The organism is Nocardia sp. NPDC004340, assembly GCF_053602575.1.
In genome coordinates this window covers 514,280-568,617 of the sequence record NZ_JBSGDW010000004.1, presented here as the reverse complement: position 1 = coordinate 568,617, position 54,338 = coordinate 514,280, and the positions used below count along the sequence as shown (strand labels likewise).

Annotated in this window: 61 protein-coding genes, 3 tRNA genes and 1 riboswitch (2 of these 65 running past the window's edge); of the genes, 29 read left to right on the top strand and 35 right to left on the bottom strand. The window is 66.4% G+C overall.

Annotated elements, in window-relative coordinates:
- From ACWEOI_RS19365 to ACWEOI_RS19350, 4 genes are all read right to left on the bottom strand, one after another.
- Positions 1-1,118: the 5' portion of a ferritin-like domain-containing protein gene (locus ACWEOI_RS19365; RefSeq protein WP_452360466.1), read on the bottom strand. It extends 370 nt beyond the left edge of the window; 1,118 of the gene's 1,488 nt are visible here — the first part of the coding sequence; the start codon lies at positions 1,116-1,118; its stop codon lies beyond the left edge, outside the window.
- A gap of 169 nt (positions 1,119-1,287) precedes the next feature.
- Entirely contained in the window at positions 1,288-2,574 is a 1,287-nt protein-coding gene (locus ACWEOI_RS19360) for an ABC transporter ATP-binding protein (protein WP_452360465.1), read from the bottom strand.
- A 26-nt stretch (positions 2,575-2,600) separates the two neighbouring features.
- Positions 2,601-4,358, bottom strand: a complete 1,758-nt coding sequence (locus tag ACWEOI_RS19355; RefSeq protein WP_452360464.1) for an ABC transporter permease — start codon at positions 4,356-4,358, stop codon at positions 2,601-2,603.
- 36 nt (positions 4,359-4,394) lie between these two features.
- Positions 4,395-5,180 (bottom strand): hypothetical protein, encoded by a 786-nt coding sequence (locus tag ACWEOI_RS19350; RefSeq protein WP_452360463.1) that lies wholly within the window; start codon positions 5,178-5,180, stop codon positions 4,395-4,397.
- Positions 5,181-5,534: 354 nt separating this feature from the next.
- Positions 5,535-5,704, bottom strand: a riboswitch (M-box (ykoK) riboswitch).
- Between the two features lie 162 nt (positions 5,705-5,866).
- On the opposite strand from ACWEOI_RS19350, the gene ACWEOI_RS19345 reads away from it, so the two are divergent.
- Both ACWEOI_RS19345 and ACWEOI_RS19340 read left to right on the top strand, forming a co-directional pair.
- Entirely contained in the window at positions 5,867-6,367 is a 501-nt protein-coding gene (locus ACWEOI_RS19345; protein WP_452360462.1) for a hypothetical protein, read from the top strand.
- 441 nt (positions 6,368-6,808) lie between these two features.
- Positions 6,809-7,771 carry a hypothetical protein gene (locus ACWEOI_RS19340; RefSeq protein WP_452360461.1) on the top strand — a complete coding sequence of 321 codons (963 nt, stop codon included), beginning with the start codon at positions 6,809-6,811 and terminating at the stop codon, positions 7,769-7,771.
- A gap of 146 nt (positions 7,772-7,917) precedes the next feature.
- On the opposite strand, the gene ACWEOI_RS19335 is transcribed toward ACWEOI_RS19340, so the two are convergent.
- Positions 7,918-8,316, bottom strand: coding sequence for a VOC family protein (locus ACWEOI_RS19335; protein ID WP_067834063.1), 399 nt, complete (start codon positions 8,314-8,316; stop codon positions 7,918-7,920).
- 103 nt (positions 8,317-8,419) lie between these two features.
- On the opposite strand from ACWEOI_RS19335, the gene ACWEOI_RS19330 reads away from it, so the two are divergent.
- The 3 genes from ACWEOI_RS19330 (at position 8,420) to ACWEOI_RS19320 (ending at position 10,705) form a co-directional block, all read left to right on the top strand.
- Positions 8,420-9,406, top strand: coding sequence for a helix-turn-helix transcriptional regulator (locus ACWEOI_RS19330; protein WP_452360460.1), 987 nt, complete (start codon positions 8,420-8,422; stop codon positions 9,404-9,406).
- 181 nt (positions 9,407-9,587) lie between these two features.
- Positions 9,588-9,839 (top strand): hypothetical protein, encoded by a 252-nt coding sequence (locus ACWEOI_RS19325; RefSeq protein ID WP_433672554.1) that lies wholly within the window; start codon positions 9,588-9,590, stop codon positions 9,837-9,839.
- 149 nt (positions 9,840-9,988) lie between these two features.
- A complete protein-coding gene (locus ACWEOI_RS19320) occupies positions 9,989-10,705 on the top strand; it encodes an LppP/LprE family lipoprotein (protein WP_452360459.1) in 717 nt (238 codons plus the stop codon).
- Between the two features lie 69 nt (positions 10,706-10,774).
- Here ACWEOI_RS19320 and ACWEOI_RS19315 read toward each other — a convergent pair whose 3' ends face one another.
- A complete protein-coding gene (locus tag ACWEOI_RS19315; protein ID WP_452360458.1) occupies positions 10,775-11,503 on the bottom strand; it encodes an Imm52 family immunity protein in 729 nt (242 codons plus the stop codon).
- 304 nt (positions 11,504-11,807) lie between these two features.
- Here ACWEOI_RS19315 and ACWEOI_RS19310 point away from each other — a divergent pair, with 304 nt between their 5' ends.
- Complete coding sequence (locus ACWEOI_RS19310) at positions 11,808-12,116, top strand: hypothetical protein (protein ID WP_433672557.1); 309 nt, start codon at positions 11,808-11,810, stop codon at positions 12,114-12,116.
- 73 nt (positions 12,117-12,189) lie between these two features.
- Here ACWEOI_RS19310 and ACWEOI_RS19305 read toward each other — a convergent pair whose 3' ends face one another.
- The 4 genes from ACWEOI_RS19305 to ACWEOI_RS19290 all read right to left on the bottom strand — a co-directional run bounded on the left by ACWEOI_RS19305 (position 12,190) and on the right by ACWEOI_RS19290 (position 15,454).
- The gene (locus ACWEOI_RS19305; protein ID WP_452360457.1) at positions 12,190-12,678 is read right to left on the bottom strand and encodes a hypothetical protein; all 489 of its coding nucleotides are present in this window, start codon (positions 12,676-12,678) and stop codon (positions 12,190-12,192) included.
- Positions 12,679-12,993: 315 nt separating this feature from the next.
- The gene (locus ACWEOI_RS19300; protein WP_433672559.1) at positions 12,994-13,416 is read right to left on the bottom strand and encodes a CBS domain-containing protein; all 423 of its coding nucleotides are present in this window, start codon (positions 13,414-13,416) and stop codon (positions 12,994-12,996) included.
- Between the two features lie 736 nt (positions 13,417-14,152).
- A complete protein-coding gene (locus ACWEOI_RS19295; RefSeq protein WP_452360456.1) occupies positions 14,153-14,764 on the bottom strand; it encodes a TenA family protein in 612 nt (203 codons plus the stop codon).
- 234 nt (positions 14,765-14,998) lie between these two features.
- On the bottom strand, positions 14,999-15,454 hold the full coding sequence (locus tag ACWEOI_RS19290) for a hypothetical protein (RefSeq protein WP_433672562.1): 456 nt from the start codon (positions 15,452-15,454) through the stop codon (positions 14,999-15,001).
- Between the two features lie 110 nt (positions 15,455-15,564).
- Here ACWEOI_RS19290 and ACWEOI_RS19285 point away from each other — a divergent pair, with 110 nt between their 5' ends.
- From ACWEOI_RS19285 to ACWEOI_RS19255, 7 genes are all read left to right on the top strand, one after another.
- The gene (locus tag ACWEOI_RS19285) at positions 15,565-15,969 is read left to right on the top strand and encodes an SDR family NAD(P)-dependent oxidoreductase (RefSeq protein WP_452360455.1); all 405 of its coding nucleotides are present in this window, start codon (positions 15,565-15,567) and stop codon (positions 15,967-15,969) included.
- A 97-nt stretch (positions 15,970-16,066) separates the two neighbouring features.
- Complete coding sequence (locus ACWEOI_RS19280) at positions 16,067-16,618, top strand: hypothetical protein (RefSeq protein ID WP_452360454.1); 552 nt, start codon at positions 16,067-16,069, stop codon at positions 16,616-16,618.
- Between the two features lie 432 nt (positions 16,619-17,050).
- On the top strand, positions 17,051-18,259 hold the full coding sequence (locus ACWEOI_RS19275) for an FAD-dependent oxidoreductase (RefSeq protein ID WP_452360453.1): 1,209 nt from the start codon (positions 17,051-17,053) through the stop codon (positions 18,257-18,259).
- A gap of 462 nt (positions 18,260-18,721) precedes the next feature.
- Positions 18,722-19,564: an SDR family NAD(P)-dependent oxidoreductase gene (locus tag ACWEOI_RS19270; protein WP_452360452.1), complete on the top strand. Its 843-nt coding sequence runs from the start codon at positions 18,722-18,724 to the stop codon at positions 19,562-19,564.
- A gap of 413 nt (positions 19,565-19,977) precedes the next feature.
- Positions 19,978-20,529 (top strand): hypothetical protein, encoded by a 552-nt coding sequence (locus tag ACWEOI_RS19265; RefSeq protein WP_452360451.1) that lies wholly within the window; start codon positions 19,978-19,980, stop codon positions 20,527-20,529.
- A 458-nt stretch (positions 20,530-20,987) separates the two neighbouring features.
- Positions 20,988-21,428 carry an SMI1/KNR4 family protein gene (locus ACWEOI_RS19260; protein ID WP_452360450.1) on the top strand — a complete coding sequence of 147 codons (441 nt, stop codon included), beginning with the start codon at positions 20,988-20,990 and terminating at the stop codon, positions 21,426-21,428.
- A gap of 248 nt (positions 21,429-21,676) precedes the next feature.
- The gene (locus tag ACWEOI_RS19255) at positions 21,677-22,219 is read left to right on the top strand and encodes a DUF6301 family protein (RefSeq protein ID WP_452360449.1); all 543 of its coding nucleotides are present in this window, start codon (positions 21,677-21,679) and stop codon (positions 22,217-22,219) included.
- A 202-nt stretch (positions 22,220-22,421) separates the two neighbouring features.
- On the opposite strand, the gene ACWEOI_RS19250 is transcribed toward ACWEOI_RS19255, so the two are convergent.
- Entirely contained in the window at positions 22,422-23,093 is a 672-nt protein-coding gene (locus ACWEOI_RS19250) for a hypothetical protein (RefSeq protein ID WP_452360448.1), read from the bottom strand.
- A gap of 79 nt (positions 23,094-23,172) precedes the next feature.
- Positions 23,173-23,646, bottom strand: coding sequence for a hypothetical protein (locus ACWEOI_RS19245; RefSeq protein WP_452360447.1), 474 nt, complete (start codon positions 23,644-23,646; stop codon positions 23,173-23,175).
- Positions 23,647-23,834: 188 nt separating this feature from the next.
- Here ACWEOI_RS19245 and ACWEOI_RS19240 point away from each other — a divergent pair, with 188 nt between their 5' ends.
- From ACWEOI_RS19240 to ACWEOI_RS19230, 3 genes are all read left to right on the top strand, one after another.
- Positions 23,835-24,347, top strand: coding sequence for a DinB family protein (locus ACWEOI_RS19240; RefSeq protein WP_452360446.1), 513 nt, complete (start codon positions 23,835-23,837; stop codon positions 24,345-24,347).
- A 73-nt stretch (positions 24,348-24,420) separates the two neighbouring features.
- Positions 24,421-25,137 carry a PP2C family protein-serine/threonine phosphatase gene (locus ACWEOI_RS19235; RefSeq protein ID WP_452360445.1) on the top strand — a complete coding sequence of 239 codons (717 nt, stop codon included), beginning with the start codon at positions 24,421-24,423 and terminating at the stop codon, positions 25,135-25,137.
- A 5-nt stretch (positions 25,138-25,142) separates the two neighbouring features.
- Positions 25,143-25,550 (top strand): hypothetical protein, encoded by a 408-nt coding sequence (locus ACWEOI_RS19230; RefSeq protein WP_452360444.1) that lies wholly within the window; start codon positions 25,143-25,145, stop codon positions 25,548-25,550.
- A 107-nt stretch (positions 25,551-25,657) separates the two neighbouring features.
- On the opposite strand, the gene ACWEOI_RS19225 is transcribed toward ACWEOI_RS19230, so the two are convergent.
- The 7 genes from ACWEOI_RS19225 to ACWEOI_RS19195 form a co-directional block, all read right to left on the bottom strand.
- Positions 25,658-26,038, bottom strand: coding sequence for an effector-associated constant component EACC1 (locus tag ACWEOI_RS19225; protein ID WP_452360443.1), 381 nt, complete (start codon positions 26,036-26,038; stop codon positions 25,658-25,660).
- 47 nt (positions 26,039-26,085) lie between these two features.
- Positions 26,086-26,490 carry a hypothetical protein gene (locus ACWEOI_RS19220; RefSeq protein WP_452360442.1) on the bottom strand — a complete coding sequence of 135 codons (405 nt, stop codon included), beginning with the start codon at positions 26,488-26,490 and terminating at the stop codon, positions 26,086-26,088.
- Between the two features lie 117 nt (positions 26,491-26,607).
- Positions 26,608-27,594 carry a TauD/TfdA family dioxygenase gene (locus tag ACWEOI_RS19215; protein WP_452360441.1) on the bottom strand — a complete coding sequence of 329 codons (987 nt, stop codon included), beginning with the start codon at positions 27,592-27,594 and terminating at the stop codon, positions 26,608-26,610.
- 14 nt (positions 27,595-27,608) lie between these two features.
- On the bottom strand, positions 27,609-28,013 hold the full coding sequence (locus tag ACWEOI_RS19210; RefSeq protein WP_452360440.1) for an arsenate reductase ArsC: 405 nt from the start codon (positions 28,011-28,013) through the stop codon (positions 27,609-27,611).
- Between the two features lie 16 nt (positions 28,014-28,029).
- Positions 28,030-28,746 (bottom strand): aquaporin, encoded by a 717-nt coding sequence (locus ACWEOI_RS19205; protein ID WP_452360439.1) that lies wholly within the window; start codon positions 28,744-28,746, stop codon positions 28,030-28,032.
- Positions 28,743-29,120 carry a metalloregulator ArsR/SmtB family transcription factor gene (locus ACWEOI_RS19200; RefSeq protein ID WP_433672574.1) on the bottom strand — a complete coding sequence of 126 codons (378 nt, stop codon included), beginning with the start codon at positions 29,118-29,120 and terminating at the stop codon, positions 28,743-28,745. Before ACWEOI_RS19200 ends, ACWEOI_RS19205 begins: the two co-directional genes overlap by 4 nt.
- A gap of 63 nt (positions 29,121-29,183) precedes the next feature.
- Positions 29,184-29,714: an ArsI/CadI family heavy metal resistance metalloenzyme gene (locus ACWEOI_RS19195; RefSeq protein WP_452360438.1), complete on the bottom strand. Its 531-nt coding sequence runs from the start codon at positions 29,712-29,714 to the stop codon at positions 29,184-29,186.
- Positions 29,715-29,817: 103 nt separating this feature from the next.
- Between ACWEOI_RS19195 and ACWEOI_RS19190 the strand changes: the two genes are divergently transcribed.
- Positions 29,818-30,177 (top strand): Rv2640c family ArsR-like transcriptional regulator, encoded by a 360-nt coding sequence (locus ACWEOI_RS19190; RefSeq protein WP_404204791.1) that lies wholly within the window; start codon positions 29,818-29,820, stop codon positions 30,175-30,177.
- A gap of 54 nt (positions 30,178-30,231) precedes the next feature.
- Here ACWEOI_RS19190 and ACWEOI_RS19185 read toward each other — a convergent pair whose 3' ends face one another.
- From ACWEOI_RS19185 to ACWEOI_RS19170, 4 genes are all read right to left on the bottom strand, one after another.
- The gene (locus ACWEOI_RS19185) at positions 30,232-30,846 is read right to left on the bottom strand and encodes a class I SAM-dependent methyltransferase (RefSeq protein ID WP_452360437.1); all 615 of its coding nucleotides are present in this window, start codon (positions 30,844-30,846) and stop codon (positions 30,232-30,234) included.
- Positions 30,847-30,951: 105 nt separating this feature from the next.
- Positions 30,952-31,395, bottom strand: a complete 444-nt coding sequence (locus ACWEOI_RS19180; protein ID WP_357093981.1) for a nuclear transport factor 2 family protein — start codon at positions 31,393-31,395, stop codon at positions 30,952-30,954.
- A gap of 93 nt (positions 31,396-31,488) precedes the next feature.
- Positions 31,489-31,561: transfer RNA gene (locus tag ACWEOI_RS19175), tRNA-Gly, on the bottom strand.
- A 112-nt stretch (positions 31,562-31,673) separates the two neighbouring features.
- Positions 31,674-32,849 (bottom strand): serine hydrolase domain-containing protein, encoded by a 1,176-nt coding sequence (locus ACWEOI_RS19170; protein WP_452360436.1) that lies wholly within the window; start codon positions 32,847-32,849, stop codon positions 31,674-31,676.
- 97 nt (positions 32,850-32,946) lie between these two features.
- Here ACWEOI_RS19170 and ACWEOI_RS19165 point away from each other — a divergent pair, with 97 nt between their 5' ends.
- A complete protein-coding gene (locus ACWEOI_RS19165) occupies positions 32,947-33,633 on the top strand; it encodes a TetR/AcrR family transcriptional regulator (RefSeq protein ID WP_452360435.1) in 687 nt (228 codons plus the stop codon).
- A 50-nt stretch (positions 33,634-33,683) separates the two neighbouring features.
- Here the strand turns inward: ACWEOI_RS19165 and ACWEOI_RS19160 are convergent.
- The 4 genes from ACWEOI_RS19160 to ACWEOI_RS19145 form a co-directional block, all read right to left on the bottom strand.
- A tRNA-Val gene (locus ACWEOI_RS19160) sits at positions 33,684-33,758 on the bottom strand.
- A gap of 17 nt (positions 33,759-33,775) precedes the next feature.
- Positions 33,776-33,848, bottom strand: a tRNA-Gly gene (locus ACWEOI_RS19155).
- 116 nt (positions 33,849-33,964) lie between these two features.
- The gene (locus tag ACWEOI_RS19150; protein ID WP_452360434.1) at positions 33,965-34,837 is read right to left on the bottom strand and encodes a DMT family transporter; all 873 of its coding nucleotides are present in this window, start codon (positions 34,835-34,837) and stop codon (positions 33,965-33,967) included.
- Positions 34,838-34,951: 114 nt separating this feature from the next.
- Positions 34,952-35,440: a MarR family winged helix-turn-helix transcriptional regulator gene (locus tag ACWEOI_RS19145; RefSeq protein WP_357093990.1), complete on the bottom strand. Its 489-nt coding sequence runs from the start codon at positions 35,438-35,440 to the stop codon at positions 34,952-34,954.
- 120 nt (positions 35,441-35,560) lie between these two features.
- On the opposite strand from ACWEOI_RS19145, the gene ACWEOI_RS19140 reads away from it, so the two are divergent.
- A complete protein-coding gene (locus ACWEOI_RS19140) occupies positions 35,561-36,061 on the top strand; it encodes a DUF1772 domain-containing protein (protein WP_452360433.1) in 501 nt (166 codons plus the stop codon).
- Here ACWEOI_RS19140 and ACWEOI_RS19135 read toward each other — a convergent pair.
- Positions 36,034-36,717, bottom strand: coding sequence for a CPBP family intramembrane glutamic endopeptidase (locus tag ACWEOI_RS19135; RefSeq protein WP_452360432.1), 684 nt, complete (start codon positions 36,715-36,717; stop codon positions 36,034-36,036). The two genes, ACWEOI_RS19140 and ACWEOI_RS19135, sit on opposite strands and share 28 nt — an antisense overlap.
- Positions 36,718-36,864: 147 nt before the next feature.
- On the opposite strand from ACWEOI_RS19135, the gene ACWEOI_RS19130 reads away from it, so the two are divergent.
- Positions 36,865-37,680, top strand: a complete 816-nt coding sequence (locus ACWEOI_RS19130; RefSeq protein WP_452360431.1) for an N-acyl-D-amino-acid deacylase family protein — start codon at positions 36,865-36,867, stop codon at positions 37,678-37,680.
- A complete protein-coding gene (locus tag ACWEOI_RS19125; RefSeq protein ID WP_452360430.1) occupies positions 37,644-38,003 on the top strand; it encodes a hypothetical protein in 360 nt (119 codons plus the stop codon). The genes ACWEOI_RS19130 and ACWEOI_RS19125 overlap by 37 nt, the downstream gene beginning before the upstream one ends.
- A gap of 621 nt (positions 38,004-38,624) precedes the next feature.
- Here the strand turns inward: ACWEOI_RS19125 and ACWEOI_RS19120 are convergent.
- The 5 genes from ACWEOI_RS19120 to ACWEOI_RS19100 form a co-directional block, all read right to left on the bottom strand.
- Complete coding sequence (locus ACWEOI_RS19120) at positions 38,625-39,545, bottom strand: AraC family transcriptional regulator N-terminal domain-containing protein (RefSeq protein WP_452360429.1); 921 nt, start codon at positions 39,543-39,545, stop codon at positions 38,625-38,627.
- Between the two features lie 100 nt (positions 39,546-39,645).
- A complete protein-coding gene (locus ACWEOI_RS19115; RefSeq protein WP_452360658.1) occupies positions 39,646-40,614 on the bottom strand; it encodes an XdhC family protein in 969 nt (322 codons plus the stop codon).
- A 26-nt stretch (positions 40,615-40,640) separates the two neighbouring features.
- Positions 40,641-42,752 (bottom strand): xanthine dehydrogenase family protein molybdopterin-binding subunit, encoded by a 2,112-nt coding sequence (locus ACWEOI_RS19110; protein WP_452360428.1) that lies wholly within the window; start codon positions 42,750-42,752, stop codon positions 40,641-40,643.
- 22 nt (positions 42,753-42,774) lie between these two features.
- Positions 42,775-43,767, bottom strand: a complete 993-nt coding sequence (locus ACWEOI_RS19105) for an FAD binding domain-containing protein (protein ID WP_452360427.1) — start codon at positions 43,765-43,767, stop codon at positions 42,775-42,777.
- The gene (locus ACWEOI_RS19100) at positions 43,764-44,345 is read right to left on the bottom strand and encodes a (2Fe-2S)-binding protein (RefSeq protein ID WP_452360426.1); all 582 of its coding nucleotides are present in this window, start codon (positions 44,343-44,345) and stop codon (positions 43,764-43,766) included. Before ACWEOI_RS19100 ends, ACWEOI_RS19105 begins: the two co-directional genes overlap by 4 nt.
- Before the next feature lie 150 nt (positions 44,346-44,495).
- Between ACWEOI_RS19100 and ACWEOI_RS19095 the strand changes: the two genes are divergently transcribed.
- Genes ACWEOI_RS19095 through ACWEOI_RS19085 form a run of 3 tightly spaced genes read left to right on the top strand, consistent with a single transcriptional unit; the run spans position 44,496 to position 49,256 of the window.
- The gene (locus tag ACWEOI_RS19095; RefSeq protein ID WP_452360425.1) at positions 44,496-45,734 is read left to right on the top strand and encodes a low temperature requirement protein A; all 1,239 of its coding nucleotides are present in this window, start codon (positions 44,496-44,498) and stop codon (positions 45,732-45,734) included.
- Positions 45,731-48,541 carry a helix-turn-helix transcriptional regulator gene (locus ACWEOI_RS19090; protein ID WP_452360424.1) on the top strand — a complete coding sequence of 937 codons (2,811 nt, stop codon included), beginning with the start codon at positions 45,731-45,733 and terminating at the stop codon, positions 48,539-48,541. The genes ACWEOI_RS19095 and ACWEOI_RS19090 overlap by 4 nt, the downstream gene beginning before the upstream one ends.
- Complete coding sequence (locus ACWEOI_RS19085) at positions 48,522-49,256, top strand: class I SAM-dependent methyltransferase (protein ID WP_452360423.1); 735 nt, start codon at positions 48,522-48,524, stop codon at positions 49,254-49,256. Before ACWEOI_RS19090 ends, ACWEOI_RS19085 begins: the two co-directional genes overlap by 20 nt.
- Here the strand turns inward: ACWEOI_RS19085 and ACWEOI_RS19080 are convergent.
- Complete coding sequence (locus ACWEOI_RS19080; protein ID WP_452360422.1) at positions 49,223-50,122, bottom strand: AraC family transcriptional regulator; 900 nt, start codon at positions 50,120-50,122, stop codon at positions 49,223-49,225. The two genes, ACWEOI_RS19085 and ACWEOI_RS19080, sit on opposite strands and share 34 nt — an antisense overlap.
- Positions 50,123-50,298: 176 nt before the next feature.
- Between ACWEOI_RS19080 and ACWEOI_RS19075 the strand changes: the two genes are divergently transcribed.
- Positions 50,299-50,616 (top strand): putative quinol monooxygenase, encoded by a 318-nt coding sequence (locus ACWEOI_RS19075; protein WP_452360421.1) that lies wholly within the window; start codon positions 50,299-50,301, stop codon positions 50,614-50,616.
- A gap of 32 nt (positions 50,617-50,648) precedes the next feature.
- Positions 50,649-51,611 (top strand): alpha/beta hydrolase, encoded by a 963-nt coding sequence (locus ACWEOI_RS19070; protein WP_452360420.1) that lies wholly within the window; start codon positions 50,649-50,651, stop codon positions 51,609-51,611.
- A gap of 27 nt (positions 51,612-51,638) precedes the next feature.
- Here ACWEOI_RS19070 and ACWEOI_RS19065 read toward each other — a convergent pair whose 3' ends face one another.
- A complete protein-coding gene (locus ACWEOI_RS19065; RefSeq protein WP_452360419.1) occupies positions 51,639-51,971 on the bottom strand; it encodes a hypothetical protein in 333 nt (110 codons plus the stop codon).
- Between the two features lie 379 nt (positions 51,972-52,350).
- Between ACWEOI_RS19065 and ACWEOI_RS19060 the strand changes: the two genes are divergently transcribed.
- The 3 genes from ACWEOI_RS19060 to ACWEOI_RS19050 form a co-directional block, all read left to right on the top strand.
- The gene (locus ACWEOI_RS19060; protein ID WP_452360418.1) at positions 52,351-53,178 is read left to right on the top strand and encodes an alpha/beta hydrolase; all 828 of its coding nucleotides are present in this window, start codon (positions 52,351-52,353) and stop codon (positions 53,176-53,178) included.
- Positions 53,179-53,346: 168 nt separating this feature from the next.
- Positions 53,347-54,153, top strand: coding sequence for an alpha/beta fold hydrolase (locus ACWEOI_RS19055; protein WP_452360417.1), 807 nt, complete (start codon positions 53,347-53,349; stop codon positions 54,151-54,153).
- 18 nt (positions 54,154-54,171) lie between these two features.
- A protein-coding gene (locus tag ACWEOI_RS19050) for an SDR family NAD(P)-dependent oxidoreductase (RefSeq protein ID WP_452360416.1) crosses the window boundary here: on the top strand, positions 54,172-54,338 show its 5' end (the start). Its footprint extends 220 nt past the window's final position; the window shows 167 of its 387 coding nt (coding positions 1-167); its start codon is at positions 54,172-54,174; its stop codon lies off the right edge, out of view.

The following is a 54,338-nucleotide window of genomic DNA, read 5'->3' as shown; positions in this document are numbered from 1 at the left end:
TTTCCGGCGTCGTTGACGGCGGCGGCCTCGGGCGCGTCGATGTAGATCTTGCCCGCGGGTTCGGGCGGGCGGCGCATCACCGGATTGGTGGCGACCGGCCATGACGGAGTGAATGCCGGGTCCTCGGCGAGGATCTGCTGGTATTCGGTCCGTAGGGCTTGTAGCCGCGCGAAGTGGTTGTGATCCTCCTTGGCCGGTCCGCCTTCGCCTTGGGTGATGATGGTGTCGATGGCCGTGGTCGCCTCGGCGAGGTTCGTGATCGAGATGAGTCCGGGCAAGGCGACGACATCGGGGCCGACCTGGGCCGCGGATCCCCCGCAGAACAGGATGTCCTCGCCCTGGGAGGAGGCCAGGTCGGCCAGTGATCGTGCAATGGCTTGGTAGAGGTCGCCGATGGTCGGATAGTCCTGGCCGGCCGGGAAGAACCTGCCGGCGGCCGTGCCGCGGAGATAGTCGGGCCCCCCGCCGAATGCCGGCGGGTCGGTGACGGTGCTGCCGAAGGGCCGTTCCAGGAAGATCAGGTGGTCGAGCGTCTCGAGGTCGAATCCCGCCAGGGCCAGCCGAATGTCGGCAGGGTGACAGCCCGGTGGAACGGGGAAGTTCTGCCGCCCGAAGTGGGGGTGGGCTCCGAGCGCGACCATCAGGTTGGACACCAGCGCGAGGTGAACCATTTCCTCGACAGCGATGCTGATCAGCTCATCGCGCCAGCGCCGTACCGCTTCGGCTTGCCGCGGTGGCAGGCCCCCCGCCGGATCTGTGCGTAGCCCGAACGCCGCGTACAGGTACCCGCACATCACCCCGTGTTCGAGTTCGGCGGCCTCGGCCAGTACCGAGAGCAGTTGGGCCATGGTCGGGATCCGCAAGGTCGGTTCAGCGCCGACCGTCATCGGGCACCTCCGAGGTCGGGCAACAGCGTCGCGGCATGATGGGCGAACGCTTCGGGATAGCGGGCGATCAGAGGCCGGTAGCGGGCCATGGCGCGGATCCTCCGTGTTCTGCGCGAGTGGGCGCAGCAGGGTGAGCGCAGGTTCGGGGTGCCGGTGAAGGAGCGTGTAACCAGGTACAAAACCGATTTCGGTGAAGAATTTCCACCGTGATATTCGGGTGCTCGATTCCATTTTTGATCATACGACCCGAAACGGGCAAATGGACTGAGTGTCGAGAGTGGCGACCTTCGCCTGGTCGCGATCGATTCACCGGTAGGTCCACACCATCCCCCGGTGGCCCGGGTGCAGGCCATGCGCGAGGGCACGCGCCGCGCCCGGGCTCGCGGCAACAGCTGACGCCTCAGGCCTCGTCCGGATGCCGCGTCAGCAGCCGCTCGGCGGCGTCGTACTCGTAGAGTTCAGCGTAGCGGCCCCAGTCGATGGCGATCCGCAGCTGTCGCCGCGCGACGTCCTCGGTGAAGCCCCGCCGCAGCAGGTCGAGGAAGAAGCCGTCGCGCAGTCGCTGGTTGCGCGCGCTGGTCAGCGCGTGGTCGATCGCCGCGATCAGGGGCGCATTGGCTCGTGCCAGCCGCGCGAAAATGGCCTTCGCACTGTCGATATCGGCCTCGGTGAACAGGGTGCCGTCGAGGGTGAGCTCGATATCCCCGTCGGCGGTGGTGGCCAGCCCCAGCATGGTGGCGGCGTCGACCAGCGGCATCAGATCGTCGACCTCGAAGCGCAGCCCGCCCGCCAGATCTGGCAGGTCGGCCCGCCCGCCCTGGGCGGCAACAAAATCCAGCATGCCGCCGATTCCGTCCACCCCGGCATCGGGCAGCGGCCGGGTGGTGGGGCTGGGGGTGATGCTCGGCCAGCTGCCATCGAAGGTGGCGTCGGTGAGCATCCGATAGGCCTGGTCCACCAGCGCCTGGAACCCCGCGCCGCGCGGGTCTCGCGGCTGCGGGAGACGCACCTGGATCTCACCCTTGATTCTCCCGGGATTGTTGTCCAGCACCAGGATTCGGTCGGCCAGCTGCACGGCCTCCTCGATATTGTGGGTGACCAGCAGCATGGTTTTGGTGGGGAAGGCGGTCTCCGCCCACAGTCGCATGAGTTCGCCGCGCAGGTTCTCGGCGGTCAAGACGTCCAGCGCTGAGAACGGCTCATCCATGAGCAGCACCTCCGGCTGCACCACCAGGGCGCGGGCGAATCCCACTCGTTGGCGCATGCCGCCGGAAAGCTCCTTGGGATAGGCGTTCTCGAAGCCGTCCAGGCCGATCATGTCGATGGCGTCGGTTACCCGCTCGGCGCGCTCCCAGGCCGAAACACCTTGGGCGCGAAGGCCGAGTTCGACGTTCTGCCGCACGGTCAGCCACGGCATCAACGCGAAGGTCTGGAACACCATGGCGGTATCGGCATTCGGCTCGGTGATCTCGGTCTGCCGGATGCGCGCGGACCCCGCGGAGGGGAGCATCAGGCCCGCGATGATCCGCAGTAGCGTGGACTTTCCGGAGCCGGATTTGCCCAGCAGCGCGACGATTTCGCCCTCGCGCAGCTCGAGGCAGACATCCGAGAGCACCGGTAGCTGCTCGCCGGAGGGGTTGGTGAAGTTCTTGGTGACACGATCGACGGTGATGATGGGGGCGGACACGATGGGTCCTCCTTTCGAAAAGTGTTTCAGCTCAGCGAGAATCGTCGTTCGGCGGTGCGCTGCAGGCGTCGCCACAACAGGCGGTTGATCGTCACCGTGACCACGCTCATCACCACGGTGCCGAGCAGCACCCTGGCGAAGACGTCGTCGGTGGTGGCGTTGGTGATGTACGCGCCCAGGCCGTAGGCCTCCATACGCGTGTTCCCGGCCTCCACGACCTCGCCGACCAGCGTGGCGTTCCACGCGCCGCCGAACGCGGTGATCGCGCCGACCACGTAGCCGGGCGCGATCGCGGGCAATATCAACGACTTCCAGCGCTGCACGCCGTGCACGCCGAGATCGTCCATGGCCTCGCGCAGGTCCGTCGGGATCTGCCCGGCCGCCGCGATCACGTTGAACAGCACGTACCACTGCGCACCCAGCGCCATCAGCACGATGCCGCCGACATTCAGTGAGATGCCGGTGTAGGTGAGCGCCGCGATGACGAAGATGAACAAGAACTGGGCCGGGAAACTGGCCAGCACCTGCACCACCGGCTGAGCGAACCGGCAGACGCGCGGATTCATCCCGATCCACACGCCGACCGGCACCCACACGATGGTGGAGACCACCAGCAGCACGATCACGCGGCCGAGGCTGGCCAGCCCCATCAGCGAGGTCGGCCCGAATTCGGCCAGGCCCACGGTTCGTTCGAAGTAGGAGGCGAGTGCCCAGGTGCCCCAGGCGAGCGCGGCGAAGAGCAGTCCGAAGAAGAGCACATCGCCGATGCGGCTGCCCGCGCGCTCGTCGTAGGCGGAACGGGTGCTGCGCCCGAAGACCCGCATGAGGCGATCGACGTGCTCACCGACCGGCCGTAGCACCCGTGCCAGCCGGCCCGGCACCGTGCTGCGGCGCAGCAGGTCGAGCACCAGACTCCTCGGGGCCTGCGCACTTTCGGTGTGCTCCACCCGGAATCGCTCCGACCACGCCGTGAGCGGCCGCCAGAACACCACGTTCACCAGGACGATGGTGAGCACCATGACCAGCGCACCCACGATGAGATTGCCGACCTGGGCCTCTGAGGTGGCCGCCGCGATGAAGCTACCCATGCCGGGCAACGCTTCGTCCCGGCCGGATACCGTGATGACCTCCGAGGCCGCGAGCATGAACCACGCGCCGCCGAAGCTCATCATGCCGTTCCAGATCATCGGCACCATCGCCGTCGGCACCTCCAGCTGCCACAACCGCTGCCAGCGGGTGAGCCGCATCATGCGGGCCGAATCATCCAGCTCCCGGGGCATATTGCGCAGCGCCTGGTAGTAGGCGAAGGTCATGTTCCAGGCCTGCGCGGTGAAGATGGCGAAGATGCACGCCGCCTCCGCGCCCAGATACGAGCCGTGGAACAGGCCCACGAACGCGGTGACCGTGATCGAGACCAGCGCCAGCACCGGTACCGACTGCAGCACGTCGAGGGCCGGGATGAGCACCTTCTCGGCCCGCCGCGAGCGCGCCGCCCACTGGCCGACGATCAGTGTGAAGAGGATGGACGCCGCCAGCCCGATGAACATGCGCAGCGTGGTGCGGGCCGCGTAATAGGGCAGATTCGCGGGATCGGTCGATACGGCCTCGGTTCCGGTATCCGGCGTCCAGGGCACCGACATGTCCCGAATCAGCCGCAGCACCAGCAGGATCAGCAGCACGCCCGCGCCGATGATCAGGTAGTCCACCGCTCGGAGCCGGCCGCGTGCCCGCGGTATCTCGGGAGTCGTCTTGGGGCGGTCCGGAATTGCCAATTCAAGAGTCATTGCTGTTCACCTCGCTCCGAGGGGCTTCGTCGCAACTCAGTTGGTCGATTCGGCGGCGACCGCGGGCGGTGCGGTCATGACGTTGAAGGCGTGCACGGCCGAGGCCAGCACCGCCGGTACGCCGACGAGCAGGTTGAAAACCACGACGCCGATCCCGGCCCCGGCCACCGCGCCCTCCAGACAGCCGGTGATGGCGCCGGGAATCGCCAACGTGCCCAACGTCAATGCGCCGACCGCGAGACCCTGGCCCGCGCCCAGCAGGACGCAGCCCAGCGGCGCGCCGATGACGGCACCCAGCAGCGTGCCCACCGCCAGGGCCACGGTGAGCTCGTTGTTGACGTTCTGGAAGACGGTATTCATCCGATCCTCGAAGCTGTCGGGATCGGCAATCTGCTGTGCCGCAGGGTCTTCGGCTTGTGCCTCCGCGACGGCGTGCAGCTCCGCGGCGATGCGTCGTTCCTCGGCGCTGACCGGTCGGGCCCGATCCGGGTTCGGGGTGAGGGTGGCGCTGTCGCCGTCGATGCGGGCGTCGATCGGGTACGTCGTGTCCTGCTTCGTGAGGGTCAGCGGGATCGCCCCCACGACCACGCCCTGCGGATCGAGGATCTGCAGCTGGTCGGTGGTGGTTCGGAACGTGCCGAGGTCGGTGTGCAGCACCACCGATCGGTCCACGATCCGGGCGTCGCCGGATACGGCCTGAACGTTCACAGCGTCGGCGAGCCGGACGTCCGGTCCGGGTGCCGTGGCCGAAGCGGCGGCCGGGGCGACCAGTCCGGCGGCGGTCAGCGCCGCGGTGGCGAATGCGAGCAAGCGAATTCTCATCGGGATGTTTCCCCTCGGGATACCGCTGCCCGCATCGGTTTCCGGGCAGCATCGAATACCGTCGAGCACGGTGGTGCCGACGGGTCGGATATATGCGAATCTCCGAATTCATTCGTGAAATGTGCACGCGAATAATCCGGTGCCGCGTAGGCGGCATCGTGATATCGGAGAATTATGTGCGTCGAGATATCGACGCGGTGTTGGTGTGCTGGCTAGCGGCCCGGACCGAGGTGGAGGGGCCGGCCCGGAGATCCCGGGTCATCATCGGGTGTCATCTTGCTACCCGACCTCCTCACTGGTAGAACGCGATTCGTCAACGCACGCGGGGAGGTCGCCCGGAACTCTCGGGGCGGACGCACACCCCTCTCGTCAGAGTTTTGGCACTGCACGACGTGTTCCGAATCGGAAAGCCACTTTGGATTACCCCTTGATCCGGAGAAATCTGTCCTAACCTTGGGCGTCTCTCGACGTCGTCAGATCAGTGGCCTATGTTCGTGCAGGAGCCTCGCCTATCGAGGTGCAACAGGGAACCTAGTTAAAGACTCGCTAAAAGTCAAAGCCGCTATTCGCATATCGGCGAGCCCTGTGTCACATCGGCGCGCCGGACCGTCGATCGGACATTTCAGATGTGTCGGCGACGCTGGTCGGCGTGGTGAGATCCCTGTTCGAGCGGGAGGACCGCGTCCATGGGCGCGTCATCCATGGCCGCACCACCTCCGACTGGATCGACACCGCGGTCGACACCGGCGGCCAAGCCGGCGCGGCTGACCACCAAACAACCCGTCCTGACCGTGCCGATCCGGCGCGGGCTGAACGTACGTACCGCGCAGACCGAACCGGCCAGTGCGCCCAGCAGCCGGAACCTGGTGCGGTACAGAACGTCCTCAACTGCCGAATGCCGAGTGGCGTACACCCGTGAGGCGGTATATTGCGAAGCGCAACTGTTTCACATCAAGTATCGGGGAATACTCATGCGTCGTACCCTTGCCCTCGTCGTGCTCACCGCCGCGGTCCTCACCGCCGGAACGGGTTTGGCCGCAGCCGAATCGCCGTCGACCGGTTCGGCCTCGGGTTCGGCCGGGACTGTCGCCACTGTTCTCTGCGCGGTGGTCAAGATCTCGGCCTGCTCGATCTCGGTTCCTGAAAACAACCTGCCGGTCTCGACGCCCGAGAACACAGTGCGGTAAATGACGCCAGCGGAAGGATCGCCGATTGCTCAGTCCGGCGGTGGTGGGGTGGGCACCGGATCAAGCGGCCGACTGATGCACTGAAATCCGCATTCCCCGCTGATCGAACCGGCCAACGCGGGGCGTTGGCGACTGGAATCTGTTGCGGCGCAGAACTTCCGCCCATGCCGGTGGTGGACGGTTAGAGCCGTTGTCAGCTGCCTAGCGGGCGGCGAGACCGGCTGCGACCCGAACGGCCTGCCTTCGTTGTGCCGCCTGCGACATCGGGCGAGCGCCATTGGTGAGGCTATTGGCCGGCGCTGGGCGTATCTGAATTGCCGCCGATCCTGCTTGTACCCGCGATGTCCTCCGAACAGGTTGGGGCTCCGCGACTTCGGAGTCACCATGATTTCTCCACACTTTGTCACCGGATCGCGCACAACTGGCCGATATAGTGGCCGCGTGTCTGCTCGTGGTACATCGTGGAATCGCTTGAACCGTCTCGCGTACCTATTGCAGGTCATTGCTGTCGGCGCCCTGGCTGTAGCGTGGCTGGCGATCGGGCTCGGACTGTTCTCGAGGTCGGGAGTAGATCTCGAAGCGGGTGACCGATTCGCCGCCAACCCCACGGTCTATTGGCCGTACCTGTTTGTGATCAGCCCGCTGCTGTTCGTCACTGGCCTTTTCGGGCTGTTGCCATACCCGTTCGCTCCTGGCGGCACCATCGCGGGTGGAATTGTTGCCAGTTTTTTCGCTCAATGGGTGGGAACCGAGCTGTACTTGTCCGACCTCAAGCCAGAGCTACCCGGACGCCTCGAAACGAGCTTCGGTGCTGCGTGTTTCGCAGTTGCCGTAGCGTTCACGGCAGCGATCGTGCATGTGTACAGCACCCGATCCGGTCGGACGCGTGTCGCTTCGATTCGAGGCGGAGCAGGGCTGGTAATTGCCATTCTCGTCAGTGCCTGGGTCACGATTCCGCCCCTGATGGCGGGCAGTGGCGCCCCGTCCGGTGTCCTGGCTGGGCTCGTCGCCGATGCCTACTGCGGCAGGAAAGTGTCGGACTGGATGGACGAGGGACAGGCGGCGATCTATACGGGCGACGGGACACAGTGGTTGCCGGTGAAGGCTGCGCCGGACAACAGGTTCGGGGTCCTGGTCACTCTGCGTGACGGCATGGGCAGCGTCGAAACCACCCCGCCGACCGCGATTTCCTTCCGAGACGAGCTGCCATTCAGTTCGGGTCCGCCGGCAACCGAATTGCGTCTGCATCAGTCTGGTACAGGCAACCGGTCCGCGTTTACTCGTCTGCGTGATCCGAAGTGTGAGCCCGGCAGTAACCGGGTGGTTTCGGCGAACTATTACTATGAGGAATACGGCGGAACGAACAACTCTTCGATTCAGGGCAAGGTATTTCGTAGCAGGTAACACGCTGACAAGTGTGTTGACAGCCGTCGCTGATCCGGATGTCTGCATAGCGCGCACCACGTCGAGCAGCCGTGGTCGTCCCGAAGATCAACGGCCCGAGGTGAACTCGGGCCGTTTCAGTGCCCACTTATGCCGATGAGCGGATATCAACCGGCGAACTTCGCGGCGGCTTGCGCGGTGACCGGGGTGAAGAGGTTGATCAGGTTGCCGTCGGGATCGCGAAACAGCAACGACCGGTTCCCCCACGGCATCGTCGTGGGCTCGTTGACGAAATCCTCGACCGTGTCTCGCAACCGCCGGTAATCGGCATCGACGTCAGGGACCAGGAATTCGATGATCGCCGTGTGATTGTCGGCTGGGTGCGCGCTGCCCGCGGCGAACAGCGCCACGGTGCGGGTGCTTCCGATCGCGAGGGTGCCGGCGGGTGTGACGATTTCGGCGAAATCCGGTGTAGCCCAGTTCGCTTCGACACCGGTCACGTGCTGATAGAAGCTGACCAGCCGCTGGATGTCGTCAGTGATCAGGCGGATCGAGACGAGCTTCATTGTGTGCTCCTGCTGTCGGATGAGGCGGAGGTTCCACCGCCGCACGCCACGGTAGAGCCGATACCGGACAGTTTCCGCCCGGTATAGATGAGAGAATTTCCCGATGACGCGCCCCACCGCCCGAGTGCTGGCCCTGCTCGAGCTGTTGCAGACCGGCGGTACTCATACCGTCGGCGAACTCGCCGGACGGCTCGGCGTCGATGAACGCACCGTCAGGCGATACGTCACACATCTCACCGACCTGGATATCCCGGTCCGGTCGGTGCGGGGCCGCTACGGGGGATACCGGCTCGCTCCCGGATACCGAATGCCACCGCTGATGCTGACCGACGACGAGGCGGTGGCCGTGTTACTCGGGCTCCTCACCAGCCGCGGCGCCGACCGGCCGACAGCGGCTGCCCGCGCAGCCGACAGCGCGACGGCCAAACTCCGCCGCGTCCTCCCCCCACGTCTGACGGCCCGGCTGGACGCACTGATCAACACCGTCGAATTCACCGCCGACGCGCGTCCGGAAGTGGCTGTCGAGACCGCCGTCCTGCTCCGGCTCGCCGAGGCCACCCGCGAGCACCGACCGGTCGCAATCGAGTACACCGACCGAAACGGGCGGTCCAGCCGACGGACCGTGCACCCCTACGGGCTCGTCGACCACTCCGGCCGGTGGTATCTGACAGGGATGGACAGCAACAGCGACGAACTACGCCAGTTCCGGCTGGACCGCATCACCGCGGTGAGCACACAGCCCGGAACGTTCGCTCCGCCCACCGAATTCGAGCCGGCCGCTCATCTGCTGTCCGCATTGGCCGACGCGCCCTATCGGCACGAGGTATCGGTCCGAGTCCAGGGCACACTCACCCAGGTCCGCCCGCTGCTCCCCGCGACGATCGCGACCGTGCATGAGATCGCCTCGCAACCCGCTGACACCAACCCATGGGTCCGGATCCGAATCCGCGCCGAACAACTCGACTGGATTCCCGCCGTGCTCGCCGGCTTGAACCGCCCGTTCATCATCGAGCACCCCGACACACTCAACGACGCCGTACGCGCCCTGGCCAGCCGACTCACCGCGGCCGCCGACGGCCGAAACCCGTAGGTAGCAGCCCGGACGCTCGGTAATGCCGCCTACCGCGCTGACCGAACCGGCCAGCGCGGGCGCCGGCGGCCCGAACCTCGTGCGGGTACAGAATGTCCTCAACTGCCGAATTGAGCGTGGTTAGACACGGTGACTGGGTTCGCGGGCACGATCCGCCAGCTGATTAGGGGCATTGGGCATTATGTTCGAGGCGAGCGGGATACAGCTAGCTGGCTTGATCGTGGCTCTCATCTCAGAGGGATTCGCGATCGCCGCGGGGGTCTACGCCTTCCTCGAACAGCACTACCGAGACTCGGCGGATCGAATCAGGATGACGCAGTTTGGTGTCGTCCTCCTCGCAGCCACCGCGGCCGCGCGACGGGACAGCACCCAGGCCACGCCGGCCCTGTACGGCGGTGTCACTGGTATCGCCGGGGAGCTGTCACCACGCTGACGGGCTGGTCGAATTGCCTTCGCGCCCCGAATTTTTGGGGCATCCCGCCCGTAAGCGCTCCGATAACGCCGCCCCGATCTGGCTCGATGACCAGTTTGTCCTTCCATCTGGATGGAAGTCGGGGATGACGTGTCGATGCGAGGAGAAATATGAAGGCCAGATCTGTGCTGTTCGCCGTGTTCGCCACCACCCTGGTGGCGGCCGCGAGCGGATGCTCCGGCAACTCGTCGACCCCGGCGGCGACAGCGACCACGACAGTGGCCGCATCCCAGGCGACGACCGTAGCGGCGCAAGGCAACCAGCCGGCTCCGCCGCCTGCCCAGGCCCCGGACAGCCAGGGTGGCAATCCAGCTGCGGGCGAAGCCAATTCGCCGCAGGCCGCACCTGCCACCAGTGTCGCGACCGACACGCCGCAGTCCACGATCGTCCCGGTGACCACCAGTTCGGCACCCAACGGCAGTGGCCACGGAATGTGCTTCGACCCCAATTCCGGGCTCGCCAATTCGGCGATCAAGAGTCTCGCCCCGGCCGGGAACGGCACATGGGGCAATCCGTACGCGAGCGAAGACCCGATCTCGGCGGGCTGCGATGGCGTGCTGACGTGGATGACGGTGGAATCGGGCAATATTCACCCGTACACCCATGTCCTGTTCTTCACCAACGGCACCTACCTGGGTACCGCGACGTCCAAGCCCTACGGCTACACCGAGGTCATCGGAAAGACCGCGAATACCGTCTCGGTGCAGTACAAGTGGGCGAAATCCGATGACGCCCTGTGCTGCCCGACCGGCGGCCCCAGCGTGGTGACCTTCACCCTCTCGGGTGGCAAGGTGGTGGCGAAGGGGCAGTTCCCGCCGAGCAATTGAGTGTCAGGCCGATGCTCGGGGCGGGTGGACCCATCCCGAGCATCGGCGGGGTGAGAGCGGGCGCGGGTGTCAGAACGTGGCGCGGTCGAACGGGATCGGGAGCTTTTCCAAGGCCCCGGCGGCGCGCAGTCGGGTGTTCGCTTCGAGGATCGTCTCGATGGCCGGGGAGTGCGTGCCGTCCCCGGTGAGGTCGATGACCAGTCCATCGTGTGCGGTGCGGACGTAGCTCGCAGGCAGCGCTGCGGGTGCGAGGGCCGCTCGGCGAGCGGAGAGGAAGACCGCACGCCCGCAGCGGGGGTCGCTGTTGGCCAGGTCGAACCGTTCGGCCACGGCGCGGTACTGATGCCTGTCGTAGACCTGTCCGGCATCGATCTCCCAATGCTCCGCGAGCAGACGCAGGATCCGCGGAGCGCGCCGGATCACCCGCGTGGTCTCGTCGATCTCGCGTGACCGGAAGGCGAGTACGACGGAGTTCACCGTGTAGCGCGAGGTACTGCCCGCGTGAACCGCCATGGACACGTTCGCGGTACCCGGGTTCTGCGCCCACAGCGATGTCGTATACCCGAAGACGTCAAGGTCGGGACCGGTATTCGTGCGCTCGATGTAATCCGCCAGCGCGGGGACCGAGGGCTCCAGTACGGGATCGGACGGGCGATCAGTGCTGGCCTCGTGCCATCGCTCGAACGTCGAGCCATCGATGTCCTCGAGCCCGCGCAGCGTGGCATACCAGCGTTCCGCGATGCCCGGCACGGATTCCTCGCGCGGACCCCAGAACCCGTTGACTACGACGTCCAGCAAGACACGCACTCCTTCACCCACGGTCGGCCGCCCCGTGCGGCGCCGCCGCCACCATAAGCCGCGGGCCCGACAGCCTGACTGAATCGACGGTCGTAAACCGCAGGCGCTGAGGGCTTCTCGATCGCAAGGTCAGTTCGGATGTCCGCACCACGTTCCCCGGGAGACTCGACGTAGCTCCAGCCGGCGTGGAGGCAGTGCGCTGGTCTGTAGTGCCGACCACAGAAGTAGGGGCAGAAGACTTGAAACTCTGATGCTTCAGACATGCGTAGGGTGGCACCGACATCACGAAATATGAGGAGCGCCCATGAAAGCCGCTGCCCGCCAACGCATTCTCGCCGCTGCGGCCGGATGCCTGATCACCGCCGCAGCCGCCGGAACCGCTGGCGCCGCGCCCCTGGACCTGCAGCCCGCGGTCGAAGGACCCGTCGCGGCCGGAGGGCCCGTCTCGCCTGTCGTGGCCGAAACCGGATCGTTCGAACGCGCCCTCGGCGGCGATGTGGGGTTCTCGGTGAGCCAAGGCTCGAGTGACATGTACTGGAACGTAGTCAAATTGGTGGTCTGCGACCTGCTGCGAGCCGGTCCGTTCATCTGCGCCCCCGGTGTCAGCCGCTGAGTGCATCTGGCACTCGACCGCGTAGTCGAGAACGTGGCACCTGCGCGCGGATCCGAAGGCCAGGATCGCGCGCCTAGTTCATCCCGAACGTCACGGTGTGGCCGCCGGTGCTACCGGTTTGAAAGCCGTTCAGGATCGTTTGGATCGGGTTCGGGATGAAGGAGGAACTTCCAGTGGTGCCGCTGGACTTGACGTCGGTGGACTGCTGGCTGGTCGTGCCATCCGCATTCTTCTGCGAGGCGACGATGTGCTGGTCGCCGGCAGCCAGGTTGATTTCGACGTTGACGACGTAATTGACGCCGTTGGCGCCGTTGGTTGGCTTCAGCGCGAATGGGCTGCCCCCCAGCGTCACTCCGTTGACCGCAATCGTCACCGGGGTCGAGGTCGTCGCTCCCACGGAGATGTATGCCTCCTGGGTCCCGCCGCTGCCGGTGCGGCTGAACAGCTGGACGGAGACGATGTCGGCCGATGCTGGGGCTGCTCCGGTAATGAGCGCGGCTGCTGAAGCGGCCGCTACGGCGATGGCGCTGAGCCCTGTGATGGGCAGCTTCTTGACGTTCATGAATGGAGCGGGGGTCCGGGCCGCCCGGTTCTGAGTGTTCACGGGGCTGAAGCTATGTGAAATAGGCTCGTTCTAAACGAGATTGAGCGCCCCCTGTTTCTTTGGCAGCGCTTCCCGGGGGAGGCTCCACGGCGACCCGGACCGAGGTGTTCGGAGAACGATCGTTCTCCGAACACCTCCCTTGGTGTCGAGGCCCGTTGCTTGGAGGGTTCGGCGACCTGCTCGCGCGAAATCACCTACCGCGAGCGCACCGCCGCCGGTCCGCACCACCCCTCTTGGCGCGGACTGCGATTCGACACCGGTACGGCTTGCGGCTCAAGGCCTTCCGTAGATGGCCGTGACGAAGTCACCGAGGGATTCGTCGTCCAGATGCCTGGCCAGGTCCGACTCGCTGATCATCCCGACCATCCGCTTGTTGCCGTCGATCACCGGCAGACGCTTGATTCGATGGACTTCCATCGAATCGAGGACATCATCGACGTCGGCGTCCTCGGCGATCCAGCGTGGCGTGGCCTCGCACAGATCGCGTGCCTGGGTGGTATCGGGGGAGTGTCCCCGGGCGATGCACTTCACCACGATGTCGCGGTCGGTGATGATGCCGACCATCCGCTCGTTCTCGTCGGCGATGACGATCGATCCGACATCGAGGTCGGCCATCACTCGCGCCGCTCTGGCGACCGTCTCGTCCTGGGATATCCATCGAGCGCCGGGCTTCATGATGTCGCGTGCCGTGGTCATAGAGCTACCTCCTCATATCCAGCAGAGCTGATCAATGGGATGAAGCGCCTCCATTCTCCAGGAGATCGTGGCGCGGGGTGGGGGATTGCGGACACTCTTGCCACGGGCCGGGAGCCGACCCTCACCTCGGAGCCTGTAGGCCGCTGACCTGGGCGGCATCGGGCATCGGATCGACCGTAGCCTGTCGTTGACCTTGAACGCCTACCATCGATCAGGTCGGCCTCCGCTTTCGCGGTGGCGCGGACCTTCGGCAACGTCGCCTGGGCCTTCGTGGCATTCCTCGGGCGCGGTCGACCTCGGCGTAATTACCGCCGCCGCGAGCTGAGAATCCAGCCCGCCTCGGTGAGACCGGACGTCGGGCAGCGATTCGAAGGTGCGCCATGACAGCAACACCGCCCGAACAACACGACGACAGATTCGCCCGCCGACCGGCTGAGCGGCGTACGCCGCCGCCCACCATCACACGAGATGCCGATGAGGATGTGCCATTGCGCTGGCCGGAACCGAGCAAACTCGAACCCTGGTGGGACGCCGTGATGCAGCACGCGGACGAACCACACACCCACACCTGACCAGCACGGTCAGTACGTACTCGGCGATACGGCTAGGTGCAGAACTCGAAATCACCGGACCGCCGCCCGAGCCCTCGCCATGGACTGCACTACACAGCGCCAACCCTGCGTTCTTCGAACGCGTAGCCACCGTGCGGACCGGACTGGCCAGCACGCCGCCGACTTCATCCGCGGCCGACCGGCACATCCCAGAACGCGAGTTCGTGGCGCATGCCGGTCAAGAACAGCTCCTCCGCGTTGTCGCCGCCGGCTTCGTCCAGCATCTGGGCGCAGCGGGCGGTGAGGGCCGCGAAGCCGGGGTCGGCGTAGGTGTCGATCCAGCGCCGGTAGCGCGGGTCGGCGGGAGGATTCTGCGCGAGGATCGAGCCGAGCGTCGAATAGCCCCACATGCACGGGTAGAGGGCGGCCAGGCCGTCAGCGTAGTTCGCGGCCGAATCCAGCAGGAACGCAGTGTATTTCGTGCACTGCTCGCCCTTGGTGGCGCCATCGAGGTCGGCGCCGAACTCCGCGGCCAGACCGCGATGCAGCGAGATTTCCTCGTGGAAAGTGGCGTGCGCGAGGTCGACCAGGTCACCGAGGTGGGCGGCGGGCGCCTGCCAGGCAAGCCGGGAGAAGACACGGACATAGTCGAGCAGGAACAGATAGTCCTGCTCCAGCCAGGAGCGGAACACCGGCTCGGCGAGGTCACCTTTCGCGATCCCCGCCACGGTCGGATGCGCCAGCTGCTCCTCGACCAGCGGGCGGCCGAGCTGCTCCAGACGTGCTGCAAGACTCATGCGAGAAGTCTCTCGTACTCACTTGATCGCGTTGGCGGCGGTATTGCGCGTTGCGATGCTGTCTCTCCACCATGTCACCGGCACACCCACCACGGAACTGTCCGCACATGTCGTCGGCCGAACCGACGACATGTGCGGTGGAAGATCAACTGGCAGTGGCGGTTCGAGTCCTGTCCAACGATGCCGATGTGGATTGCACTGCTCGTGAACCGAACTGCTCGACGCGCGACCGGATCAGTCTTGGGACAGAGCGGGCTCGAAGGTGATGGGTATGTCGTCGTCGGGGTCCAGGGAATAGCCCTGGTCTTCGGATTCGACAGCAACCCGCTGGTTCGCGCGAAGCACGGTTATCAGCCGACGAGGCCGAGGGAGGTAGCCGGTTTCCAGTGGCGGGTCGAAGGTGTCGACGGACAGTATGCGAACGATGGTCGGTGGAATGCCGATGCGACAGATATCGCCCGGATTCAGTTGCGCAGGAGCTGGTTCGACGCGGAAGAGTTCGTCGGACCAGTCGTACGACGAGGGGTCGATCGCGATTGCCACACACCCGTTCCAGCTCGCGGAGCGAGCCAGGGGATCGACGGTCCACCAAGGCCACTCGACTACGAGGTAGCTCAGTGATTTCTCGACAATTCGTGCGGGGGTGGCGGGGCAGGAGATCTGGAGAATGTCACCGACGTGAAGGTCCATGTGCACATACCCTCCTTCCGCTCTCCGCACCGTAATCCAAGATCGGGTCGATATTCGCAGGCGCCCCCGGAAAGGCGTTCGGGACTGGCTGATGTACACGGCATTGGGGTGTGGTCATCACCGGCCGCCTGCTTCCGCAACTGCGTGAGGGCGGCAATATCGTGCTGGTATCAAGCATTTCGGCGCGGATGGCCGGAGCCGGTTCGTCGGTGTACTCCGCGAGCAAAGCGGCCGTGGACAGTCTCGTCAGAAGCTGGGCCGTCGAACTCGGCCCCAAAGGAATTCGGGTCAACGGTGTCGCTCCAGGGCAGATCGACACCCCAATCCTCGGGGTGGGAGGTGTTTCTCCCGAGGCCGTCGACGATTGGTACTCCACCTACGCCGTGATGGTGCCGACCGGACGCATCGGCACGACCGCGGACATCAGCACCTGGATCACCCGCCTCGCCGAACCCGCCAGCTCCTGGATCACCGGCGAGATCATCACCATCGACGGCGGCAAACTGCTTGTCTGACCGTGTGCCCGCGGATTCGAGCCGAATCGCGAAAGCCTGACCCATTCAGCGGTTCCGAGGGTTTGCGGCAGATTTGCGCCTCTGTCATCATCTGCCGATGAAGAAATCGAAGGCCGTGGTGTTCGGTGCCGCAGTGGTGCTGTCCGTGGGAATCGCTGGTTGTAGCTCGGACCAGGAGTCATCGCCGACCGGGACCTCGGTCGCGCCGACCAGCGCGGCCGCATCACCCGCCGCGAGCGATTACGCGAACCTGCTCATCAAGCCCAGCGATATCGACTCCGACTGGGCGTTGAAGACCTCCAAGGCGGAGCCGCACGGAATCACCGGCGTCTACGGCAACGGCGCTGGGACCGAGAAGATCAGCACCGCGGTCATTGTGCGCGAGAACGCCACGACCGCTGCCGCGGCCAACACGGCGGCGAAGAATGATGTGGCGCAGAAGGCCGGTGCGGCCTTCACGCCTATCGATATCGGTGTCGACGGCGGCATCCTGAACGGCCCGAACGGAACCACTGTCGTGGTGTTCGCCGAGGGCGCAGCATTCGCGATCATCGAATTCAACAGCAAGACCGGCGAACACGTCCCCGCCGAAGTGGCGCTCGCGATCGCCGAGAAGCAGGACACCGCCATCAAGAACGGCGTGAAGTAGCGACTCGCGGTGTCAACGGTTCCGCTGCCGGATCGCCGGCAGCGGAACCGTTCTGCGTCACAACAACTTTCGGGCGATGTCTTGGACGAGTCGATGATTTGTCGCCCAGTCCGCTGATGGTGGACCTGAGTTCGGTAGAGATGCGATGACGGAGTCGAGCATCATGCCGAACTCCTCGGCGCTTTCGACCTTTGGGCATTCCGAGATGATCACGTCGTTGATCAGTCCATCGAGAGCCGAGTATCAGCTGGACCGGACCGGCGACAACACCGAGGCTGGGCGGGACGCCGGTGACAATCGATGCGGCTGGTGCCTGCTGAACCATGGGTCAACTAGTAGTTGACGAATAGGCAATCGTCAACTACTAGTTGACCGCACGGCGATAGTTCGTAGATGGCTTTCGCCGACAGCACATCGAACCGGGGAGTCGCAATGGAAGTCTTCGAGAGCGCTGCGCACCAGCATGGCGAGCCGACGGGCAGGCGGGCGATGGTCGTCGGCGCGGGTATCGCCGGTTTGGCTGCCGCGTTGCGATTGGGTCAGCAAGGCTGGGATGTCGTCGTGGTCGAACGCGCGCCGAGTCGCCGCAGTGGCGGATACCTGGTGAACCTGCACGGACCCGGATATGCAGCCACCGAACGGCTCGGGCTGGTACCGGCGTTGACTCCGCGCGATATCGGATTCTTCACCTCGGTCCTCGTCCACGCCGACGGCCGGGAGAAACTCAGAATTCCGGCCGCTGTCACCGAGGCTGCCGTCGGGAACCGGGCATTGAGCCTGTTCCGCGGCGATCTGGAGTCGGCACTGTACGACGCCGTGGCTGATTTCGCCGATATCCGTTTCGGCACCACGGTGCGGGCCATTACCCAGACCCCTGGGGAGGTCCAGGTCACCCTCAGTGACGGCACCCACCTGCACACCGAACTCCTCGTCGGCGCCGATGGCGTGCACTCCAAGGTCCGCGAGCTCGTATTCGGTGCCGAGCCCGAGCATTTCGTGGACCTCGGCCACATGGTCGGCGCGTTTCCACTGGAAACGCCTCCCGCGCACATGCCCGATGGTGTCGGCACCACGTATATCGGTCCCGGACGCACGGCCGCGGTGATGAATCTGGGACCGGAAAGGTCCTCGGCGTTCTTCGCCTACCGCTGCCTCGACCCTGACGCCGAACTCGCTCTCGGTGCCACATCCGCCCTCATCCGAGCGTTCGGGGATCTCGGCGGCGGTGTCGCCGACACCCTCCGTCAGCTCGAAGCCGAGCCCGGCGCCGCCTATTTCGATTCGGTCGGCCAGATCGTGATGGACCGCTGGAGTCAGGGCCGAGTCGTCCTGCTCGGCGACGCGGCGTGGTGCGTAACGGTATTCGCCGGCTACGGTGCCGCCCTCGCTCTCGACGGCGCCGACCGGCTCGGCACCGCGCTGGCGGCACACGGCGACGACATTCCCGCCGCCCTCGACACCTGGGAGGCGTCGTTGCGCCCGGAGGTACACAAACGACAGGCGTTGGCGCGGAAGGGAATCAGCCGATTCGCGCCGCCGTCACGCACACATGTGTGGGCAGGCGAACTGATGCTCCGCGCAATTCAGCTCCCCGGCATCCGCAGCCTGGTCCGGCGCTCAATCCAACGCGCCAACAACTAGGCCGCGTTTTGAAGGTGGGTGAGGGCGGGTGGGTGTCCGCTCTCAGTCGTGTCGTAGCCCCACACGGCCTGGTGCGGCAGCAGGCAACGCCGCCTGACCGCACCAGCGGCACCTCACCACAAGTGCAGGAAGCTCCGGATGTCGTCATACCCGTCGAGGGCCCGACTGTCCACGTCCGACGGGTCAGCCTCGGCAAACGCAGCAAACACCTTCCGACTGCGAGTTGAGGGGCACCACGCAGCGGCGCCCGTCAACTCGAACCACCGTCAAAACACGGGCGACCCGTCGATCGTGCTGACCGACCGCGCTCAACGGACTGTTACTTGCGCAGGCCGTCGCTGATCGTGGCGAGGTAGGTTTCGAACGAAATATCTCCGACCAGCTAGCTTCCTCGCTCAGCACGTCCCCCTCGCCGCCTGAATCAACCGCGCACCTTCGACCACAACCGAGGAGTTATCCACTGTGTCTCGCTACCACCTCGCCGGACGCACCGTTCTGATCACCGGCTCCACCGGCGGACTCGGATCCGCGCTCGCACGAGCATTGGCTGCCCGCGGCGCCAACCTGGCACTGCTCGACCTCGACGCCGACGTCGTCACTCGGCAAGCCGAAGCGCTGGGCCCCGACACCGCCGCGCGCGGGTGGGCCGCCGATGTCCGAGACTTCGACAGCCTGCGGCGGGCAACCGATGCTGCGGCAGCACATTTCGGTCGTATCGACGTGGTGATCGCCAACGCCGGCATCGGGACAATGGCCCCGCTGTCCACTGTCGACCCCGCCGTCTTCGACCGCGTCACCGACATCAACCTCAACGGCGTCTGGCGCACGTTCCGCGCCGGACTCCCGCACGTCACCCAGCAGAAGGGCTACCTACTCGCCATCTCCTCGATGGCAGCCTTCGTCCACTCTCCCCTGCAAGGCGCCTACACCGCGAGCAAGGCCGGCGTATGGGCACTGGCCGACTCGACCCGCCTCGAGGTGCGCCACCTCGGCGTCGGTGTCGGCAGCGCACACCCCACCTTCTTCAAAACCCCGATGATGGACCAGGTCCACGCTGACCCCGCCGGCAACACCCTCTGGAAGGGCAACGCCAGTGGCCTGTGGAAGATGATCCCCCTCGACGACGTGGTCACCGGCATCGTCTCAGGCATCGAACGCCGCGCCGACCTGATCATCGTGCCGAAACGCCTCGCCCTACTCGCCCGGATCCCCGGCCTCATCCGCCCCATCGTCGACCGGATCGGATTCCCGGGCACCACCATCCCCGACGCCATCGCCCAAGCGTCACCAACCGGGTGGAACTGACCACGCCGCAAGAGAACTGGCGCTTCGGCGGAGCCGAGCTGTGGAGAAGTGCGAGCAAAGTGTCACGCACGCATAGCGGTCCCCAGCCATTCGGTCAGAGACTGCGATGCACGTCGCTGACCGGACCGGCTAGCGCGGGCGGTCGACGGTGGGACCGGCTACCGCGCAGACACATCCGCTCATGCCGAATACCGAGTGGCACATGGTGGAGGTGAAACTGGACAAAACCCCTCCAGGATGTGCCACTCGGCGACAACATTCGAATGCTCTGCAATGCCGCATACCGCGCGGTTTGAAACGGCCGCCTTCGCTGGCTAGCAGTGCGGTGGCGTCTCTCCGTGATCGTCGGTCCCGGCCAGGATCGTCCCACGAACGCAGATACCTACTGCTGCCGGTCTGCCAGACTGCCGCCCATGGCCGAACAATCCTTCTCCTCCTTCGCCGTGGACGCCGCCGAGCTGCTCCGTCTCCCGGGCTCGGGCCGCACCGACCTGCTGGACGCCGCCCGATCCCCCCTGATCGGTGACTTGCTTGCAGGGCGTTTGGCAGACGACGCCGATTCCCTTTACACCGGCATGCTGCCCGCCCTCGCCTCCCGCCTGGGAACCCCCGTCGGCGCGGCCACCCTGCCCGGGCGACACTGGGACGACCTGACCGGCCTGTTCGAGGCCCTCGGCCGCCCCGCCCTCGCCGCCCTGTGGCGCGACCGCTGGCCCTGGCCTCGCCGCACCCCCGACAACCAGCCCTGGCCCTTCCCCACCCTGGCCCCGAACGCCACACTCGCCACCCTGCAGCGCGAACTCGCCACCCTCGCACCGGAGTCGCTCGACGGCCAGCACCTCCCCCTGGACGAGGACGACCTCGAAGAAGCCGTCTGGCTCCTCACTGAACAGCTGCCCACGTGGGTCGACGGCGCCCGAACCCTCGGCCGCGACCTGCTGATCGTCCGCGACGGCGCACGCTGACGGTTCGTCAATGTTCGCTAACCCGAAAAGCGTTCCACCGCACGCGCTTCCACTGTGCCCACCCCTTTGGAAAACCGTCCCGAACAAATGATCTCACGGTCACGCGGTGCTACCTGTATGCACTTCCCAGCAGGCAACGATCAGATGTTCGACGGGCGAAGATCGGGGGAAACGAGGATGTGCAGTCGTCGAGTACGACAAAGAAAGCGACGAGCAGCACGAGGAGGAGGACACGCCCCCCGGGGTAAGGACCGTGCGACCGGCCTCGACGTCCCGACCAGGCGCACTACATTGCCGCTTTCCGCGCTGACCGAACCGGTCAGCGCGGGGGGCGGATGATCAACCGTCCGAGCCGAACTGAGGCCGGTGGAACGTCCTCAACTGCCGATGATCGTGCCTTCGGTGAAGTCCAATCTCACGTGGTGCTAAGCCATCGATCCGGTGGCAATATCAGACCGATGTGGAAGGACTTGATCGAGAAACTCTATGACGACGCCGAGTTTGTGGCCCCAGCTTCTGACGGTGACATTGACGAGATCGAGGGTCGGCTGGGTCAGCCGATACCGGTAGAGTTGCGAGATCTTTTGCGGCACACCAATGGTGTTCAGGACGAGTGGGGATCTGGTTTGGTATGGCCAGTCGAGGAGATCATCGAGCAGAACACCGTGTTCCGCAACGAACCTGACTTCGCTGAGCTGTACGAGACCTTCGACCAATTGGTGTTCTTCGGTGACAACGGCGGCGGTGACCAGTTCGCCTATGTAGGAGAATCACCCGGACAGGCCGCTGGAGTGTACGTCTGGGACCACGAAACCGATGAGCGCACCCGGGTCGCAAGCTCGTTGACCGACTACCTGCAACGGCGGGCCGCAGCTGATGGCGAGGATTGGTATCGATGAGGCGATATGTCTTCGCCACCGACCAACGAGTGCGACTGTAAAACGTACTCTCTTGCCGCATACCGCGCTGATCGAACCGGCCAGCGCGGTACCTCGGAAGATCAACGGGCCCAGCGCTAACGGCCGCCGGTCGAACGCGCCATAGTGCCGAGCTGAGTGCGTTCGGGCAACGCCGCCAGGTGATTTGGTTGCTGCGGACTGTATACCCGGCGGATGGTCGGTGGGCCTAGGCTCTGTGGTCAACTGCCGTGAGCGAAACTGAGGAACTTGTGACTCTGAACAGTGATATCGAGGGGGCGGTTCGCGTCGCGCAAGCTGCCAAGGCGTTCACTTGGACCTGGGGCGACGACGACGTCGAGCAGTTTCGGAGCATTCTTGGGTGGGAGATCCTCAGGCGGCACGACGAAACCTGTACTCTCGCTACGGATCTTCAGGTCAATATCGCTCGCGCGCACGTAGATTGTGACAAGTACCTCCTTCGGAAGTACGGGGGCGATCGCGAGTCGATTGTGGAGATGTCGGTCTACGTGACCGACACTGTGAGCAATCACCTCGAGCCCCTTCGGGAATTATTCGATCAATTCTCGGCCCGGTTGATCCGGGAACTGGGCGAGCCGGACGCGCTGATCGCAGGCGAGAAGGTCGAATGGTCAACGCCCACAGCCATAGTCGGCTTGGGGCTATCCACGATGCGTATCGACCTCGACGTTGTAAATCCCAGGTACCGAAAATGGGATGCCGATTGCGAGTGGTACGAGGACCGCGCAGAGGTTGACCGCATGGGTGAGTAGTCCTGCTGAACGCGGGGCTGTGATCTTGGACTCTCGACGTACTATTCTGGCCGCTTACGGGTCGCTTCGGTACGGCCTAGCCGGGGCAACCGAACGCACTGAACTGCCGCGTTCCGCGCTGATTGAACCGGCTCAGGGTGGGGCGGTCGGCGGCGGGACCGGCTACGGCGCAGGCGGATCCGCTACTGCTGAGCGATCTCGGCTAGGCATCGGGTGAGACGCCGCCGTGCAGCCCCCACTTGTCGAGGCCCGAGTAGATCAGCGCGACCCGCGCCCTGGGGGAATCGAGGCCCACGCCCTCTCCGGTGTATAGCGCCACCAGTGAGTTCGGACCTCTCCACCAGGTGTCCGCGAGGCCCATCACCTCGCGCACCGGTTCGTAGTTGTCCAGGTCGATACCGTCGACCTCGTCGCCGGTGAGCTTGGTGATCTGGCGCGCCCACGTCGACGCGTGGTCCGACAAAGCGAGTGATTCCACCCAGCCCTCGATGGTCGAATGCAAAGGCACCCAACCAGTCACGTCAGCTTGGATTCCGAACTCGCCGGACGGGCCGATCATGAACGTGAAGGGCACCGCGGTCCGTTGCGTGCCGGCTTCGAACCACCATCCCGCAGTGTCTGATTCGGGGGAATCCGGATAGAAATAGCGTGGGCCGCCGTCGTACTGCGGTGCGGGTGGCAAATGCAGGCCGCCCCACTTCTTCTGGTAGGCCGACATGCGGTCGATCAATCCTGCGGGAACGCCTCGCTCGAGCCACCATTGCCGGTGGTCCTCCACAGGTTTGACCTCGACTTTGACGCCGTGCGTGCTGACATACGATCGGGCTCGTTTGGTCAAGCCATCGGGTATGCCTTCGACGGGACGCAGGATCACGGGGGCGAGTTTATCGCTGGCGCAAACCAGTGCGGTCGTACCCAGCCGAACGCACTGCCGGATCAAGCGATGTCGACGTTCACTGGCCTGTGTCGACGGCCTCCACCGGATGCCATCGGAACCACATATCGGTGCCCCCGATTCGATAGCGATCAGCTTTCTCGAATCGCATCTCGGCCATAAGCTTTCGCGCGTTGGCTGGTACCTGGCGGTAAGGGGTCAGAAGCTCGGTCAGCTCGTCGTAGCGGGCATCGATGCCACCATGGCCCGGATGAGTGTCCACCCCGATCTCGCCGGCCACGTAACGCCGGTCCCAGCGAACGAATATCTCCCACCGTTCGAGTTCCCAAGTCACCGCTTCCTCGATTGCCGGCCAGACGTTGAACTCGTACCCGTCATCGACGCGGGCGAACTTCCAACCCTCGAAATAGTGCGGCTGACCGTCTATGTCGGCGAGCCCTTCACGCGGCCAGTCACAGCGTGCCGATTCGACATGTACACGCTCGAAGCCATCCGCAATCAGGACCGCTTCATCCCACTCGTTACCCAGCACGTCCGAATGCTAGCCAGGCTCGGAGGTGCACGCATTGGGCAGACTGTTCGCACATGCCGCATTCCGCGCTGACCGGCCCTCCCGGCGTGCCCGGCTTTTGCATGGAAAAGGCTGCAGACCAGTAACATTCGCCACCACTGACAGGCGGACGTTCATCGACTCTCGATCGCACCCGGCATCATGGACGCGTGGAGTCGACGGAACAGACCGAAACGCATCAAACTGCCGGAGAACGCGAAGAGCTCACCAGTGTCCTGGAGTTCCATCGGGAGACGCTGGCCCGCAAATGTTCCGGGCTGACGCCGGAGCAGCTTCGCCGGCGAGCTGTGGAACCGTCCGAGCTTTCGCTGCTCGGGCTCGTGCGGCATCTGACCGATGTGGAGCTGGGCTGGTTCGCCCGGATCCTGTCCGGCACAGAGGTCCCGTTCGCGCATTGGCGGGCGGATGCCCCGGACGGATCGGACTTCGATGTCGACGAAGCTGACGCGGACGAATCACTCCGGTTGTGGCACAACGCATGTGACCGCTCCCGCGAGATCGCCGACGCCTGCGAGTCGCTCGACACCTTCGGGGTGCATCAGCCGACCGGTGAACGCTTCAGCCTGCGCTGGATCCTCATCCACATGATTCAGGAGTACGCCCGGCACAACGGGCACGCCGACCTCATCCGGGAACGGATAGACGGCCAAACCGGCGTGTAAGAGCCGAAGGTGCGATCCACCGGTATTCGCGCATACCGTGTGTCGGCTTTTCGTCGTGGATAGCCTTGGCGCTGTGGATGGTCTTGATATCAAAACCGCCGTGGGCAGCGAAACGGGCAACCGCTATTCGGCGAACTTCGACGTCACATACCTTGCTGAGGAACCTCTTCTCGCGGTGCTGGCCGACGGTATGGGAGATGGACCGGGTAGCGCGGCCGCGGGGCGGATCGCTGTCGATACCTTCGTCGACTACGCCACGCGTGTGGCAGAGCCCGGGCCGGACACGCTGCGCGACGCTGTGGCAGCGGCGCACGCCGGGGTGAGCCGCGCCGACCGTGAATTGCGGGACCTGGCCGGATGCACTCTCACTGCCATGATTGCCGCGCCACAGGGTTGCTGGCTCGTTCAGATCGGTGACTCTCGGGTGTATCGGTGGCGTGCCGGGCTGCTCGAACTGTTGACCACCGACCACACGATGGCATGGCTGGGGGCGGTGCACGGTTGGTATCCGTTCGACTCGGCGCAGGCCGCGGCGGCGCGGTATCAACTGACACGCTATGTCGGCCATGTGTCCGCGCCGGAACCCGATGTGTTCAGCGTGACGCTGAGACCGGGTGACCGGTACCTGCTGTGCACCGACGGTGTATCCGAACAGGTCGGCTACGACGACTTACGGACTGTTCTCGGTCGCGATACACCGCCGAACTCTGCCGTCACCGCCCTTTTGGCTGCCTGTGAGACAGCGGGCGGAAACGACAACGCCTCCGCCATCGTGATCCGGGTCGATTGAACAACATGCCGGAGGTTGTGAATTTGACGGCGGTTGATTCCGCGGGTGTGCAGTGGCCGGTCATGCTTCGTCTGGGCGAGCCGTCGGTGGCGCGGGTGGAGTTGGTGGGTCATGGCGTGTTCGGGTCGGCTGATGACGACTACCTGAGTTGTCTGCTCGCTGTCCGCGAGTATCTGGAGGAGCGGGGCCGGCTGTTGTGCTGTCAGGGCGCTCGGCCGGATGTGTGGCCGTCGGGCATGTTGCGGCAGTTCGACAATGGCCGGCGCGCATACGTTCTCGACCCTGCTCGGCGCGGTGCGGAACTCGAGGTGGTGGACATCTTCGCTCCGGCACCGGCAGAGCTGGTCGTGAGCGTGCTGGAGCAGGGCAAGGCCGTGTTCGCGTTCCATGGCTTGCCCTGGCGAGGAGAGTAGCCGCCACCTCACCGCCGACGAGTCGGCGCAGGCAGCGAGTGTGTCGCCGAGTCACACGCCCTGGGGGATTCGCCCGAAGTCCCCTCCAGGACGTGGATCGGACGGGGCTACGCTTCCTCGATCCGCTTCGTGTCCGGGTTGTGAACCCCGTTGGGGCGGATCTGTTCGAGGGCCTGTCGCACGACAGCCTCGGAGACGTCGCCCTTGACCGAGATCTCCGAGTCGCCGATCTTCAACGTGAATTTGGTTGTGCGGCTGGCGATCCAGGCTGTCACGCAGGCAGTGACCGCACCCATCAGGGGCGCGGATTCGACCACGAGTTTGATGAGTTCCGTCGCGCCGAGTGCGTCGGGTACCGGTTCGCCGCTGATCAGTCGTTTGTGGACGGCGCGCAGGTCGTCGTCCACGACGATCGCCTCGAACAGCGAGGCCAGTTCGGCGATGTCGTCGTCGGCGTCGGTGATCGAGATGGTGATCGTTGCGGCCACGTGGATCCTCCCCGGTAGGTCTGTGGCCGCAATTCTAAGGCGGACGGTCAGTGTGCGCCCGAGTGGCACTGGGGGACGGGAGGATTCGTGCGTCCGGTGCAGTACCGTCCCTCCGGGGAATTGCCCGGGGGACGGTCCGCACCGTCCGCGCGCCGCTGCCGGCGGTCGCGTTCGATGATGCGCGCCGCCAGGCGGACGACGGCGTCCTCGAGCCGCATCCCCAGCGATTCGGCTCGCAGCGCCGCCATCTCCAGCACGAACTCCTCTTCGGTGGAGGCAAGGTCGCTCAGGATCTCGTCGAGCGCCATCCCGTCGATGGCCTGCTCCCGGGTCAGATCCCGCCCCGGCAGCCAGCTGAGCACCCACCGGCTCCCGGCAGGACCGGGAACCAGATGCGCGGTCTCGGGCGTCATGTCACTGGTGATCGCCTGTCCGGAAATACGTAGCGCCATAGCCTTTCACCCCCTCGGAGCTGGACTCCCCGAAAATGTACGGTCCGGCGCTTAACGATCGCTATCGATTTCCTTACCGGGAACGGTCCGGTCGCCGTCCCGGAGGGCGCCCGGTGATCAGCCCTGGCGGGGTGGGATCCCCTCGCGGAGCATGTCCTCGACGGTGGCGAAGGCGTGGGCGGTGAGCCACAGGCGCAGCAGGTGGCGGCGACGGGCGGGGTCCTCGTGGTCGGTGTAGGCCTCGCGGCTGTGCAGGATCTTCGCGTTGTTGAGGATCTGGATGTCGCCGGGAGCGAAGTCCATGGGGAGGTAGAAGGCCGGGTCGTTGGCGGTGTCCTCGAGCATGCGCATGGCCTCGAGTTGCAGGTCGGTCAGGGGCGGGACGCCGGGATGGCGTTGGGCGTCGCGGATGTACCAGCCGATGTAGAAGATGCGGGGCGTGCCGTTGATGTCATGGATGGCGGGCAGGGTGAAATACGGTGTGTCGCCGGGGGATTGCTCGTCGTTGCGGTCCCAGTGGAAGGGGCTGCGCAGGACCTCGAGGAGATCGGGCCGCTCGGCCAGGATGTGGTTGTAGACGGCCAGGGAGCTCGCGATGCGGCTCTCCCCACCGGCTTTCGCGGCGTTCAAGCACAGCAGCCCGACCAGGTCGGAGCCGTCGGTGTGGAAGTCCTGACGCTCGTTGGTGGTGTAGAGCCGCACCGCCGGGCCGGTGCGCGGGAGGCGCTCGTCGCGAACATGGCCCAGCAGATCGCCCGCCGCGTTCTGGCTGACCGGAGTGCCCAGGTGCAGGCCGAGACCGACGTAGGCGAGCTCGATCTCGGCTTCGGTGAGCAGCTCGACGGGGAACCGGCGGATGAGGACGAAGGCGCGGCCCTGGGCCAGAGTGACCGTCCACTCGCGCAGCGGATCGGCCAGGCCCGGCAGCGGGAAGTCCTCGCGACGCAGGTTCGCGGCGTCACGCCCGACGGCGACGGCCGCGCGTGTGGCGTCCACGATCTCCGCGCGCTGCGCGTCGGTCAGGACGGTCGACCATTCGGCGGGGTCGGTGAGGTCCGCGCCCCGCCACACGGCGGGCGACTGGACAGGTTGGGGGACATTCATCGCAGGTCCGCTCCTCATGCCGTCAACTCGTCGATGAGTTGTTCCACCCGGGTACGGATTTCGTCGCGAATCGGCCGCACGGCTTCCACGCCCTTGCCCGCGGGATCGTCCAGGGTCCAGTCGCGGTAGTCGACGCCGGGGAAGTAGGGGCAGGTGTCGCCGCACCCCATGGTGATCACCACGGTGGAGGTCTGCACCGTGTCCGGGGTGAGGACCTTCGGCGTCTGGGCGGTGATGTCGATGCCCAGTTCGGCCATGGCCTCGACCGCGGCCGGGTTGATGGTGTCGGCGGGCGCGGTTCCGGCTGAACGAACTTCGATGGCGTCCCCGGCCAGGTGGGCGAGGAAACCCTGTGCCATTTGGGAGCGGCCCGCGTTGTGGACGCAGACGAACAGGACGCTCGGCTTGACGGAGGTCATGGGTGGGCGGAGCCTTTCAGGCGGTCGGGACGTCGAGAGCGGCGCGCTCGGCCGGGGCGGGATCGGGGTACAGCGCGCCGACCAGGACGAATCCCAATGCGGCACCGAGGAATTGAGCGGCGATGAACGCCGGTACCGAGGAGGGCGCGATTCCGGCGAAGGAATCGGAGAAGATCCGCCCAACCGTGACGGCGGGATTGGCGAAACTGGTGGAGCTGGTGAACCAGTACGCCGCACCGATGTAGGCGGCCACCGCGACGGACGCCAGTGCGGCGCGGCCGGTCCGCACCAGCGCGAAGATGACCGCGATCAGCCCGGCGGTGGCCACCACCTCACCGACCAGATGGCCGGTGCTGACCCGGTGATGGGTCGCGATCTGGACGGCCCGCTGATCGAACATGATGTTGGCCAGCACAGCTCCGGCGATGCCGCCGGGCACCTGGACGCCGACATAGGCGAGCAGCTCGGCGGAGGTGAGACCGGTGCCGAGGCGGCGACCCGCCCACCAATCAGCCACCGAGACGAGCGGATTGAAGTGCGCGCCGGAGACCGGTCCGAGGATCAGGATCAGAATCCCGAGCCCGAACACGGTGGCGGTCGAGTTCTCCAGCAGCTGGAGCCCGACATCGTGGGCGGACAGCTGCTGCGCCGCGATGCCGGACCCGACGACCACGCACACCAGCAGTCCGGTGCCGACGAACTCGGCCAGCAGACGCCGGGACAGCGTGGTCATCGGGCGGCCGCCTCGGGCAAGGCGATATCCAGCAGATCCGACAGCTGCCGTAGCGCTCCGGGCTCGACGCGGTAGTACACCCACGAGCCGCGGCGCTCGCTCGACAGCAGCCCGGCTTCCCGCAGCACCTTCAGATGGTGGGAGATGGTGGGCTGGGAGACGTCGAAGCCGTCGGAGATGTCGCACACGCAGGCCTCCTGGCCGACATGGCTCGCGATCACCGACAACAGCCGCAATCGCACCGGATCCGACAACGCTTTGAACACCCCCGCCAACTCGGTGGCGGCCGCCGGGGTCAAGGGTTGCCGGGCCAGGGGAGTGACCTCACATCCGGGTGCGGTCACCGCGGTGAGCGGCAATTCTCGTTTCGACACGCATCGATATTGACGGTTGTCGAAGTCACGTGCAAGCGAACAGCCAGCGAATACGCGGCGACGTCAGCCGCAGCAGGACTGGCCCGACGCCACCGCCTCCGCCTTCGCGGTGCTGCCGCAGCAAGCTCCCTCCGCGGCGGCTTCCTCGGCGGTGCCGCAGCAGACCGCCATGGCCTGCGCGTCCGTCGCGGCCTCCCCGGAGGCGAGAATCGGTGCCGTGCCGAAGGTTTCACTGTCCGCCAGGACGGTGTAGACCTCCCACCGTTCGGCGTCGGGCCCGGTCACCCACACCTTGTCCTGGGTGGCGAAGCAACAGGTGGTGGCGATCTGCTCCTCGGTGAACATGCCCGCGTCGGACAGGCGGGCGATCTCGGCGTGCACCTGACCGGAGGATTCGACCTCCACGCCGAGGTGGTTGAGGCTGCCGCCCTGGCCCGGGTTCTCGATGAGAACCAGCTTCAGCGGCGGCTCGGCGACCGCGAAGTTCGCGTAACCGGGCTTGCGCTTGGCCGGTTCGGTCTTGAAGAGGGTGGAGTAGAACGCGATGGCCTGGTCGAGGTCGTCGACATTGAGGGCGAGCTGGATGCGGGACATGATGACGGTACCTCCACTTGTGAGACATATGTCGAAATGCTGATGCGGTCGAGTCTGCGCCACTATTTCGACATATGTCAAGAAGGTGCGTAAAGTCGTTCTCATGCCCAAGGCGCTACCCGTGATCGACATGTCCGCCCCCGTCTGTTGCGCGCCGGTCGCGGCGGGCCCGGTCGACGACGTCGCCGCGCTCGAAATCGCCCTGCGGCTCAAGGCGATTGCTGACCCGGCCCGGGTGAAACTGCTTTCCCTTCTGCTCACCAGCACCGCGGGCGAGGAGAACACCGGTGATCTCGCGCAGGCCGTCGGCCTGGCCGAATCGACCGTCAGCCACCACCTCGGCCAGCTGAAGAAGGCGGGCCTGATCGAATCCGAGCGCCGCGGCATGAACACCTTCCACCGCGCCTACCGCGACGCCCTGTCAGCGCTGTGCCTGGTCCTCGACCCGAACTGCTGCCGCTGACACCCGTGCCGGCGCACTAGCTTTCGGCGGTGCCGATCAGCCGGTCGGGCACGGTCAGTTCGCGCGGGAGAACACGGCCACCAGGAAGTCCGCGTCGGCGGTGAAGGGCCGCAGATCCCAGGTCGACAGCAGCAGATCCGGTGTGAGGCCGGAGGTTTGGGCGTCGGAGAGGAACTGGGTGAAGTCGTAGCCACGATCGGCGCCGAAGCCGATCACCGCGCGGCCGGTGGGGGCGAGGTGCCGGGCGAAGGCGGACAGGACGGCGCGGCGGGTGGAGGGCGCCAGGAACGCCATCACATTGCCCGCGCAGACGATGGCGTCGAAGTCGGCGGGCACGCCACGGCTGGGGAGGTCCAGTTCGGCCAGGTCGCCGACGAGCCAGGTGGGGCCGGGGTGGTCGTGTTCGGCGGCGGCGATCAGCACCGGGTCGACGTCGACACCCACCACGGCGTGGCCCACCTGGTGCAGGTGGCCGCCGATGCGGCCCGGCCCGCAGCCCGCGTCCAGGACACGGCTGCCACGCCCCAGCATGGCGTCGATCAGCCGCGCCTCGCCGACGATGTCGGTGCCCTCGGCGGCCAGATTGCGGAAACGCTCCACGTAGCGCGTCGAGTGGGTGGGATCGGCGGCGATGATCTCCTCCCACTGGCTGGGGGTGCGTCCGCTCATGGTCTGAACCTCCTCGCTCGGGGCGCGTCCACTTCACTCTGCCAGTCCGGGAATCGGTGTCCGGGTGGGGGCTGGCGTGTAGCGGACGCGCCCCGGCTGCCGCGCCTACGCCAGGCGAGTCGGCAGCGGGGCGAGGGTGTAGTTCTGCCAGACGTAGTTGTCCATCTGGTGCTGGTCACCGGAGAGGTTCACGACGCGGTCGACCTTGCCGTCGGCGTTGAAATGCCAGACGAGCGCCCACATGGTGTCGACCTTGCCCTCGCCGGCGGTGGAGTAGCCGCGGTGGATGTCCACGACGTATTCGTCATTGGCTTCGAGGAAGAAGGTCTCGGCCTTCATTCCCGCGGTCGAGAGCTGGTTGAAGAATTCCACGACCTCGTCGATACCGTGCTTGGTGCCCGACAGCGGGTGGCGGCCGGGAATGGTCCAGCTGATGTCCTCGGTGAGGACGGCCCGCATCCCGTCGAGGTCGTAGCGGGCGTAGGCCTCGAAGAAGGCGGCGATGGCGGCGATCTTCGGATCCTGTTCGGTCACAACGTTTGTCGTCATACGAGCAGGTTATTGCCGAGCTGCGGCGAAGAGAAGAATCGATCCGGAATGGACCTGAAACGGATCGTTATCAATCGATCCGGACTTCGGTTGAGCGGATGACGAGATTCGAACTCGCGACCCTCACCTTGGCAAGGTGATGCGCTACCAGCTGCGCTACATCCGCGTGCTCACCCGGCCTTGTGGGCCGATCGGCTTGCGGGACAGAACATTAGCCTATGGGTGGGTGGGTAAAGCAAATCGGGTGGAACCGGCGCTCCGGCCCCACCCGTTCGGCCTCAGCGGCGCAGCGCGTCCGCGGTCGCCCGGAAGGCGAAGATCGCCTCGCCCATGTTCTCCTCCGAGTTGAGATCCTCGCTGGTCTTGACGATCACCACGTTGTCCTTGGGCGACACGTAGATGTACTGGCCGAGGATGCCCACGGCCACGTAATCGCCCCGGTCACCGTCGCCGAGCCACCACTGATAGCCGTAGCCGTAATTGTTCTCCGACGACTCGGGCGACTCCGGCATCAGGTGATGCGGCTGCAGATACGGCTCGCTGCTGTGGGTGGAGTCCCGTACCCACTGCGCGGGCACCACCTGCCGGTCGCCGACCCGCCCGTCATGCAGATACAGCAGTCCGAATCGCGCGAAATCCCTTGCGGTGGCGTGATAGCAGCAGTACGCGATATCGCTGCCCCGGTAGTCGTGCCCCAGCAGCGCGGACATCTGCATGCCCGCCGGCTGCCAGATCTTGTCCTGCACATACGACGACAGCGGATGCCCGGTCGCCTTGGTCACCACCCAGCCCAGGACGAAGGTGTTCATCGAGTCGTAGTTCCACCGCGTGCCCGGCGGGGTGTCGCGCTCGGCCTCCTTGGCCTGATCGATGAGCGAGGTCCCCGCGACCATACGAATCGTGGTGGCGGTGGACCCCTTGGTCGGATCGGCGTAGTCGGTCTCGTCGTACTCGTGCCCCGAGGCCATGTGCAGGACGTCCCGGATCCGGACCCCGTCGTAGCCGGTGCCTTTCAACTCGCCGACGTACCGGGTGACCGGATCGTCCACCGACCCGATCCGCCCCTCGGCGATCGCGATCCCGACCGCGGTGGCGGTGATCGACTTGCCGACCGACCACGAGTTGAAGCGGCTGGCGGCCGAGTACCCGGCGAAGTAACGCTCGTCGACGATCGAATCGTTCTGCACCACAACGAAACTGCGCGCGGAGCTGCGTGTGAGGTAGTCGGCGAGCGTGCGCTGCTGCCCCTCGTAGGTGTAGGTGGCCTGGATCGGTTTCCCGGTTCCGGGCAGCGGCGTCGGATGGTTCGACGCCGCGACGGTGGTCGTCGGATAGAAGGGCACGTGGGGGAGCAGCGGTAGCGGCAACGGGCCCGAGGCGGCCGCGGAGCCGCTCACGGCGAGGGTCGCGGCGACGGCCAGGCAGGCGACGGCGGACAGGGATCTTCTGAGCATCAGTGCTTCCGTTCTTCAGCGGGTGCCGGAGCATGGAATCACTTAACAACAGTGGTGTCAACGTTGGTGCTTATTTGCTGCCGGTACTCTGACCAGGGTGAAATCCTCTGGTTCCGCCGCACCGCGTCGCCGCCGGTCGCTGAGTTTCCTGACCCCTGAGTTGATCTTGGAAACCGCGATGACGGTCATGGAGCGAGACGGGGCCGACGCGCTCACCCTGCGTCAGCTCGGCGCGGAACTGGGCGTCGACCACACCGCGGTGCTGCGGCACTTCCGCAACAAGGACGAGCTGCTGCTGGCGCTGTCGAACAAGCTCATCGCCGAGGCCCTGGAAGGCATGGTCCCGTCGCCGGACTGGCGTGACACCCTGCGCGACCTCGCCGGGCGGGTGCGCCGCGCCTGCCACACGCACCCGCGCGTCGCGGTGGTGGTGGCGGGCCGGACCTCCCGGCGCGAGGCGGAATTCGCGGGTGCCGAGATCGTCATCGGGGCGCTGCTCCAGGCGGGATTGCAGGGCCGTGAGGCCGCGTCGTCCTATCGGGCGCTGGTCGAAGTCGCGCTGTCCTATTCGGCCCTCGAGGCGATGCTGCTGACCGTGCCCGAAGTCGACCGGGCCGCGGATCACGCCGCGTGGAGTCGCGAATACGTCGCGTTGCCCGCCGATCGCTACCCCAATATCGCGGCCGTGGCCTCGCATCTGCCGGAGGTGGAGGAGGAGGACCAATTCGAGGTCGCGCTGGAACTGATCCTCGACGCGGTGGAACTGCGCGCCGCGCGTCGGTAGCCGGAAAAGCAGAAAGGCCCGGCGGTGGCCGGGCCTGATCTGTTCATTCGTGGTGCGCGATACTGGGATTGAACCAGTGACCTCTTCCGTGTCAGGGAAGCGCTCTCCCGCTGAGCTAATCGCGCGGGTAAATCCCCCTTTGAGCGGATGACGAGATTCGAACTCGCGACCCTCACCTTGGCAAGGTGATGCGCTACCAGCTGCGCTACATCCGCGTGCTCACCCGGCCTTGTGGGCCGATCGGCTTGCGGGACAGAACATTAGCCTATGGGTGGGTGGGTAATGCAAATCGCCAGGAAAACGGGCTATTTCGGACGTGTCTCGGTGCCGGTCAGTCGGTCTCGGGGAGCGGGTCGGCCAGGGGCGCGGCCTGGGCGCGGGAAAGGCGCACCGCCGCAACGCACATGACGACCACCGAGAGGGCGACGAAGGCGGTGCCGAGCGGACCGGACCGCAGCCGCTCGTCGAGGACGGTCATGCCGAGGAAGGCCGCGCCGAGCGGCTCGGCGACGGTGAACGCGGGCAGCGAGGCCGACAGCGGGCCCACCTGATAGCCACGCTGTTGCAGATACAGGCCAAGCAGGCCGCAGGCGGCCAGGACGTAGATCTCCCAGCTTGTGAGGGCGGTCCCGATGCTGATCGAGAACAACTGCGTCACGTTCTCGGTGAGGGCGGCCGAGACGCCGAAGAGCAGACCGGCCGCCGTGCCCAGCAGCAGGGCTTGCAGGGTCGGCACCCGCACGGTGGTGGCCACCACGACGCTGACGGCGATGACACCTGCCGCCAAGCCCAGCGGGACCACCCAGCGATGCCAGGGCGCCTCGGTGACCCCTTCGGTCGGTTCCCCGACCACCAGGAAGCACGCCAGCGCGATCGACAACGCCACCGCCTGCAACCACATCGCCGTGGTCACCCGCCGCCCGCTGTAATGCGCGGCCAGCGGCAGCGCGAACACCAGGGCCGTCACCAGAATCGGCTGCACCACCAGCACCGATCCCAAGGCCAGCGCCGCCACCTGGAACGCGAACCCGCCCGTGTCGCCGATCACCCCCGCCACCCACCGCGGATTGCGAATCAGGCTGGCCAGCAACGCATCCCCTTCGGGGACGTCCGCCGCGGCCCGCTGTTGCGCCACCGCCGACACCGCGAACAACACCGCGCCGATGAACGCGCACACCACCGCTGCCACAGGTAGGTTTCCCACCTGATCAAGTCTGCCCGACAGGGTCATCTTCGTCGGTTGGCGGGGCCGTCGAGCGAGGCCCGAATTCGGCGGTCGAACCGTCGCGCCCGTCGGCCCGGCTCCCGACGATTCGAGTCAGTCGATCTCGTCGGCCCAGGCTTGCAGCCCGGCCAGAAACCCCCGCCGCTGCGTCGGTGTCAGCCGCCCCATCGCCCGCAGCAGCGCGTCCGATCGGCGGTTGATGAAGGTTGCCACATCGTCGCGGCGATCGTCGGGCAGCGACAGCAGGGTGCGCCGATTGTCGGCCGGATCGTTGTGCCGGCGCAGCCACCCGGCCCGGTTGAGCTCCCCGGCAAGCTGACTCGCATTGGTCAGGCTGATGCCGAGCCGGCGGGCCAGATCGCTGACGCTGAGACTCCCCGCCGCCAGCACCTGCGCGAGCACCGCGCCGTGCCGATTGCCGAGCCCGCCCGCGTCGAAGGATTCGCGCAACGCGGCGGGCATATCGCCGTGGGCGCGCCGGAAATGGGTGGCGATCAGGGGTGCGAGCGCCTCCAGTTGCCGCTGGTGTTCCGCACTCACCGGTGCGCCCGCGGCGTCCGCCGCTCGCTGTGGCCGAGGCACGAACCCCTCCCATCGATGTCGTACTGCGGTCTTGACAGATCCAGGATACAGGTTCGAAGATTTGAACTATTCTGAAAACTGAACCAATTGGAGACGGCGCTCTCCGCGAAAGGCTCACCCATGCGCACTCGACTGCTCACCGCGGCCGCCCTGCTCACCACCGGATACCTGTGCGGCGCCTTCGGATACGGATTGATCAATGTCGCGCAAGCGTTCAAAACGGTGCCGCTGGATGTGCGGTTCACCTTCCATACGGCCCTGATGAAGGTCAACGGACCCGTCATGCAATCGGCGATGGGCTTGGCCGCGCTGACCTCGCTGCTGCTGGCGATCTACAGCGGGGGGGTCGTGCGCCGTTCGGCCGCAACGGCTTCCGGCCTGGTCCTCACGTCCTTCGTCATCACCCGATTCGGCAATGTCCCGATCAACGGCAAGATCAAGCAGTGGGCCGTCGGGCCCCGCCCCGACGACTACGCCCAGATCCTGCACCGCTGGGAGCTGTTCCACATCGCCCGCACCGGCACGGCGCTGCTGGCCTTCCTGATCATCATCGCCATCGCCGTCTTCATTCAGCCCGCTCGGGCGGAGCGGGATCAGACGGTTCTGTCCGCCCCCAACTGAATTCGCGCGGCCGGGGCGGCCCCGTGATAGAAATGCCGCCCCAGTCCGACCGTGAACACCAGAATCCCGTACGCGGCGTGCTCCACCGACGCCGTGAACAGCGACCGGGTCCGCATGTACCGCGCCGCGAACAACCATCCGCCCACACTGCTGGCCGCCACCGAGAACCAGCTCCCGAACACGATGTGCACGTACCCGAACGCCGCCGCGCTCGCCGCCACCATCGCCCGGCCCTCCCCGAACACCGGCGCGTACCGGTGGAACAGGAACGACCGGAAGATCAACTCCTGCGGATACACGCTCAACGCCGGATACAGCACCATGACCGCCAGCCAGATCAACGGATTGCGCCGCGGCAGATCGAACAGATCCTCCCGCCGCAGCAACGCCGTGGCCGCGGTCAACGCGACCGCGTTCGCCCCGGCGCCCACCGCCATCGACCGCGCCTGCTCCGGGAATGCCTCGGCCCGCCACAGGGATTGGCGGTCGAACCCCTTCGACCGCCGCAGGTACACCGTCACCCCGGTCCCAAGGACCAGCAACGCCGGAATCGGTGGCTTCCCCCGCATCACCGCGTTGTACAAGGTCGTCCCGCCGAAGAACAACGCCGCGTACTCGGCCGCCAGATAAACCCGCCGCCGCCGCCGAATCCTCATGGGCACCACCATAATTTCCGGCCCGTGACCGCGCAGCGGAGCAAATTTCGCCACAGGTCGTAGCGAATTCCGCCGAATCAGCTGTCGCTGACGTTGTGTCTAGTTAATCTGTGCGATGTCAGTGAACCTGGAACGCTAGGACCTCGCGTGAGCTACTCACTCATCATCGAGAACGGCACCATCGTCGACGGGACGGGCGCCGAGCCGTACACCGGCGATATCGCCGTCGAGAACGGGCGCATCGCCGCCATCACCCCGCCCGGCCAACTCGCCCACGCCGAGGCCGAGAACCGGATCGACGCGCGGGGACTGCTGGTCACGCCCGGCTTCGTCGACATCCACACCCACTACGACGGCCAGATCACCTGGGACCCGCAGCTGACCCCCAGCTGTTGGCACGGCGTGACCACCGTCGTGATGGGCAACTGCGGCGTCGGGTTCGCACCGGTCACTCCCGAGAAGCGGGACTGGCTGATCGGGTTGATGGAGGGTGTCGAAGACATTCCCGGCGCGGCGCTCTCGGCCGGAATCCGCTGGGACTGGCAGTCCTTCCCGCAGTACCTGGACGCGATCGACCGACTGCCGCTGGCGGTCGACGTCGGCACCCAGGTGCCGCACGGCGCGGTCCGCGGATACGTCATGGGGGAGCGCGGCGCCAAGAACGACGCCGCCTCGCCCGAGGACATCGCCATGATGGCCAAGCTCGTGCGCGAGGGCATCGAGGCGGGCGCACTGGGCTTCTCGACCTCCCGCACCATCGTGCACCGTGCCATCGACGGCGAACCGGTCCCGGGCACCTTCGCCGCCGAGGAGGAACTCTTCGCCATCGGCCAGGCCCTGGCCGACGCGGGCGCGGGCGTCTTCGAACTGGCCCCGCCGGCATCATGGGCGAGGACCTCGCCGCCCCCGACCGTGAACTCGCCTGGATGTTGCGCCTGGCCGAGCAGACCGGTCGCACCGTGAGTTTCGGCCTGCTGCAACACGATGGCGCACCCGATGACTGGAAGCGGCTGCTGGACACCGCCGGTGCTGCCTTCGAACAAGGAATCCCGATCCGCCCACAGGTTTCCGCCCGCCCGCTGGGACTGCTCATCGGCCTGCAGACCTTCAACCCGTTCTCGTTCCGGCCCAGCTACCAGGCCGCCGTCGAACGCGCGGGTCAGAGCCTCGACGCCCTGGTCGCCGAACTCCGCGATCCGGCACTGCGGCAGACGATTCTCAAAGCCAGGCACGGGCTCCGCCCTTGTTCTACCAGGACACTCATGCGCGGTCGAGCTTGGGCGTGAGGTCCTGATTTGCTGGTTTGTCTGTGTCGCCGCGATCACCGACGCTGTTGGCCCGGGGATCCCGCTGAGTTGAGCGAGCCGTCCGCGGAGCCGAGCGTGGGTCCGACGTGTGGTCGCGTCCCCAGCCCTGGACATGGATCAACCCGACCTGTGGCGCCGGTTTGTGTCTTGCGGCGATGGTGAACCTGCCGCAGACGTACTGGGTTAGGTGCCGTCCGGCCCCATATTGCTCGCAGACCTCACAGCTCTGGGCACGTCGCCGACACCGACGAACTGGCCTTCGAGGAATTCCTCCCGCGCTACCAGGACATGCTGCGGCGCATCGGACCCGCCCGCGGCTTTCGCGTACCGACCGCCGACAGGTCCGACGCGAAACCGGCCCGGACGGAGCCCTCTACGTCGGCTCGCCGGATACCGTCGCCCGCAAGATCGCCACCAACTTCCGGACCCTCGACGCCACCCGCTTCAACTTGAAGTTCAACATGGGAATGAGTCAGCGCGAGGTTCTCGCCACTATCGAGCTCTACGGCTCGAAGGTCATCCCGCAAGTCCGTGACTTGCTCGCCGAGTGGAGTGTCGGCATCAAGCGATCGAGAAATCGCAGATGGTGTGTCGCGTGCACTATTTCCTGTCAATGCGCCGGGGTACCTCGGCGTCCTGCCCAAGCTGTCCCGGGGTGCGGAGATGCGTTGTGGTGGTTTCCTGGAAGTTTCGAGCATCCTGACTGGGTGGCGCACCGAACTGCCGCCGGTACTCCCGGCTGAACTGGGACGGGCTGGCGTACCCGACCTTGCGACAGACCCCGGTGACGTCACTGGGGTCGGCGATCAGGAGCAGCCGGGCCTCATGCAGGCGGATGTGTTTCTGAAACTGAACCGGGCTCATGGCAGTGACGGTGTGGAAGCTGCGGTGGAACGCCGAAACGCTCATCGCCGCCCGGTGTGCCAGCTCCTCTACCCGGAATTGCCGGGAGTAGTGCTCGCGGATCCAGCGGATCGCGGCGGCGATGTGGTTGAGATTGCTGTCGGGGCTGCCGAATTGGCGGATCATCGCGCCTTGTTCGCCGGTGATGAGCCGCCATAGGATCTCGCGTTTGATCAGCGGCGCGAGTACCGCGATATCGTGCGGCCGGTCCAACAACCGCAACAATCGCAGAACCGCGTCGAGCAGGTCGGCATCGGCGTCGCTGACCGCCAGTCCGGGCGGGGTCAGTGTGTCGATGTCCGGCAATCCGGCGGGAGCGGACAACAGCGTTTCGACGATGTCGGCTGGATCGAGGGTGAGACCCACGCCGAGTCCGGGGCGACCGGGCGACGCTTCGAGAAAGTGGCTGACAACCGGAAGGTCGAGCGATGCAACCAGATATTGCCCGGCGCGGTGCTCATACATGCGCTCGCCGAGCGCGAACCGTTTGGTGCCCTGCCCGACCAGTGCGAAGACTCGGCTGTAGGTGACCGGTCGCGGTGGTTGCGGCGTCACGGCTTTGAATATCCGCACCGCGTCGATGGCGGTGGTCAGATCGGGTCTGGAATGGCGGTCCATCAGGTCGCACAATTCCTCGAGTGCTGTCGCCCGTTGGTAGTTGCCGCACCACAGGGGGCCCTGGTTCGTTCGGACGCGGGCCGGATCAGATGGCCACGACTCAGTCGCGTGTATGGATGGGTCTGTGGCCGTGGCGAAGTGAGCCGCCGCTCCGGCCGTTTCCGGTTGCGACGAGTTCTCCGAGGATGGAAAGGGCTGTTTCAGCAAGGGTGATCCCTCCCAGGTCGAGTCCGACCGGCCCGGTCAGTCGTTCCAGCCCGATGGTTCCGGCGAGCCGCCGCAGGCGCTGTTCATGGGTGGCCCGGCTGCCCAGCGCGGCCACGTATTCCGCCCGCCCAGCCAGAGCCGCCCGCACCGCGCCGTCGTCGATTCGTGGATCGTGGCTCAGCGCGATGACTGCATCGTATCGACGAAGCGGGTTGGCGGTCAGCCATTCTTGCGGCCAGGCGCGCACCAGGGCAACGGAGCCGGGGAACACGCCCGACGCGATATGCGCGGGCCGCGGGTCGACCACGACGACAGCGAGTTGCAGCGCTTCCGCGAAACCGGCGATGCCGGCTGCGAGGTCGGTGGCGCCGGCCAGCACCAGCGTCCGGCGACCGCTCAACTGCTCGGTGAAGGCCGATTCGGTGTTGGCGCCCACCGCGGAATCCGTTGTGACGGTCCAGGTGTGTGGCGGCCGCAACGCCGTGCGAATCGTCAGCTCGGTGTCGTGGCGCAGTGCGGCGGTGATCTCGGTGTGCACCGGATCGGGCGGGGCAGGCGTGACCAGCACCCGCAGTTCCGTGGTGCACGCCGGTCCGGTTTCCCAGGGCAACAGATCTTCTCCCGGCACCAGCGACATCAGCCGTGCCGGGCCACCGGCCAGCACCTCGCGGGCCGCGTCGAGCACCATGCCCTCGATGCAGCCGCCTGACACTGATCCGCACCACGTCCGGTCGGCGGCCACCGCCATGGTCGCCCCAAGCGGGCGGGATCCGGGACCGTCGCGGCCCACCAGCCGGGCCAGCACGACCGACCGGCCCGCGCGATGGTGGTCGTCGACGAACGACCAGACCTCGCGCAGCATCGACGGGCTCCGGTCCCGCTGCGCATTCATCGGGCCGGATCTTCCAGGATCCGGTCGAGTCGCAGCGGCAGGGCGCGCTGGCGCACGCCGGTGGCATGCCAAACCGCATTGGCGATGGCCGCGGCCGTGCCGACATTGCCGATCTCTCCGGCGCCCTTGACGCCCAACGGTATTCCGGGTTCGAAGTCCGGGACGAAATCGGCCTCGATGTCGGGGACGTCGGCGTGTGCCGCGATGTGATAGCCCGCGAAATCGGCGGTCACCAGACGCCCGGTCACCCGGTCGCGGACGCCTTCCTCGTGCAGGGCCATCGACAGTCCACCGATCATCCCGCCTATCACCTGACTGCGTGCCAGCAGCGGATTGATGACCCGACCGATCGCGAACATTCCGAGCAGACGCCGCACCCGGACTTCGCCAGTCGCCGGATCAACGGTGACCTCCGTGAAAACGGCGCTGAAGGCGTGGCGTTCATGATCCATGAGATCACCGAGCAGCTCGGTCGTATCGACGGTTACCGTGGTCGGCGGATTCGCGCCGGACTGTTCGCGCAGCCGGGTCGCGGCTGCGGTAATCGCCCACGTCCAGGAGGTCGTGCCCCGGGATCCACCTGCGCTCCAGGCCGCCCCGAGATCGCTGTCGGCGATTCGCAACGGCCGTATCCGACCGACGTCGACCCCGAGTGCTTCGGCCGCGACTGCCGTGAGGGCGGTGCGCGCGCCGGTGCCGATATCGGAGGCTCCGATCGCCACGGTGAAAGTGCCGTCGCTCTCGGCGGTGATGGAAGCAGACGAGGGGAACGCTCCGACACTGAAACTCGTGGTGGCGACACCGGTTCCGATCAGCAGCCGGCCTTCTCGGCGGCGACGCGGCCGGTGATCGCGTCCTGCCCAGCCGAATCGGCGTGCGCCTTCCCGCAGGCAGGCGCTCAGTTCGCGGCTGCTGAACGGTCGTCCCGACACCGGCCCCGTGGTGGGTTCGTTGCGTAACCGGAGTTCGACCGGATCCAGCCCGAGCCGCTCGGCGACCTCGTCGACGGCCGACTCCAGGGCGAAGGAGCCTGGAGCCGCGCCCGGGGCGCGCATGGAATACGGCGGCACCGTATCGACGGGCACTGCGGTCAGTCCGGTGTGGATGGCGCGCGCGGCATAGAGCGTCTTGGTGAGTTCGGTACAGCCCTCAATGTATTCGACCAGCGGAGAGATGGCGAACGCAGCCTCGTGGTGCACGGCGCGGAAGTGGCCGTCCGCATCCGCCCCGATCCGCACCCGCTGGTCGGTCGGCGGGCGCATGGTCGTGATCAGGAAGACCTCGGTGCGGGTCAGCGTGATCCGCACCGGTCGTGCGGTCAGAGTCGCGGCCATCACCGCCAGGATCAATTGTGGACCGCACAGGCCCTTGGAACCGAATCCGCCGCCAACGTGTTCGGCCCGGATATGCACCCGCCCGGGGTCCAGCGCGAACAGGGCCGACAGGGCGGCGGCGACGATCCACGGACCCTGATTGGTGTCGACCGCGTGCAACTCGGTCCCCTCCCACCATGCGGTCGCGGAGTGCGGCTCCATTGCGCTGCAATACTCTTCGGGCGTGTGGTACTGCTCGTCGACCACGACTTGCGCCGCAGCGAGTTCGGCGTCGAGTTCGCCGCAGGCCGCCTCGGGTCCGAAGAGTTCCAGTGCGGGCCGGGCCGCGGGATGGTCCGCGGAAAAGGCAATGTCGTGCGGGTATTCGTCGTAGTCGATCGGCAATACCGCGGCCGCGTGCCGCGCCTGTTCCCAGGTTTCGGCGACAACCACCGCGACCGGCCAGCCCGCGTATGGGATCTCCGCGGATTGCAGTAGTTGCAAATTCCCGTCCGGGCCGAAATACGAACCGGCTTCGGGGTCGAGCCGTGGCGCGTTCGCGTGGTCGATGACCGCGAGGACACCGGGCAGGTCCCGCACCGCCGCGGCGTCGATGCCCCTGACTCGGCCCCGCGTGATCGGCGCGGTTACCAGATATCCGTACGCGAGATCGGCCACCGGTTCGTCGGCGGCGTAGCGGACCGTGCCGGTGACCTTGCCCGGACCTTCGAGACGCGAGCGGGCGACACCGAATGTACTGGTGGCCGGGGCCGATGTCCCGGGGATCGTGTTCATGGCTGTCCCTTCTTCGGAGAAGTCAAAGCCTTTGAGCGGCAGCGAGTTCGGTCAGTTCGGCGACCATGAGATTGCGTGCCAGGGCCACCTTGTAGGCGTTGTCGCGCAGCGGTCGTGCCGCCGCAAGTTCGGCGTCCGCGGCCGTTCGGAACAGCTCCGGGGTGGTGGTGGCCCCGCGCAGGACTTCCTCGGCCGCGTGCGCCCGCCAGGGACGGGCCGCCACCCCGCCGAGTGCGATACGCACCTCTGCGATCCTTCCGGCGCGTACCTCCAGGCCGGCTGCGAGGGATACCGTCGCGAAAGCGTAGGACGCGCGTTCGCGCACCTTGCGATACCGCGACCGCAGTGCCGCAGCGACCGGCGGCAGGAAGATGCCGGTGACCAGCGCGTGGTCGGGCAGAGCCGTCTCGTCGTGCGGTGTGGTGCCGACCGGCCGATAGAACCGTGTAAACGGTAGAGTCCCCGTGCCGTCCACGGTCTCGTAGCGCACTTCGGCATCGAAGGCGGCCAGCGCGACGGCCATATCGGAGGGATGGGTCGCGACACAGCTGTTCGACCAGTCGAGGATCGCGTGATTGTGATGCTCCCCGGCGAGCGCCCCGCAGCCGCTGCCCGGGGCACGCCGATTGCACGGCTCGGTCGGATCGGCGAAGTAGGCGCATCGTGTGCGCTGTAACAGGTTTCCCGCCGCGGTCGCCATATTGCGGAGCTGGCCGGACGCGCCCGCGAGGATCGCCTGCGACAGTGCGGGATACCGGCGGCGGATCCCGGGATGCGCGGCGATGTCGCTGTTGGTCGTGGTGGCCCCGATCAGCAGTCCGCCGCCGGTGGCTTCGATGATCCCGTCGAGCGGCAGGAAGCGGATGTCGATCAGCCGCTCCGGCGCTTCCACTCCGTGCTTCATGAGATCCACTAGATTGGTGCCGCCGCCCAGGTACCGGGTATTGCCGTCGTCGGCGGCCAGGCGCAACGCCTCGCTCACCGCCGTCGGCCGGTGATACACGAACTCCTTCACGACGACCTTCCCTTCCGTGCGGCGGTTTCCAGCACCGCGCGCACGATCGACGGATACGCGCCGCAGCGGCACAGGTTGCCGCTCAAGCGTTCCCTGACCTCGGCGGCATCGAGGTCGACCGTGAGCCGGTCCGGTGACGCATCGGCGGTGACGGCGCTGGGCCACCCGGCGGCGTGCTCGGAGAGCATGCCGAGCGCCGAACAGATCTGTCCCGGTGTGCAGAACCCGCATTGAAAGCCGTCGAGGCGGATGAACGCCTGCTGGAGCGCGACGAGGGCACCGTCGTCGGCGATGCCCTCGATCGTGGTGATCTCCGCGCCTTCGGCCGCGACGGCCAGGGTCAGGCACGACAGGATCCGGCGGCCGTCCAGCAGCATTGTGCAAGCGCCGCACTGGCCGTGGTCACAGCCCTTCTTCGGGCCGGTGCAGCCGAGGTCGCCGCGCACCGCGTCCAGCAGCGTCCGGCGATTGTCGACCTCGAGCACGTGCTTCGTTCCGTTGACGAAAAGTGTTATGGCGCTGCGTATATCGTCGGCCATGGCATGACCTTTCTCGTTCTCGATGGACGAGATGTCCACGCCGTTTCCATGTAACCAGTGGCCGGATCGGCAGTGTTAACACAGAAGTCGCGGTTACTTGCATGATCCTGCCGACCGCATTGACTTCCCCGTCCGCGCACGGATGAATGGCGCAGACAATCGAGGATGTACAGCGAGGAGCGGGGTGCGGTGAGGCGTCGAACCGAGCAGTCGCCGGCGGTGCGAGGCGACCGGTCCACCGGAGCGCGGCGGGCGGTGGCGAGCGTGGAGGGTGATCGGGTCACCACCGTCGAGCTCTTCTTCGATCTGGCCTATGTTTTCGGGTTCACCCAGGTGAGCAGGTTGATGGCCGAAGAGCACACGCCGCTGGGTGTCGTGCAGGGGATGGTGGTGCTGGCCTTGCTCTGGTGGTCGTGGACCGCTTATAGCTGGCTGGCCAATCAACTGCACGCTGACGAGGGCTTCGTGCGTGCCGCCATGTTCGTGGGCATGACGGCGGTGTTCGTCGTCGCCGTCGTGGTGCCGGAGGCATATCACGACGTGGCGGGCGGATTGTCGGGTCCGTCGGTCTTCGTGGCCGCCTACCTGGTGGCCCGGCTGACGCACCTGGTGGTCTATCTGGTGACATCGGTGGGCGGTCGCGCGGCCCGGCGCGAGGTGGTGCAGACGGTGTGCCTGTCGGTGGTTCCCTCCGGGTCGCTGCTGGTGTGTGGGGCGCTGCTCGGTGCCCCCTGGCAGGTGTGGTGCGCGCTGGCCGCTGTGACCGTGGAACCGGTCGTCGCCAACCTCACCACCTGGGGTGTGCGCAGCCGAATCAGTTCGACGGCCCACTTCGTCGAACGGCACCGGCTGGTGGTCATTCTCGCGCTCGGCGAGTCGACCGTAGCGATCGGGGTCGTGGCCGGGCCGATCGATACTTCTTTGCTGGCCGGTGTGTTGCTGGCGGTGGCGATCGCGATCGCGCTGTGGCGGGCCTACTTCCGCGGGCTCGCGACCGCCGCCGAACACGCGCTGACCGCGCTCGACGATCGCGCCCGCTCCCGCACGGCCCATCACGGGTACAGCTATCTGCATTTTCCCATCGTGGCCGGAATCGTGCTGTCGGCCTTGGGAATCGAGACGGCTATGGCGCACATCGCCGGCGCCGGTGCTTTCGGGATGTTCGGAGCCGCGGCGCTGGTCGGCGGGGTGGGCATATATCTGGTGGGCACCGCGCTGTTCGCCCGCCGCGTGGTGGGCTCGGCCATGTTTCCACGACTCCTCGCGGCGGTGATCATGATGTCGAGTCTGCCTGTGCTGAGCCACGTTCCGCCGCTGGCCGCCCTCGCCGCCACCGCCACGCTGCTGTCTGCTGTGCTCGTCCTCGACCGGCTCGCCCCGGCCACCGCGCCCAGTGGCGGACCGCGATCGGTTCCGGTGGCCGGATGAACGCCACCGGACTGTTCGGGCGGGAGTCCGAACTGACGCGGCTCGCCGAATTCCGGAACTGTCTGCGCCACGGCGGGGTCGCGGTATCGCTGCGCGGCGAACCGGGCGTCGGCAAGTCGGCCCTGCTCGCCGCGACTGTCAGGGCGGCCGAAGCGGACGGGATGACGGTGTTGCGCTGCTGGGGATCGGAGTTCGAGGCTGAGGTCAGCTATGCCGCGCTCAACCAGCTGTTACTGCCGGTGTATCCGCGGCTGAAACTGCTGGATCCCGCCCTGCGCGAAGCGCTGTCGGTCGCTCTGGGTTTCGGTGCCGGCGCGCCGCCGGATGTCCTGCTGGTGTGCAATGCGGCCCTGTCGCTGGTCGGTGCGGTCGCCGCCGAGGCCCCGGTGCTGCTGGCCGTCGACGACATGCAGTGGATCGACCGCGCGAGTGCGGTGGTGCTGGGGTTCCTGGCCCGCCGGATCGCGGGGATGCCCGCAGGACTGCTGGTTTCGGCGCGGACCGGCACCGAGGGCTTCACTCGCTACGGCGACCTGACCGAGATGATGATCGAACCCCTGACACCCGACGCCGCTGCCGATCTGGTCCGAGCCGCTTTCCCGGACCTGTTGCCGTCGGTGCGGCAGCGGCTGCTCGACATCGCGCAGGGCAATCCGCTGGCACTGCGTGAACTTCCGACGACACTGACCGAATCCGTGCATCCGAGTAACGACCGCGACGAACTGGTGCCGCTCAACGAGCGGCTGTGCGCGCTGTTCGCTACCCGGATCGCCGGTCTTCCGGAGCCGACACGCCGGTTACTGCTGCTGGCCGCTTTCGAAGGCACCGGGAATCTCCGGGTACTGCGCGCCGTACTGGACACAGGAGCGGGTCTGCTCGGGCTCGCCGCGGCCGAACGCGAACAGCTCATCCACGTCGACGACACCGACGCACGAATGCTGTTCCGCCATCCTCTGATTCGCTCGGCCATCGTCGCCCTGTCCACACACGAGGAGCGGCGGGAAGCGCACCTGCTGTTGGCGGAATCCGTGACCGGTGATCAGGAGCGGCGCGCCTGGCACTACGCGCTCGCCGCGGATGGACCGGACGAAACCGTCGCCCGGATCCTGGAGACCGCCGCGCATCGCACCATGCTGCGCGGTGACGCGCTCGCGGCCGTCACCTCGCTCGTCCGGGCAGCCGAGCTGAGTCCGGCTGGCGCCGATCGCGGGCGACGCCTGGCCGAGGCCGCCTATATCGGAGCCGAGGCGAACGGGACCTCCGATACCGCGCGTGGTCTGCTCACCCACGCCCACCAATCCGCGCCCGACACCAGCGGCTCCCTGCACGCCGCCAATGCCGCCGCATTCCTGATGCTCAACGGCGACGGCGAGGTGGATACCGCGTACCGGCTCTTGATGGGTGCCATCGAGACCGGCGACCACGGCTACCGGGCAGACGATCCCGCGCTGATCGAGGCCATGCACACATTGCTGCTGCTGTGTTGGTACGGCGGCGCGGAGCGATATTGGGAGGCGTACTTTCGTGCGCTGGACAGGTTGCGTCCGGAACCTCCGGTGGTGCTGGCCCTCATCAGCAGGACCTTCCCCGACCCGGTCCGGGCCGGAGCGGGCGCGGCGGCGATGGCCGATATGGTCCTGGCGACTCTGCCCGAGGAGACCGATCCGACCCGGATCATGCGGATCGGGACCGCGTCGGTCTACCTGGACAGGCTGGCTGACTCGCGGCAGCCATCGTGGCGCATGGTCCACCAGGGCCGCAACGGGGGTCCGCCCCGGCGACATCTCGGCGCGCTCATGCACCTGTGCCTGGACGACTATCTGACCGGGCGCTGGGATGAAGCAGAGCTACTGGCCAACGAAGGTCAGACGGTGTGTGACAGTGGCGGATTCCCGTTCTTCGCGTGGTACTTCCGCTATCATCGCGCCCTCATGGCCGCCGGGCGCGGCCGCTTCGCGGAGGCGAATAAGTTGGCCGACGAGATCACCCATTGGGCGTTGCCGCGCGGTGTGGCGGCCGCGGCGCTGTTCGCCCGGCATCCGCGGGTGCTGGCCGCGCTCGGCCGGGGCGATTTCGAATCCGGTTTTCAGCACGCCGCCGCCATGAGCCCGCCCGGCGTGCTCACTTCCTATGCCCCGCACTGTCTCTGGGTGATGTTCGACCTGGTGGAGGCCGCTGTGCGCACCGGGCGGCTACTCGAGGCGCGTGCCCATGTCGCGGCCATGCGCGCCGCCGACGTGGCCGCGTTGTCGTCGCGGATGCGGTTGCTCGTGGCCGGAGCCGAGCTGCTCGTCGACGAGGATGAGGCGGTCATGACGCATGTCGCGACCGTGCTGGCCGATCCCGAGATCGACCGCTGGCAGTTCGAAGCCTCGCGTGTACGGCTCGTCCTGGGCGAGAAGCTGCGCCGCGTCTCGACGGCGACCCGCGCGCGACCGCATCTGATCGCCGCCCGGGACGGGTTCGCCGCCATGACGGCCGATCCGTGGTTGGAGCGGGCACGAAACGAGCTGCGCGCCAGCGGATATCGCCAGGGCGATGGAAACCTGGCCGAAGCGGCGCCCGAGGCGCTGACCGCGCAAGAAGCGCTCATCGCGAGGCTTGCCGCGCGCGGTTTGACCAACAAGCAGATCGGTGAGCAGTTGTACCTGTCGCACCGGACGGTTGGCGCGCACCTGTACCGGATCTATCCGAAGCTGGGCGTCGGCTCGCGGGCCGGGCTCGCAGACGTGCTGTCGCGGCTACCGGGGACAACCGAATCTGCCGAGGGGGCAGTGCCTCCGGGGCGTGACTGCCGTCCCGACTAAGTCATCGCCGGTGCTCATTGGCCGTATCCGCAGTCGAACGACAGATGTGTTCCCACCGGCACACGGCGGACAGTTGATCTATCACCGCCTACAGCCTTCGGGAGCATCGACCATGACGACCATCAGCCATTCCGGATTCCTGTCCGAATTCCTGCGTGCTCCACGCACGGTCGCGGCGCTCAAGCCCAGCAGTGCATCGTTGGCGGATGCCGTCACTCGGCCCATTCCACTGGACACGGACCCGGTGGTGCTCGAACTCGGCCCTGGCACAGGTGCCTTCACCGCAGTGATCCAGCACCGGCTGGCCGGGCGCGGGCACCATCTCGCCATCGAGATCAACGAGCGATTCGCCGCGACGCTCGCCGCCGGATTCCCGCATGTAGCGGTGATCTCGGGCGACGCTCTCGAATTGCGTGAGGCGTTGACCGGCAACGGTTTCGACCGAGCAGACGTCATAGTGAGCGGTCTGCCGTGGGCGGCGTTCGGCTCGGGCAAACAGGATGACTTGTTGTGCGCCATCGTCGATGGACTCGCGCCCGATGGAGTGTTCTGCACCTTCGCTTACACCTCCACCCGATGGCTGCCCCCGGCGCGCCGGCTGCGGCAGCGTCTGGCCGATCACTTCGAGGAAGTACTGGCCTGCCGAACGGTGTGGGCGAATCTGCCTCCGGCGTTCGTCTACTACTGCCGTCGGCCACGCTCGGACCGGCCATGATCGGCCGGCGTGTCTTGGCTGGGGGTGATACCGAACAGCCGCCGATATTCACGACTGAACTGCGAAGGACTGTCGTAACCGACGCGGTGAGCGATGGCGGTCACCGCGTTCGGCTCGGCGGCGAGCAGCAATCTGGCCTGTTGCAATCGGATTCGCTTCTGGAACTGGATAGGGCTCTGGGCCGTCACGGTCTGGAAGTTGCGGTAGAACGCCGAGGGGCTCATGCCGGATCGGCGTGCCAGGTCTGCGACCTGGAACGGTTCGTCGTAGTTGTCGCGGATCCAGCGCACGGCCCGGGCGATATGGTGCAGTCCGCTGTTGGGCAGTCCCAGTTGCCGGACGGCCGCGCCCTGTTCGCCGGACAGCAAGCGCCACAGTATTTCTCGTTTGATCAGCGGGACGAGGGCGTCTCGGTCACGTGGGTGGTCGAGGAGCCGGAGCAGGCGCAGCGAGGCGTCCAGAAGTTCAGGTGTCAGCGTGCCCACCGCCAGGCCCGGCACCGCGGCGGCTCGCGGGCGGACCGGTTCGGCGGGGGCGGCATCGAGAAGTAGGTCGGCGATGGTCGCCGGGTCCAGTTCCAGCGCGAAACCCAGTGCGGGACAGTCCGGTCGGGCATCGACGAAGTGCCCGGTCACCGGTAGGTCGATCGAGGCGACGAAATAGCTGCCCGGGGAGTATTCGTGGACCTGGTCACCGGCCGCGAGACGCTTCACTCCCTGTGCGAGCACTGCGAGCACCGTGCCCGACATCTCCATGCTCGGGGGGCCGGACCGGTCGACCGAGGCGATGTACAGCCCGTCGATCGCGGTCGTCTCGTCGGCGCGTACGTGCCGGGTCAGCAGGGCGTGGAGTTCGTCGAAGTCCATGACCCGATTGCAGCACATTCCTCCAGTAGAAGCTGTTCAACATGGAGGATCAGGCAAGTCTTCGGGATTAATCATCTACCGATCAATGCCGTCAAAGCGTGGAATTGAGTCATCGAAAGAGTCGATCGAGAACCTCGATCGGGAGAATCACACCATTACAGCAAGGAGTGTCCGACATGACCGTCGGCTATGGATTCAATGCCACCCTGACCGCTCGGCCCGGTATGGCCGAAGAACTCGTGGACCTGCTGCTGACCGGATTGGACGCGGGTAATCCGGGAGCCAGTGAGCACTGTCTGGTCTATCTGGTGTGCCGGTCGGCCTCCGATCCGCACACCATCCATGTCACCGAGGGCTGGAGCAGCGCCGAGGACCATCATCGGATTTTCGCGGGCCCGGCCGCACAGGCGATTGTCGCGAAGGTCAAGGAGCTCGTCGCCACCGAGGGTCCGTACACCGACTACATCCCGGTCGGCGGCAAAGTCGACCTCTGACCATCGATCCATTCGTCCACGGAGGAAAACCCATGTCGCCCTTGGCCCGTCCCGCTCTCGATCCCGAGCTCGCCACCCTGCTCGCCACCATGCCCTTGGTTCCCGCGATCACCCCGGAGATTCTCACCCAGCTCCGGCAACTCCCCTCTACCCCGCTCGAGACCCTGATCGGTACCCGGGAGGTGGAAACGCACCAGGCCGTCGCCACGGCTCCGGATGGGGCGTCGATTCCGGTCACCGTCCTTGTTCCGGCCTCCGCCACCGGCGCGCTGCCATGTGTCTATTGGATGCACGGCGGCGGAATGATCATGGGGGACAGGTATTCTCAGCTCGATATTCCCCTCGAATGGCTCGACGCGATCGGGGTCGTCGTGGTCACCGTCGACTACCGTCTGGCCCCCGAACACAGCGGCACCATCCCCGTCGAGGACTGCTATCACGGCCTGCGCTGGATCGCCGAGCACGCCGACGAACTCGGCATCGACCCGCAACGGATTGTCGTCGCGGGCACCAGCGCAGGGGGCGGCCTCGCCGCGGGCGTCACCCTCATGGCCCGGGACCTCGGCGGCCCGGCCGTCTTCGCTCAAATTCTCAGCTGCCCGATGCTCGACCACGACAACACCACCACCTCCAGCCTCCAGTACTCCGGCGAACCCGCTGTCTGGACCCGCGAAACCAACGCGTTCGCTTGGCGCGCAGTCCTCGCCGACCTCCCCACGGACAGCATCCCCGCCTACATCTCACCCACCCGCGCCACCGACCTCTCCGGGCTGCCGCCCACCTACATCGACGCCGGGTCCGCCGAAGTCTTCCGCGACGAGGACGTCGACTACGCCACCCGGATCTGGGCAACCGGAGGTCAAGCCGAACTTCACGTATGGGCAGGCGGCTGCCACGGCTTCGACTCCCTCTTCCCGCACTCCGACCTCGCCCGCAGCGCCCGCCGAACACGCACGGCGTGGCTCACCCGCGTTCTGTCCGCCGAAGCGGGGTAAACCACGGTCCGCCGGCCGCCGCGGAGGTCACAGTCGCGAGACCTGGTAGTGGCGGATGGCCCAGCCGTCGTCATCGCCCTCGAGTCGCAGGCTGAGTTGCACTGTCAGAGTCGGCCTGTCGGTGAAGGAGAAATCGACATCAAGGTAACCCAACACGAGATCGTTGGTGAGGCGGCGGGTTTCGGCGATTCGATACTCGGCCGCCAGGCCGGCCGGTTGGGAGTCGTAGTACTCGGCGATCCCGGTTCGGCCCACGGTATACGGATGCAAACCCTGGAAGATCGCGGAACAACACCGCAGACAGGTGCGCAACACTGAAAGTGTTGAGCCCGCTATGTGGACGCGGAGATCCGTCGACATCAGCGCCAAGGTACAGAGGCTGGAGCAGTCACGCGAACTGCCAGGTCCGCCCACCGCCGCTCATGCGTCACCGTCTCGCGGGGTGGGAACGCTCATCCGACGAGCCGACATTGACACGGTAGCGGTTCAGGTTGAAGCTGGAGGTGGTTTGAGCTGCAGCCGTTATGGCGCGGAGGGCGCTATGCGCAGCGCATCCATCAAGGCATGGCTGAAATTGTTTCGTGCCGAGACAGCACTCCCAGCTTGGTTCATACGATGCGAATCCCAGATGCGGAGGGCGAGCTGTGCCGACGTGTTCACACAGCCCAGGGCTCGACTATGAAGCTGTTGGGCCCCTTTCATTTTGGTGGCATCGCAGCCACCCGTCGGAAGGAGCACCATGAGCGCGTCGCCGATCGACTCTCCGCCGATCGTGCTGATCCACGGGCTATGGATGACGCCCCGCAGTTGGGACCACTGGGTGGAGCGCTATCGGGCCAAGGGACATGAGGTCATCGCGCCGGCCTACCCCGGCTTCGAGATCGAGGTAGAGGCGCTGCGTGAGAAGCCCGAGGTCATCGCCGAGGCGACGGTCCCCGCGACGCTCGAGCATCTCGTCGATGTGATCGAGGGCCTGAGTGCGCCCCCCATCATCATGGGTCACTCCTTCGGTGGAACTTTCACCCAGCTATTGGTCAACCGCGGCCTGGGAGCCGCGGCCGTGACGATCGACTCGGCGCCGCCCGAGGGCGTGCGGGTCAATCCGCCTTCCCAGATCAGGTCTCTGTTCCCGGTCTTGTCGAACCCGGCCAACCGGCACCGAGCGGTGGGCTTCACCAAGGAGCAGTTCCACTATGCCTTTGCCAACACCTGCACCCGGGAGGAGTCCGACGCAGCCTATGACCGGCTCCACATCCCGGCGCCCGGCAGCTGGGTGTGGTCGTACGGTCTGATAGCCAACTGGAAGCCGGGCCACCAGGAAACCTGGGTCGACTACGACCTCGACGACCGTGCTCCGCTGCTGTTCATCAGCGGGAGCAAGGATCACTTGATGCCACCGGCGGTGATCCGCTCCAACGCCAAGAAGTACCGCAATTCCGAGGCGTTGACCGAAATCCATGAGTTTCCGGACCGCTCGCACTTCACCGGTGTCGAGCCCGGCTGGGAACAGGTGGCCGACTACGCGCTCGAATGGGCGACGAGCCACGCGCGCACCCGGCACGCTTGACCAGCGGTCATGCTCGGCGGCGCTCCGGCGCGCCGCCGGGCGCCCCGAGAACCTCTGCGAGATTCGCTCGTTGGATGCGCGGGCGAACGGCATTTCCTAGCGCTCGAAGTCTTCGATTCCGCGCGGCTCACCCGACTACGTCCCGCGCCCCTAGCGAAGGAGCACGCCATGAGCATCGTTCGATTCGTCCGAGCCGCACTGGTCACCGTTGCCCTCGTCGCCGCCCTGGCCGCAGCGCTGATCAGTCCCGCCGCCGCCCAGCCGACACCGACGATCGTCCTGGTGCATGGCGCCTTCGCTGACACCACCAGCTGGGACTCGGTTGCCGCTGAGCTACGCGGCCGCGGCTACACCGTGGTCGTCCCCGACAACCCGCTGCGCGGACCCAGCTACGACGCGGCCGCGATCGAGAAAACACTCGCCGGCATCAGCGACCCCGTCGTGCTCGTCGGCCACTCCTACGGCGGCGCGGTCATCACCAACACCCACAACTCGAACGTGAAGGCTCTCGTCTACATCGCCGCTTTCGCCCCGGCCCAGGGCGAACCCGTCCAGCTGGCGTTGGACCCGATCCGCTTCCCCGGCAGCCAGCTGCTACCGCCCGTCCTGCAGTTCGAGACCGTCGATGACGCCCACGCGATCGGAGGCACGAACCTCGACGGCTACATCGCCGCCGACGCCTTCCACCGGGTGTTCGCACCCGATGTCAGCGATGCGACTGCCGCGACCATGCTGGCCCACCAGCACTCGATCGCGCTGTGGGCCAACCTCGAACCGTCCGGACCGACGTCCTGGTCGAACACCCCGAGCTGGTCGCTGATCCCCACCGGCGACAACATCATCCCGCCTGCCTCGCAACGCTTCATGACCGACCGCATCGGGGCGCACACCACAGAGATCGCCGCCTCACACGCCGTGCTGGTGTCCCAGCCCGGCGTGGTCGCCGACGTCATCACCGCCGCAGCGGGCAGCTGACCCCCCGGAGACCGACCCATGGACCTGAAGTTGAGCGGTACCGCAGCCGTGGTCACCGGCGCGAGCAAGGGCATCGGCCTCGCGATCACCGAGGCGCTCGTCGGCGAAGGCGCCCATGTGGTCGCGGGAGCTCGCAGCCGCACCAATGAGATCGCTGCCCTCGAGTCCGCGGGCACTGTCACCTT

Bases quoted from the DNA above. Each gene is read 5' to 3' on its own strand.
- ACWEOI_RS19355 (WP_452360464.1), bottom strand. From the start codon at position 4,358: ATGACTCTTGAATTGGCAATTCCGGACCGCCCCAAGACGACTCCCGAG.
- ACWEOI_RS19350 (WP_452360463.1), bottom strand. From the start codon at position 5,180: ATGAGAATTCGCTTGCTCGCATTCGCCACCGCGGCGCTGACCGCCGCC.
- ACWEOI_RS19345 (WP_452360462.1), top strand. From the start codon at position 5,867: ATGGGCGCGTCATCCATGGCCGCACCACCTCCGACTGGATCGACACCG.
- ACWEOI_RS19335 (WP_067834063.1), bottom strand. From the start codon at position 8,316: ATGAAGCTCGTCTCGATCCGCCTGATCACTGACGACATCCAGCGGCTG.
- ACWEOI_RS19330 (WP_452360460.1), top strand. From the start codon at position 8,420: ATGACGCGCCCCACCGCCCGAGTGCTGGCCCTGCTCGAGCTGTTGCAG.
- ACWEOI_RS19325 (WP_433672554.1), top strand. From the start codon at position 9,588: ATGTTCGAGGCGAGCGGGATACAGCTAGCTGGCTTGATCGTGGCTCTC.
- ACWEOI_RS19320 (WP_452360459.1), top strand. From the start codon at position 9,989: ATGAAGGCCAGATCTGTGCTGTTCGCCGTGTTCGCCACCACCCTGGTG.
- ACWEOI_RS19310 (WP_433672557.1), top strand. From the start codon at position 11,808: ATGAAAGCCGCTGCCCGCCAACGCATTCTCGCCGCTGCGGCCGGATGC.
- ACWEOI_RS19305 (WP_452360457.1), bottom strand. From the start codon at position 12,678: ATGAACGTCAAGAAGCTGCCCATCACAGGGCTCAGCGCCATCGCCGTA.
- ACWEOI_RS19300 (WP_433672559.1), bottom strand. From the start codon at position 13,416: ATGACCACGGCACGCGACATCATGAAGCCCGGCGCTCGATGGATATCC.
- ACWEOI_RS19295 (WP_452360456.1), bottom strand. From the start codon at position 14,764: ATGAGTCTTGCAGCACGTCTGGAGCAGCTCGGCCGCCCGCTGGTCGAG.
- ACWEOI_RS19290 (WP_433672562.1), bottom strand. From the start codon at position 15,454: ATGGACCTTCACGTCGGTGACATTCTCCAGATCTCCTGCCCCGCCACC.
- ACWEOI_RS19280 (WP_452360454.1), top strand. From the start codon at position 16,067: ATGAAGAAATCGAAGGCCGTGGTGTTCGGTGCCGCAGTGGTGCTGTCC.
- ACWEOI_RS19275 (WP_452360453.1), top strand. From the start codon at position 17,051: ATGGAAGTCTTCGAGAGCGCTGCGCACCAGCATGGCGAGCCGACGGGC.
- ACWEOI_RS19265 (WP_452360451.1), top strand. From the start codon at position 19,978: ATGGCCGAACAATCCTTCTCCTCCTTCGCCGTGGACGCCGCCGAGCTG.
- ACWEOI_RS19260 (WP_452360450.1), top strand. From the start codon at position 20,988: ATGTGGAAGGACTTGATCGAGAAACTCTATGACGACGCCGAGTTTGTG.
- ACWEOI_RS19230 (WP_452360444.1), top strand. From the start codon at position 25,143: ATGCCGGAGGTTGTGAATTTGACGGCGGTTGATTCCGCGGGTGTGCAG.
- ACWEOI_RS19220 (WP_452360442.1), bottom strand. From the start codon at position 26,490: ATGGCGCTACGTATTTCCGGACAGGCGATCACCAGTGACATGACGCCC.
- ACWEOI_RS19215 (WP_452360441.1), bottom strand. From the start codon at position 27,594: ATGAATGTCCCCCAACCTGTCCAGTCGCCCGCCGTGTGGCGGGGCGCG.
- ACWEOI_RS19210 (WP_452360440.1), bottom strand. From the start codon at position 28,013: ATGACCTCCGTCAAGCCGAGCGTCCTGTTCGTCTGCGTCCACAACGCG.
- ACWEOI_RS19205 (WP_452360439.1), bottom strand. From the start codon at position 28,746: ATGACCACGCTGTCCCGGCGTCTGCTGGCCGAGTTCGTCGGCACCGGA.
- ACWEOI_RS19195 (WP_452360438.1), bottom strand. From the start codon at position 29,714: ATGTCCCGCATCCAGCTCGCCCTCAATGTCGACGACCTCGACCAGGCC.
- ACWEOI_RS19190 (WP_404204791.1), top strand. From the start codon at position 29,818: ATGCCCAAGGCGCTACCCGTGATCGACATGTCCGCCCCCGTCTGTTGC.
- ACWEOI_RS19185 (WP_452360437.1), bottom strand. From the start codon at position 30,846: ATGAGCGGACGCACCCCCAGCCAGTGGGAGGAGATCATCGCCGCCGAT.
- ACWEOI_RS19180 (WP_357093981.1), bottom strand. From the start codon at position 31,395: ATGACGACAAACGTTGTGACCGAACAGGATCCGAAGATCGCCGCCATC.
- ACWEOI_RS19170 (WP_452360436.1), bottom strand. From the start codon at position 32,849: ATGCTCAGAAGATCCCTGTCCGCCGTCGCCTGCCTGGCCGTCGCCGCG.
- ACWEOI_RS19140 (WP_452360433.1), top strand. From the start codon at position 35,561: ATGCGCACTCGACTGCTCACCGCGGCCGCCCTGCTCACCACCGGATAC.
- ACWEOI_RS19135 (WP_452360432.1), bottom strand. From the start codon at position 36,717: ATGAGGATTCGGCGGCGGCGGCGGGTTTATCTGGCGGCCGAGTACGCG.
- ACWEOI_RS19125 (WP_452360430.1), top strand. From the start codon at position 37,644: ATGTTGCGCCTGGCCGAGCAGACCGGTCGCACCGTGAGTTTCGGCCTG.
- ACWEOI_RS19120 (WP_452360429.1), bottom strand. From the start codon at position 39,545: ATGGACCGCCATTCCAGACCCGATCTGACCACCGCCATCGACGCGGTG.
- ACWEOI_RS19115 (WP_452360658.1), bottom strand. From the start codon at position 40,614: ATGCTGCGCGAGGTCTGGTCGTTCGTCGACGACCACCATCGCGCGGGC.
- ACWEOI_RS19110 (WP_452360428.1), bottom strand. From the start codon at position 42,752: ATGAACACGATCCCCGGGACATCGGCCCCGGCCACCAGTACATTCGGT.
- ACWEOI_RS19090 (WP_452360424.1), top strand. From the start codon at position 45,731: ATGAACGCCACCGGACTGTTCGGGCGGGAGTCCGAACTGACGCGGCTC.
- ACWEOI_RS19080 (WP_452360422.1), bottom strand. From the start codon at position 50,122: ATGGACTTCGACGAACTCCACGCCCTGCTGACCCGGCACGTACGCGCC.
- ACWEOI_RS19075 (WP_452360421.1), top strand. From the start codon at position 50,299: ATGACCGTCGGCTATGGATTCAATGCCACCCTGACCGCTCGGCCCGGT.
- ACWEOI_RS19070 (WP_452360420.1), top strand. From the start codon at position 50,649: ATGTCGCCCTTGGCCCGTCCCGCTCTCGATCCCGAGCTCGCCACCCTG.
- ACWEOI_RS19065 (WP_452360419.1), bottom strand. From the start codon at position 51,971: ATGTCGACGGATCTCCGCGTCCACATAGCGGGCTCAACACTTTCAGTG.
- ACWEOI_RS19060 (WP_452360418.1), top strand. From the start codon at position 52,351: ATGAGCGCGTCGCCGATCGACTCTCCGCCGATCGTGCTGATCCACGGG.
- ACWEOI_RS19055 (WP_452360417.1), top strand. From the start codon at position 53,347: ATGAGCATCGTTCGATTCGTCCGAGCCGCACTGGTCACCGTTGCCCTC.